This is a genomic window from Streptomyces sp. NPDC088766, from assembly GCF_044750845.1.
GTDB lineage: Bacteria > Actinomycetota > Actinomycetes > Streptomycetales > Streptomycetaceae > Streptomyces.
On the sequence record NZ_JBIVKQ010000034.1, the window covers coordinates 1 to 57,671 of the forward strand.

The following is a 57,671-nucleotide window of genomic DNA, read 5'->3' on the forward strand; positions in this document are numbered from 1 at the left end:
TCTCGACATACCGGTCCGTCTGATTGAGATTCGTGAACTCGAAATTCCCCATCCGGAACGACCGCAACACCGGCTCCACAGGCACCGGGACCGCATCCGGGTTCGTGGGGATGTCCGAGCCCTCGCCGGCTCCGGAAAGCGTGCTCAGTTCATGAGCTTCCTCCTCGCCGGACGGCTCCGCTGCATCGTCGGCGGTCTGGGACCTGGGCGATGGAGGCAGCGGAACCGCGGCCGCATCCTCGTGGGAGGGCAGGGACCGCTGTGGCTCGACGGGCGGCGCTGACAGTCCGGTATCGCCCGTCGCCGTGTCGACGGGCGGCGAAGCAACGGCCGCCACCTCGACAGGCGCCGGAACCACGGGCGTCCCGGACTCCGGCGCCACCTCCACCACGGGCGTCCCGGACTCCGGCGCCACCTCCACGGTTGACGCATCGACCTTCGTCGTACCGGCAGGAGACGTCTCTTGCGTGTCCGGCGTCCCCTGCGTCCCATGTGTCCCCGCCGTCCCCGGCGTCCCCTGCGTTTGCGCTCGGGTGGGTTCGGGAGCCGGAGTGCGGAGGATGAGGGGGACGATGTCGCCTCCGCGGCGGCGGAGCCGGATGTGCGGGCTGTTGCCGCCGGCCGGGCCGGGGTAGGTGTGTGCGGTGCCGTTCTCCTCGATCAGGGTGACGGTGGTGCCGGTCGCGGCCGCGGCCCACCGGGCGACGGCACGGTCGGCGTCGGGGCCCCAGGGGGCATGGGTGAGGTGGCGGCGCATGTGCGCTTCCAGCGCTTCCGGGCTCGGCGTGGCACCGCTGCGCAGCGGCACCAGGGGCGGAGGCGAGAAGAGTGAGTCGCGCTGCGCCGCGTCGCCCGGGAGGCCGTGCAGGCGCATCAGCTGGGCGGGCGTCGCGAGGGCGAGTCTGCGCAGCCGTACGACCTCGGGGCCGTACCGTCCGGGCTGGTCCGCGGCGTGAATCAGGGCCCCGGAGAGCGCGCCGAAGAAGCCGTTGCCGCGGCCGGTGGGCGTGTCCTGGGTGTAGGTGGCGCCGTCGGGCGCGGTGAGGACGCCGTCGCGGTCCAGGCGGTAGCGCGGGCCGCCTGCGTCGGTGGGCGGCATCCAGGGCGGGGTGGTGTGGCTGCGGTGGGCCGGCGGCTTCGTCGGGCGTGTGCTGTCGGTGGCCGGGGTGCCGGAGTCGGTCTCGGCCGCCGGCGCCGGCAGTGCGGTGGTGACGGGGGCCGGGGTGCCGGGTGGGAGGGCGGCGTGGAAGAAGCCGTCGGCGGCGAACAGGACGGGGTCGTCGACCGGGTCGACGGCGGCCGGGTCGGTGCCGTGCGGGAGGAAGACCTGTTCGCGGCCTTCGCCGGTGACCACGGTGAGCGGGGTGCCCAGGACGCGGGCGGCGAGGGCGGGCAGCAGGTCGGCGCCGCCGTGGTCGCCGGCCCGGCGCGCGGGCGGGGCCGGTTCGCCGTCCGGGTCCTCCTGTGTGGCGTCCTGGCGCGGTTCGGCCGCGAACGGGCGGGACAGGGCGGCCGTGGCCAGCGCTCTGCGCTGTGCGGGGGTCGGCCAGAAGGTAAGCGGGAGACGGCCGAAGGCGTCGAACTCGGCCTGCTGCGCCGGGGTGAACGTCACTCCGGCCTGGTCGATTTCGTCCTGGGTGAAGGTGTCGGCGACGTCCAGGGCGAGGGCGTCGAGCAGGTCCTCGTTGCCGTCGTCGCCCAGCGCCGAGGCGAGGCGGAGGCGGGCGGCGTCGATGGCCTCGACGGTGACCGCCGGATCGCCGAGGGCTCGGGTGAACTGTTCGGCGAGGTCGGTGCCGAGCAGGTGGGGCAGGCGGCCCCGGGCCTCGGCGACGGCGATCAGCGCGTGGAAGAACGAGGCGCCGTCGTGCGGCATGTCGTGCACCTCGCGCACCGTGGCGCCGTCCGGGGAGGTGAGGGTGCGCGGGGCGGTGCCGGTGCTGTCGGTGGTGCCGGTGGTGTCGGTGATCGTGTACGGCTTCGGTGCCTCGGAACGCCATTCGGGCTGGGCGTACTCCTGCGGCAGGTCCGGTACCGGGACGGCGGTGGAACCCTGGTGGTGGGCGGTGAGGCGGGAGGCGGCGAGGTGCAGCCGGTGGTGGTCCGCGGCGGCGGCGTCGGTGCGCTGCCGCCACCGGTTGACCTCCTCGCGGGCGGCCTGCCAGGCGACGACGGCCGGCGACTCGGCGATCTCCCGCGGCAGGTCGGAGTGGCCGTCGCCGAGCGCGGCCTGCTGCTCGGCGCTCAGGTCGAGCCACGTCTCCCGGGCCCGCGCCCGGGCGTCGTAGTAGCGCTGCTCGGCCGTGGCGAGGTCGCCGACCGCCTTGGCCTGGGCGTCCCAGGCCTTGCCGACCTCGTCGGGGAAGGTGGTGTCGTCGAGGAGACCGTAGTCACGGGCGATGTCCTCGCGCAGCCAGACCAGGGCGGTGGTCTCGGCCTCGGCGGCGCGCGGACCTCGCCTGGCCTTGCCGAGCGCGTGCAGGGGGCGGCTGTCGGTGAGCCGGTGGTCCACCTCGGACACGGCCAGCCAGCTCACCGGCAGCGCGAACAGCATGCTGCGGTCGGTGACGACCTTGAGGTGGGTGCCGAGGGTGGTGTCCGCGGCGGCCTTGGTCACGGTGCCGTCGGTCGCGCCGCCGATCGGGACCGTGACGCCGGGGTTGACGATGCCCGCTTTGGTGGTGCTCGCCAAGGGGGCGGTGCCCACGGCGCCCTCGACGTTGTCGGTGATGCCGGACTCCAGCGCGTCGGAGGTCTTCGTCCGCTGCATGGCCTCCATGCGCGGCTTGTTCTCCACGGCGAGCAGCCGGGCGCCGCGGCGGTGCATCTTCGCGTAGAGGCGGGAGTCGGCGGTGTGGAACTGGCCGAGGAGGCGGGCGGAGGCCTGGACGGGCAGCGGTGAGCCGTCCCCGCTCAGTGCGTCGCGGAAGGCCGCGGTCAGGCCGGTCTGCGCGGTGGCCTCCTGCTGGGCCTGGGCGGGGATGGTACCGAGACCGGTGAGCGGGGTCCGGCGGGCCTTGCGCACGGTCCCGGTGAGCCGGTCACCGGTGTACCGGGTGCCGAGGTCCTTGTCGCCGACGCCGTCGGCACGGGCGGTGGCGAGGGTCAGGGCGTCGTGCACGTTGGCGGTGCCGCGGATGTCCACGGCGAGGATGCCGGAGCCGATCCGGTCGTCGAAGGGCAGGACGTCCGAGGCGTCGGCGCGGCCGGAGGGGTCGCCGGCGGCGGAGGCACGCCAGTCGGCGATGCGCTCCGGACGGGCCTGAGCGGCCGTCAGCAGCCTTACCGCGCGCTCCGGTTCGGTGACGTCGCCATGGGTGAGGGTGCCGTCGGCGCCGTCGCCGGCCGGGGTGAGCAGGTTGGCCGGGACGATCTCCCTGAGGCTGCCCACGTCGGTCCGCGCGTCGGGTATGAGCGTTTCACCGGTCGCGTCCGTCATGGTCACGGTCAGCGTGTAATCGGTGACGATCTCGGCGTGCGTCTGGGTGGTCGTCATGTTCGGCATGGCGGTGCGGCCGCTGGTCTCGGTCCGGGTGCTCGAGCCCTGCTTGGCCGCGGTGCCCTGCAGGGAGGGGTTGGCCATGAGGACGCCGCTCTCCGTCGTGCGCTGGCCGACGCTCGCCGTCGCGTCGACGCCGCGGTCCTGGGAGGTGGAGTCGGCGTCGTCGCGCGCGACGGTGCGGTAGTCCTCCAGCTCGAAGCCGGTGCGCAGCCGCTCCACCTTGGTGGTGACCGGGGTCAGCTTGAACCGGACCTGTGCGGGACTGCCGCCGACCGGCAGGTGGGTCGGGCTGCTCCAGGTGCGGTAGCGGACCGGCAGGGTCATCCCGTCGGTGGTGAGCTCGTGCAGGTTGGCACGGAGGAAGTCCGGGGAGAGCCGCTGGAGGACCTGCTCGCGGTCGTGCGAGGACACCCCGATCTCCTCGAGCTGCCGCATCAGCGGGGGCACCGCCGGGCTTGCGTCGAGCCGGCCGCTGGGGTGGCTCGGGAAGCGGCGGTCCTGCAGGAAGGCGGGCAGCAGGTAGCCGCCGCCGAGGTTGTCCGGGGTGCTGGTGCCGATGCCGTCCGGGGCGAGCCCGGCCTCGATGACGTCCTGCATCGGCAGGTGGAACATGACGGCGCCGTCGATGCGCTGGACGTCGGCGGCGGCCCGGCGTGGGGCGAGGCCGCGGGCCAGGCGGGCGGAGAGGCGGCCGGCCACGGAGCTGATCCGGGCCGCCGCTCGGGTGCCCGCCATGCCGATCGCGGCCGTCCAGCGGTCGCGGACCGCGACGGTCTCGGTGGCGTCGGCGACCACCAGGTACGCCCGCCCGGCGAAGGTGAGGGTGGTGTTGCGTCCGGGAGTGAGGGTCTTCGCGGCACTGCGTCCCCAGCCCCAGGCGTACTGCAGGCCGGCCGCGTAGGAGCCGACCATCGCCTGGGTGCCGTCGACCCGCTGGAGCGGCATGTCGGCGCCCTGGAGGCCGACGGTGGCGCGCGAGACGGTGCTCTCCGTGCCGGCGATGCGGTGCTCGTTGCCGACGGTGGCCTCGAAGCTGGACGGCTTCGGGTCGCTCTTGACGCGCAGGTTGTGCAGTTCGCCGCGGATCGCGGCCTTCAGGTAGTGGGTGCGGAACGGTCCGGCCCCGTTGAGTCCGGTGATGCGGGAGCCGAACGGGCCCAGGTACTGGCCGAGTTGCCCGGCCACGCCGAGGTTCGCCATCGCCCGGCGCAGGGCGGTGCGCACCGGGGCGCCCGGTGCGCTGACGTGCCAGGTCCCGCCCGACGCCTCGTCGGCGACGGTCTGCACGAGCTGCTGGCGCCGCTGTCCGCCCTCGACGCTGAGGACGACGTGCGGGGCGCTCAGCAGCCTCCCGGTGAGCCGCTGGTCGGCCGAGTCCCGTCCGGGCAGCGGGCTCGTGCCGTCGAGGAGCTGGTCGGCCTCGGTGGCGGAGGGCCGCGGTACGGGCGTCGGCGTGGTGGTCGCGGACGCCGGTGCCGTCGTCTCGGGGACGGGGTCCGGGGGGTGGCGCTCGGAGGCGTGCGCGGAGGGTACCGCCAGCTCCACCCGGCCCACGGTCTCCGTGCCCTGGTCGAACAGCGGGCGTTCCTGCTTCTTGCTGACGAAGTAGCCCGCGCCGAGCACACCGACCGTCATGAGCCGGGCCCAGCCGCGTGGACGGCGGTGCCCCTCGAAGGAGGCGCTCAGCTCCACCCGGTAGCTGTAGAGGTCGGCGCCGTTCTGGTAGGTCAGCTGGTCGTGGGTGACTGCGACCGTGGCCCGGGTGGCCTTCTGCTCGGTGTGGGCGTACCGGGCGCCGAGGGCCACGTTGCCGGTCTGGCGGGGCAGGTCGACCCCCGGCACCTTGTCGTGGTCGCGCGGCGAGATGCCCAGTTCGGCGCCGCCGGACAAGGTGCTGGAGGCCTGCTCCGCCTGGCCGGAAACCTCGGTTCCGATCACCGCGTTGCGCAGCGAGCGTTCGGTCAGGGTGGTCTCGAACCGCCGGTCGGTGAGCCGTGCCCGCAGGATCAGGGTGTGGTGACCGCGGCGCACCTTGCCGTCCTCGGTGAGGGCGACCGGTACGCCGGTGGTGGTCAGGTCGTCCAGGCTCTGGGCCAGGGTGGGCCGGTTCAGCGCCTCGCGGACCTGGCGGTCGTTGTGCAGTGCGGTCCGCATCCGCCCGTCGCCGTACCAGAACTTGGCCAGTCGCGGGTGCCGCAGCATGAGCGGCGGGACGAACAGGGACGGGTAGGAGCGGTGCAGGGTGTCGATGACGGTGTCCGCGAAGACGCGCATGGGGTCCTGCGGGGCGGCGGGTCGGCCGGGCTGGTCCTGCCGGCCCTGTTGGTCCTGTTGGTCCTGCCGGCCCTGTTCGCTCTGCGGGCTCTGCGGCGTGGAGGGCTGCTGGTCCTGCTGACCGGCATCGCTCCGGCCCTGGCCCTGGTCCTGGTTCTGGTCCTGGTCCTGGTTCTGGTCCTGGTCCTGGTCCTGGTCCTGGTTCTGGTTCTGGTTCTGCTCCGCTGCCGGAGTCTCGCCCTGGCTCTGATCCGCTGCCGGGTCCTGGCTCCGGCTCGATTCCGGGGACCGGCCCTGCTCAGGGGTCGGTGCCGGGGCCGGGCTCGGTTCCGGGGTCCGGTCCTGGGTGGGGACCAGTGGCTGCGGTTGGTCGGGCAGGAAGCCCTCGGCACGGACCTGGCCGCTCAGGTGGACCGGGTCCTCCCGGGTGAGGTACCACGGCACCGGCGGCTCGGCGTCCGGGTTGGGGCCCGCCTGTCCGGGGGTGCGGCTGTCCCAGCCCGCGAGCCGGCGCGCGTCCTGGGTGGACATCCAGTCCAGGCTGACGACCCGGACCGGGCGGGCGGCGGACGCCGGCTCGCCCGCCTTGCGCACCATCAGGGTGCGCTCCACCCGGTAGAGCGCGACCGGGTGGTTGCGGATGCGGCCGGTGGTCTTGCGGGCCGCGTCCGTGCCGAGGTAGTGGCCCCGGCCGGTGCTGAAGTCGGCGCGGACCATCGGGCCGCCCTGGAGGCGTACGTCCGTCTCCGGGCCGACGTAGGTGTGGTTCGGGCCGGCGGTGATCTGGATGCCGAAACGGGTGTCGCGGACGTGGCCGCGCTGGTTCTGGTACGTGGTCTGGGTCAGGTCCCGGATCTCCGCCTTGACCGACTCGGTCACCAGGGTGGCCCGGTGCGGGATCGACCGTTCGACGATCAGGTGCCCCAGCGGGTGCCGGCCGCTGCCCTGGGTCAGCTCGGGTCCGCTGACCGGCCCGGTGAGCCGCCCGAACAGCGCGAGGAGCCGTCCCGGTCTGACGTACGAGACGAGCGTACGGTGCGCCGAACTGCCCGGCCGGGCTTCGGAGATGGCGAGCGCCAGGTCCTCAGGGGGGTCGACGAGGTGCAGTCCGGCGATGGTGGTGGCGCGCGGCTCGAGCCCGTCGGGGAAGGTCAGCGTCCGCGGCGCGCGGCGCGGTCCCTTGAAGGACACGGTGAGGTCGTCGGGCAGCCGCCAGCTCAGGCCGTCCCGCACGGCGAACTGCGTGGTGAGCACCTGCTGGCGCTGCCAGCGGGGGCCCGGTGCGGACGAAGCGGGCGGGGCACCCCGGTCGCCGGTGGCCGGCGCCTCCGTGACCCGCTCCACGCGCACCCGGTAGTGGACGTCGTCGAGGTGGAGGTGCGAACCGTCCACGGCGCGGTACTCGTTCTGGTTGTACGCCTGTGTGCCCTGGGTGTAGTCCGTACGGCGGGTCCAGCCCAGCGAGACGCCGATCTTCACCAGCCAGCTGAGCGGCGGGCCCATGCTGACCGCGGCGGCGATCCGGCGCCCGAAGCCCACGCTGCGCCCGCCGCCCGTACCGGCCTGGCCGCGCCGCATGGTGTCCAGCCGCACGGTCGCGCCGTTCACGTCGGAGAAGCGCTCCCAGCGGTGGTACGGGACGGCCTCGACCGTCATCTCGTGGCCGACCCCGGACTTCTCCCGGCCCACGAGGCGCGCGCCGCGCGGGGCGGTGAAGGCGCCGGGCTGGTCGGTCAGCAGGCGCAGCAGTTCCGCCTCGTCGAACTGGTCGCGCAGCTTCTTCGGCAACTGTCCGAGGATCTGCCGGGCCACCTCCTCGGGCGAGCGCAGGGTGAGGACGCCGGGGCCGGTGAAGAGCCCGCTCTGCGGCGTCCGCCGGCTGCCGTCCGTACGGCCGCCGGGGCTGCCGTCGCCGGGGTCGGCGTCGGGGCCGGCGCCCGGATCGGCGCCCGGATCGGCGTCGGGGCTGATCAGTACGGCGGGCAGTCGGCTGCCGTCCTCGAAGGTGACGGTGCGCGGGGCCGGACCCGGGGCCGCGGCATCGTGTCCGGTCAGGATGCGTGCCGGGCGGTACCGGTCGAGCTGGGTCTCCAGCGGTACCGGGTCGCCCTTGTCGGGCGTCCCGGTGCCGGGGCCGTCGAGGTTCGTGATCCCGGCCATGCTGCGCAGCCATTCCCCGAAGGGGCCGGAGCCGTCCGCGTCCGCGGTGGTGGCCGGGGTCGACGTGGCCGCCGGATCCGGCGCCGTCGGGGCCGTCGGTGCCGTGGTGGATGCCGGGTCCGGGGTGGACGTCGGGTCCGGGGCGGTCGTGGACGTCGTGGCGGTGACCGGGGCCGGTCCGGGGGTGAGCGGGGCCGTGGCCGGGATCAGGGCGTCGTAGTGGTCGGTGCCGTTGAAGGCCAGGTACAGGGGGCCGTCGGTGCCGGCCGGGTGGAGCTGGTTGACGAGGATGCTGTTCTGGACCGTCGGGTGGGGCCGGACGATCCGCAGATCGAGGTCGAGGGTGATCGCCAGGACGTCCGGGAGCCAATCGCCGAACGGGGTGGACCACAGCCCGGGACGCTCGGCGACCGTGGCGAGGAGCCTGCGCCCGCCGAGCCGTCGTGCCTCGGCGGGGGTCGGTGCCACCTGAGCGAGCTCGGGATAGCCGCTGTCCCGGAGGATCTGCCGCCACCGGTCCGCATCGCCGTCGGTGACGACCGCCTGCGCGATGCTGTTCCACTCGTCGGCGATCCGGGACCATGTGTCCGGATTCTCCACCCCGGCCAGGGCGCGCATCCGCAGGTCGTCCACCACGGTGGCCACGGGGTCTTCGATGAGTTCGTCGAAGGAGTCGCCCAGCTCGGTCCCGGCGATGCGGTTGCGCAGGAGTCCTCGCAGCCCGGCGATGTTCAGCGCGGCCCACGCGGGCGGTATGTCGCGGCTGCGCGCGCTGTCGAGAACCGACCGGAAGAGGCAGTTCCCGCCGCCCGGCGTGACCAGGTGCCGGAAGGCCCTGCCGTCCGCGCGCACGATGTCCGACGACCCGGCCCCCGCACGCTCCTTGCTGAGCAGGGCCATGTCCTCGGCGGGGGTCTCCGGACGGCCCGGCACGGGCACCAGGTCGGGTCGGCGGCGGGCGAGTTCGGCGGTGTCCCCGGGGCTGAGGCCCAGTTCCGACAGCGGCAGCGGAGCGGTGGACAGCGACCAGGTGACATCGGCGGATCTGGCGTAGGTGAGCCCGCGTACGTCCTCCGGCGAGACCAGGGTGGTCGGCGGGAGCGGGGGCAGTGGCGGGGGCAGCAGGACGTCGAGCGTGGTGCGGGGGTCTTCCGTGGCTCGCAGGGCGGCTGCCGCGCGCAGGAATGCGGTGTACTCCTCGACCGTGGGGTCGGTGTCCTGCTCGGCCGTGGCATCGGTGTCCTGCTCGGCCGTGGCATCGGCCGTCGCCGGACCGGTGCCGGCTCCGGTCGTCGCGGCGCGCCGGTCGAGGACCATCCGGCGCAGCAGGTCCGGGGTCATCCGGCCGTCGCCGTAGCGGGCCGCGGTGTCCGGGCTGCGCCAGCGCAGGCCGTCCACGTAGGCGAGCCCGGCGAGCAGTTCGTGGTTCTCCGGCCGCTGTTCGGCGTCCGGCCCGAGGACGTCACGCAGGGTACGGATCTGCTGCAGGGTACGGGTCAGCGCGAAGCCGTCGGCCGGCGCCGGACCGTCGTGCAGACCGGCCGCGCGCGCCAGCGCGTCCAGGTCGGCACCGCTGGGCTCCGGGGTGAACAGCCGCCACCGCCCCGGTCCGTCCTTCCCCTCGGTGAGCACCGCCCGGACGTCTCCCTGCGCGTCCCGGGCCGTGCCCACCTCGGTGGTCGGCGCGTACACCGGCCGGCCGGTGCGGTTCGCCACGTGCTGTGCGACCGGCAGGCCCGCGATCTCCGGCTGCCGCCCGGTCTCGCAGGAGAACAGGACGAGGGGCCGGTCCTGGTCATCGTCCCGCGCCCAGGACTTGAGCACCTCGCCGAGCTGGACACCGCTGACCTTGACGGTGGGGTGCGTCGCGTCCTCGGTACCGAGGGTGACGGTACGGGAAGTGGCGTGCGCCACGAAGTAGTCGGCGCCCTGCTCGGTGTCCGAGCCGGGCAGCGGAGCGGGCGGGCCGGTGAAGACGGTACGGCGGACGGGCGGGTCCTCGGTGGTCGTGCCCGTCGGGTCCGGGGCGATGACGGATGCCGGGGACGTGGGCGAAGCCGGGGACGCGGGTGCGGTCGGGGACACGGGCGGGGTGTCGAAGGTGCCGGCCGGCGTGTCGGAGGTGCCGGTTCGCGCCGTGGACGTGGTGCGCACGCCGCGGAAGGTGTCCTGGCCCAGCAGTGCGCGGCGTGCCGCGCTGTGCGCCGTACCGTCCTCGGCCGGACTCTGCGAGATGGTCAACGTCTGTACGGCACGGCCCGGTTCGGGCTTCGCGGCCGTGTCCGGCATCCACCGCCGCAACTGGGAGACCGGCACGGTGAGGCCGTCCAGTGTCGTGACGGCCGGCTCGTCCGCCGGGCGCTGCGGGCCGCTGTCGTGGTCGGCCGTGGCGCTGTCCGCGGGCCGCACGACGATCCGCCCGGGCGGGGGCGGGGACGCCGTGGTGGGGACGGCCGTGGAGTCGTCCGGCGTGGTGCGCGGAGGAGGTGGCGGGGTGCCGCCGTCCCCGCGGCCGCGTCCGCCACCGTCTGCGCGGTCGTGCCCGCTGCCGCGCCCGACGCTGTCCCCGCTGCCGTGCTCGATGTTCTGCCCTAGGCCGTCTCCGGAGTTCTGCCCGAAGCTCTGCCTGACGCCGTCGCCGACGCCGGGGCCCTGCCCGACGCTCTGCCCGAGGCCGTCTCCGACGCCGGGGCCGGGGCCGGGGCCGGGGCCGGGGGCGGGCTCGACGGTTCCGTCGGCGGGCTCGACGGTTCCGTCGCTGTCGCGGTCGCCCGACTCCAGATGCAGGTCGGTGGCCGACTCGATCACCGAGCGGCTCGGGGCGGCCGGCGGGCCGGAAGGGTCGGGCGCGCTTTCGGTGCTCAGTCCCAGCTCGGACTGCGAGCGCGCGAGACGGCGGTCGGACGGCGGGGGCGACGAGGCGGGCACTCCGCTGAGGTCGAGGACCCCTGCCAGCTCCGACAGCCGGGCCAGTTGCTCCGCCTGGGTCCACAGGCCGGTGGTGGGCTTCGGGGTGGAGCCGTCCCAGAAGTCGTGCGGCTGCCAGTCCGACCGGTCCTTGAGCTTCTCCACGCTGCCGTCCGGCCCCTGCTGGGTGACCGCACCGCGGTAGGGATGCCGCTCGGGGTGCGCCCGGTCCGGCACGGGGTCCGCGGTCGCCATCGTCGCCTCGACCAGCGCCTGCGCGGCGTGGCGCCAGGTGAAGCTCTTGAGGGTGCTGTACAGCTGGTCGGCCTCGCCGCGCGCGTCCGGCAGCCTGCCGCGCAGGGCCGCGATGGCCGAGGCCCAGGCCTGTGCCCGGGCGTCGGTGCCGCCCTCGACCTCCCCTCCGGTGTCCGGGTCGATGGTGAAGGGGGCGTCCACGGTCATCCCGGCGCCGTGCTCGGTCACCGTCTTCAGGAACTCGGCCGCACCGCTCTCCCCGTTGACCAGGATCGGGATGCTGCGTCCCGCGGCCTCGGTGGCGACCAGCCCGAAGCCCTCGTGCAGCGACGGCATGATCAGTGCGTGCGTGGTCTCCCGGTCGTTCACCAGATCGGCGGGGTTCGTGCTGAACGGGAGCATGGTGACGCCGCCCTCGCCCTGGGCCTCGATGATCGACGTCCAGCGGGCGTGCTCCTCCGGGTTCTTCTCCGGGTGCGGTCCGCCACGGATCGTCAGGCGGACGTCGAGGCCGAAGCCGCCCCGGGAGCGGGGGCGGCGCAGCATGCCGATGGCCTGGACGGCAGCCTCGACGCCCTTGATCTCGTCCGTGGCCCGTCCGGGCAGCAGCAGCTTGAGCTTTCTGGGCAGATGCGCCCAGTACTTGAACTTGTTGAAGGCCGACGGCTCGACCGGCGTGCCGATCTCGGTGCCCGGCACGAAGCCGTGCAGCGCGGGGATGCGCAGCACCTCTTCCGAGAGGCGTTCGGCCTCCTGGGCGAGCAGCGGTCCCACGCCGGCCACCATGTCGGCCTTCTGCATCAGTCTGCGCTCGGTGGTGGCCTTCTTGGCGCCCTTCTCCGGCTGGTGCTTGATCCTGTCCAGCCGTACGGGACTGGTGTGCAGGAAGTGCACCACGCGGGCGCCGGGATACCAGGAGTCGCGTATCTGCTGCGCGGCCGGACCGGAGAAGCGGGAGTGTCCGATGATGATGTCGAACGCGTCGTCCTCGCCGGGCAGTCCGTACTGGTCCGGTGAGCCCTTCGCCAGGACGTCGAGGCGGTCGCGGCCTTCGTCCACACCGGGGACCGACGCGTTGATGATCCTCGCGCCGCCGTGCTGCTCCTGCATCTTCTCGAGGTCGTAGTCCGCGTGGTTGTCGACCGTGAGCAGGGTGACGTCGTGGTCGTGGTGGAGCCCCTTGACCAGCTCCATGTTGAAGACGGGCACACCGCCGAGACCCAGCCCGCTCTCGTCGCAGACCACCAGTACCCTGCGGCGCTGCGGGACGGCGGCCCTGTCCTCGGCCTCCGGTGCGACGGTGCCGTCCTGCCGCACCGGGGCGGGGTTCGGGCCCGTGTCCACGGTGGTGCCGGCACCGGACATGGTGCTCAGCCCGAACGCCTCTTCCTCGTGCGGGGTGCCCGGTGTTTCCGGGGTGTTCTGTGTTTCCGGGGTGCTCTGTGTCGCCGGAGTGCTCTGTGTCGCCGGGACGTTCGCGTGCGGCGGGTCGGCGCCGTGGACGGGACCTGTCGTCTCCGTGAGCACCTTGGGGGGCGGGGCGGTGACGTCGGTGTCGGTGGTGTCGGCCGTTGCGGTGCTCTGGGTGACGGGGAGCGACTGCGGTGCCGGTCCCGTACCGAGCGCGTCCGCGAGCGGCAGCAGCACGTCCGAGCCGGGGAAGCCGGTGTCCGCGGCGCCGTCCGGTACCGAGGTGAGCGGGCGGACCCGGACCGGGCTTCCCGGTCCTTCACGGGTCAGTTCGACGGCGGTGCGGACCGGGCGTACGCCGTTGTCCGGCGTGACCGCGGGTCCGAGCACGACGGCGTGGTCGGTGCCGGCGCCGTCCAGCAACGCGGTCGCCTCGGGTGAGCTCTCCGCGGGTGGCGGCGTCTGCGAGACCAGGACCGTCAGCGGCGGAGCCTGGACGGGCTCGGCCTCCGCGTCACTCCGGACGTCCGCGTCGCTCCGGGTGTCCGCGTCGGCGGTGTCGGTGTCCGTGCCGGTGTAGGAACCGGTCGTGGTCACCCGCGGCGGATCGACGGCGGTGGTGTCCGGGACCGGGGCGAGGGTGGTGTCGCCGGTGTCCGAAGTGGCGGGGGTGCCGGCCGGGTTGTCGACCGGCGTGGAGGACGTGACCGTCGGAGAGGTGGTGGTCTGCGGCGACTCGGAGGTCCGGGGGGAGTCGTCCGTCGTGGCCTGCGCGCTGTCCGGGTCGGCCGTGGTTCCCCGGCCATCGGTGGTCCGGGGTGACGGGTCGGAGGAGGCGGTGGTGGCCGAGGTGCCCCCGGCGTTGGGGACTCCACCCGTCCGGGTGCCGGTGCCCGTGCCGGTGTTGGTGCTGTTCGTACCGGTGTTGGTGCTGTTCGTGCCGGTACCGGTGCTCGTGCCGGTGTTGACACCGGTGCCCGTGCTGGCGCTGGTGCCGGGCGGGGTGGAGACACCAGGTCCGGCAGGCACGCCGGACGCGTCGGACGCACCGGACACGTCAGACGCGTCGGACACGTCCGGCACGTCGAACGCGACACCCTGCCGCTCCGGCATGTCGCCGGTCCGGTTGTCCGTACCGGGGTCGGCGTCGGCGGCCGGGGAGCCGGTCGTCGACGCTGGCCCCTGGCCGGAGGCGCCCGTCGGGGCGGTGACCGGCGCGTCCACCGTGACCGGGGTGCCGAAGCCGTCGAGGGCGCGGCGCACCACGTCGGTGTCGGTGTCGATGTCGGCGGCGGGGCTGTTCCCGACCGGCACCACCCGGATCTCGGGGCGCGGGGACAGGTTGCCGTGCAGGCCGTCACGGACGCCGATCTCGGTACTGCCGGGTGCCTGGGAGCCGCGCAGGGCGGCGAGGTCGCGCAGGGCCTGCTCGCGCACCTCGGCGGGACCGTTGTGGACCTGCTGCCACAGCTGGTTCTCGGCGGCGGTCACGGGCAGCGGGGCCGGGGGGTACGACGAGAGGTCCGGCGTGGTGTACGGCGGCTGGTTCCCCGAGGCCTGCGGCGGCTGGCCGCCGGTGACGTCGACCTGCCCGGTGTCCGGGGCTGGTGCGGTGCCGCCGGTGCCGGTGGTCTCCGGTCGGGAGGGGCCGTCGGCGTCGCCGGAGCGCGAGGGGCCGTCGGTGTCCCGCGTGCCGTCGGCGTCACCGCCGCCGGAGACGGTGGGCGGCGGCTGGTTGCGCAGTTTGTCGATGGCGTGGCGCAGTTCGGCGCCGGTGTTCAGGGCGCCGCCGCTGAGCGTGGCCTCGACCTGGCTGCTGAGGCCCGCGCCGACGAACGTGGACCAGTTGGTGGACCAGTCGCCGTCGAAGGCGCCCTTGATCAGGATCTCCGCGAGGGCCTCGCCGGCGCCGGCGGCGAGGAAGTCGGCCGTGCCCTTGAGCCCGTAGTGTCCGGCCACCGCGCCCGGCCGGTCGGCGTTGTGGCGCAGGATCTGGTTGTTCCGCCACAGCTCGGTGTTGTTGCGGAACGACAGCGGGTTGTTCCGGAAGGTGACCGGTACGTTGCTGCCGGGGGTGGGGCCGCCGCCGTACGGGTCGGGGTCGGGCCGGTTGTTGGGGCCGTTGGGGTTCGGGGTGGGGTCGGGATTCGGCCGGGTGCCCGGGCCGTCGTTCTTGAACTCGGGCTTCGGGGTGTGGTGGAAGTTCGGGTTGTTCTTGAAGCCCAGGTCCGGGTTGTCCTTGAGGAAGTTGTTGTCGTAGCCCTTGACGATCTTCCTCGCGAAGTCGTCGAAGATGCCGGTGAGGAACCCCGCCGCGGCGCCGAACGCGGCGGACTTGAGGATGTCGTTCCAGTTGAAGCGGTCGGGGCGGCGGCCGTTGGGGGCGAAGCTCATCATCGCCAGCCGCACCGTGAAGGCCATGAGCGCCTCTTGGAACGCCCCGGTCAGTGAGGGCGCGATGTGCAGCCGCTGGAGCAGGTGACTGAGGGTGGTGAGGATCATGAAGCGGCTGCGCAGCTTGGCCATCATGATCTGGCTGGCCGTGGCGCCGCCGGTGAAGAAGGACATCGCCAGGTAGATGGCGATCTCGATGAGCAGCCGGATGACCTCGGCGATGACCTGCCACTTGGACTCCATGATGTCCATGGAGGTCTTGCGCCGGCCCTCGGCGATCTTGTCGAGCTGTCCGGCGAACTCGCGCAGGTAGTTCTTGCCGCCGTCGTCGATGAGCATGCCCATCGCCCTGGCGTACGACTTGGACAGGTCGTCCGGCATGGACTGGGCGATGTCGTGGACCGACTTGTCGATCAGCGAGGAGAGCCGGTCGACCTTGCGGCCGAGACCGGAGTAGGGCCGGCGGCTCTCGTACGCGAGGTCCTCGTCGGCGTCGATGAGCCTCTCCCCGGTGAGGATGAAGATCATCGCGTTGACCTCGGGCGACGGCTGGATGCTCACCGGGGGCCGTCCCGGAGGTCGTGCGGGCAGGCCGGAACGGCCGCTCCCGGCGTGGTGCGGGAGCGGCCTGCGGAGCGCGGGTCAGCGGCGGCCATGCCCGGACGAACCGCCGTCGCCGTCGCCGTCGAGCCCGTTGGTGTTGATGCGGTTGTTGTTCCGCTCGATGTCCTCGAGGTTGCGGTCGCGGGTGTCCTTCATCATCCGGACCTGGCTGACCGTGGCGTCGGTGATGCCCACCAGCGCGTCACGGATGGCCATCATGGTCTCCTTGGTGGTCTGCCGCTCCTTCTGCTCCTGCGGCTTGGCCTTCTCGGCGAACTCGCCCGAGGTGCCAGGCCACTTGACCGTGGGGGCCAGTTCGTCGAGGAACTCCTCGGTCACGTCCCTGGCCAGCTGGCCGATCTCCTCCAACTGCCGTGCCAGGGACTCGATGCGCTGCGGGTCGACGTAGTACCGCTCGCCCATGGTCAGTCCTCCCCGTCGTCGCCGAGGGCGTCCCGCCAGGCGGGGGTGGCCCGGTCGTCACGTGCCGTGTCCTCGTCGTCCTCCCGCAGCACGTCGGGGCCGAAGATGCGCTCCCAGTCCAGCTCGAAGCCCTTCAGTTCCGGCACGTGGGCGCTGGGCTCGGTGAAGGGCGCCATCGCCTTCATCACGTGCCGGTTCATCTTCAGGCGCGCCGCGCTCGCGGCCTCCAGGACACTGGCGGCCAGCTCCTGGGGGGACATGTCGCGGTACTTGTTGTCCAGGAACTCGATCCCGGTCAGCTCGCCCTGCGGGCCCACGGTGGCGCGGACGGCACGGTCGGAGGAGAGCACCGCGAACGACGCCTGCCGCAGTTCGCGCTCGGTGCGCGCCACCGCCTCCTGGGCGGCCTGGAGTTCGGCCATCGCCTTCTCCAGGCGCTTCTCCAGCGGTTCCGTCACGCCCGTTCCGCCCCTTCTTCGTCGTTCTCCCGGATTCCCTGGTCTGCCGTCAAGTCGCGCGTTCCGGGAACCGGTTCGTCAACTGCTTTGCTGATCTTGCCTGGTGGTGGCCCCGCTGGGGAAGCCGGGGCCGGGTGGGATTCGTCTCCCCCGGGTGGTCGCGCCCGGTCGCACCCGGTCGGGCCGGCGACCGCACGGTCCTGCCCCGGCGGCCGTACGGCTCCACCACGCCGGTCAGCGGCCGATGACGGCCGGGGTGCCGCCCTCCTCGGTGCCCCACACGTCCGCGTCCTCCTCCAGGTAGTCGGCGGAACTGGTGGCCCTGCGGCCCGGCTCCGTCTCCTCCTCGGGGGAGTCGCCGCCGGTGGTCGCCACCCGGGAGGCCGGCGCCAGGAAGGTGTCGCTGTCCTCCTGGCGGTGCCACGCGTTGCGCCGCCGGCGGTTGCGGCGCTCGCTCTCCTCCGCCGCGTCGACCAGTACGGCGCGCACCCGCTCCCCGTTGCCCTTGTCGCCGCCGGCGCCCATACCGCCCGCACCCATGCCGCCCATCGGCATGCCCGGCGTACCGGGTGTACCGGGAGCGCCGGGGGCACCGGCGGTGGCGGCCGCGGTGAGCGGGGTGGCCGCGCTGTCGGCGGCACCGCCCGAGAGGGGCGCGACGCTTCCGGTTCCGCCGAGGCCGTCCCCGGAGAGGGAGCCCGCCCCGGAGAGGCCGCCGCCGACGCCCGCGGAGACGCCCGCGCCGCCGTTCAGGCCCAGTCCGTCGAGAGAGAGGTCCTGGGTGGTGGAACCGCTGCCGCTGCCGCCGCCCGTCCCGTTGAGGCCGTCGAGCAGGTCCGACAGGCCGGAGTCGCCGATGTTCCTGATCGGGTCGAGGTCGTGCAGGTCCACCGTCCTGGTGTTGCCCTGCGGGTCGGTGACGGTGACGACGCCGGTCTCCGGGTCGATGCTCTGCTTGCTGCCGTCCGGGAAGGTCGTGTCGAGCAGGCCGTTGTCGAGGACGGTGGTGGAGCCGTCCGGGTTGGTCACCTTCGCGCCGTGGGTGAGGTCGGTGACCGTGCTGGTGCCGTCCGGGCGGGTGGTGGTGAGCATCCCGGTGTCCGGGTCGAAGGTGGCCTTGCTGCCGTCCGCGAACGTGGTGGTGAAGTCGCCGTCGTCGAGCGCGGTGTGGCCGCCGGTCGGGGTCTCCAGGCCGGACTGGTCGCCGCCGTTGAGGTCCCCGAGGTTGCCCAGGCCGCCGGTCGACTCGGTGGGCAGGTCGGTGTTGATGTCGCCGAGGTCGCCGAGGTCGCCCAGATTCCCGAGACTGTTCTGCCCGTTGAGGTTGCCCAGGCTGCCGAGGTTCTCGGTGGTGGTGGTGCCGTCGGGCTTGGTGGTGACCGTCTGGCCGGTCGCCGGGTCCACCGTCTGGACGGTGCCGTCGGGGAACGTGGTCGTCAGCTTCCCGTCGTCGCCCAGCGACGTCGTCGAACCGTCCGGGTTGGTCACCTTCAGACCGTCACCCAGGTCGGTCGTCGTCGTCGAACCGTCCGGGTTGGTCGTCGTGAGCACCCCGCTGTCGGGATCGAAACTGGTCCTGCTGCCGTCCGGGAGCTCGGTGATCACGTCACCGCCGCTGGTCAGTTCGGTGCTGCCGCCGGTCGGGGTGTCGAGGACGCCGTCCCGCAGCCCGCTGTTGAGACCGTCGAGGCTGCCCAGGTCGGTCGTGGTGGTGGTGCCGTCGGGCTTGGTGGTGACCGTCTGGCCGGTCGCCGGGTCCACCGTCTGGACGGTGCCGTCGGGGAACGTGGTCGTCAGCTTCCCGTCGTCGCCCAGCGACGTCACCGAACCGTCCGGGTTGGTCACCTTCAGGCCGTCACCCAGGTCGGTCGTGGTCGTCGAACCGTCCGGGTTGGTCGTCGTGAGCACCCCGCTGTCGGGGTCGAAACTGGTCTTGCTGCCGTCCGGGAAGTCGGTGGTGAGTTTGCCGTCGTCGAACCGGGTGCTGCCGCCGGTCGGGGTCCTGAGGGAGACGCCGCCACTGTTCAGGCCGCCGAGTCCGCCGAGGTTCTGGGTGACCGCGTCGTTGGCGGCGTTGTTCGCCCCGCCCGTTCCGTTGCCGGTCCCGAGGTCGCCCCCGCTCTCGGTGGTCAGGTTGTTCCCGTTCAGCAGGTCGTCGAGGCTGTCGAGGTTCTGCTGGTTGAGCGCGTTCGGGTCATTGAGGCCGCCGAGGCTCTCCTCCACCGCCTTGCGCTGCTCCTCCGCCTCGCGCTTGGCCTCCTCCTGCTCGCGCTTCTGCTCCTCGCGCAGCTCGTCCTGGTACCTGCGGTCCTCCTCGCGCTGCTGGTTCTGCTCGTTGCGCAGATCCTCCTGGAGGCGCTTGGCCTCCTCCTGCTCGCGCCGCTGTTCCTCGCGCAGCTCGTCCTGGTACCTGCGGTCCTCCTCGCGCTGCCGGTTCTGCTCCTCGCGCAGCTCGTCCTGGTACCTGCGGTCCTCCTCGCGCTGCCGGTTCTGCTCCTCGCGCAGCTCGTCCTGGTACCTGCGGTTCTCCTCGTTCTGCCGGTTGATCTCGTCCTTCTCCTCCTCCAGTTTCCGCTCCTCGTACTCCTGGGAGGCCGTGCTGGTCGACTTCGGCTCGGGCACGTTCTCCGAGAAGTCGTCGCCGAGGTCGAGGAAGTGGTTGTTCAGGGCGGACTGCACCTTGGCGGCGGGCTTGCCCAGCTTGTCGGCGGCGGCCCGGGTCCAGATCTGGACCGCCATGTCGCCGACCTTGGCCCAGTTGGCGATGTCGCTGAGGTCGCCGTACTGCGGGTGCACCTGGGAGAAGCCGGCCTGCGGGCTGTGGCTGACGGTGGAGGAGTAGCGGGTGGTGGTGGACTTCAGGTCCGTCTTGGCGACGTTGTTGGTGTCCACCCACTGGGCGAGGTCGTCCAGGACGTAGCGCAGCACCCGGTGCGGGTCGTAGTAGGGGGACTTGGCCCAGTCCAGCCACGCCTTCAGCAGCTCGCTGGCGGCGTCCTCCAGGTACTTGCGGCCCAGTGAGAGGGCACGCGAGTACACCGTGCTGCCGTTCGTCGTGGTGCCGTCGGCGGCGGTGGGCGAGGAGTTGAACGTCTCGACGTAACTGTCGTAGTTCTCGCGGATCTTCGTCAGCAGGCTGCGGAAGACCTCCGCGGCCTCGCCCTTCCAGCTCGCGTCGTCCCGGCCGAACCGGTCCTCCCAGTCCTTCAGCACCACCGCGTGGTGCTTGAAGAACTGCGCGGCGTAGTCGAAGGACTCACCGGTGGTGTTGAAGGAGTCCAGTTCCACCATGTCGGCCTCGGGCACGCCCAGGTTGCTGAACCGGGCGTCCTTGGTGCTGCCGTTCAGCAGGGCGATGAGCGCCGCCCGCGGCCCGTTCATGTACCGGGCGAGCGGGATGGTGCTGAACTTGTCCCCGTGGTAGTCCTCGAACTCGTTGCCCTCGCGGACCTGCGCGTTGTTGACGTCGTCGGTGTTGGGGTCGGCGAAGATGACCGTGTCATCGACCTTCACCCGGCCCTCGAAGACGATCCTGGCCTGCATGATCGACCGCTTCTTGCCGCTGTCGAAGAACCAGATGTCGTAGTCCTCGCCCTTGTTCGTCAGGAACCCGGAGTCCTTGACGAGCAGGCTGAGGCTGCGTTCCTTGATGTCCATCCGGAAGAGCTTGCCGCCGTGGTCGGACCGGAGTGTGTCGAAGATCGTGTTGCGGTCCGGCACCGGATAGCCGGTGATGTGGGTGACCAGGGTGGCCCAGGTGTCGCTCGACGGGTCGCCTGCTTTTTCGTACTCGTCGACGTTGGCGACGGATTTGGGATCGTACCGATCGGCCACCGGGCGCCCTTTCTGGTCGGTTGTCGTCCTGGCCGGCGCACCGTCTCCTCATGCGGGGGTGCGGCCGGGTGGTGTACGTGCGGGTGTGCCGGCCGGCACGGCTCCCGCCGGCCCGCACGGCACGGGTTCAGTCTTCGTCGGTCGTCTTGCCGCTGGTGCCGGCGGTGAGTTCGTCGACCTCGTCGAAGGTCTGGAGCAGCGTCTGCGCGTCGATGGCGTCCAGGTTCTTGTTCTTGGTCTTGTTGGCCTTCTCGATGGTTTCGGTGAGCGCCTGCTTCAGCTCCTTGAAGAGCTCCATCTGGTCACCGAGCAGCTTGTCGATGGCCTCGGCCGCGGTGCGGATGTCCGCGATCAGGCTCGGTCCCGAGACGAGGGGCTCGGAGACCATCCTGCCGATGCGCAGCAACTGCTGCTTCTGGTCGAGGTTGCCCTCGGTGGTGTGCCCGTCGAGGAGATGGCCGAGCGGTCGGATGCCGGCCTGCTCATCGCCCACCTCGCGGCGCTTCTTCGCGGACTTGTAGACCGGATCAACCTCGAAGTCGCGGAAGTTCTCCATCTGCTTGAGGTCGAAATGCGTGACATCGGCCTTCTCGGCCATGGGACGTTCTCCTGCCGCTTGGTGCCGGACGGGACGAGGAAGGGGGAGGTCCGGCGTCTGCCGCCGGACGGGGCCCGGTCGCCGGGCCGCCCTCCGACGCGGACGGAGGGAGGATCCCGGTCGGCCCCGGGCCTCTCGTTCGATCGTCCCGGGGCCACGGCGTGACCTCCGCCGCGGCCCCGGGACGGGCCGATCCGCACCGGGGGCCGCGGGGCCCGCCGTCCGGATCACGCCGGGCTCACGGAGTCCGGAGGAAAGACCCTAACGGGCCCGCACACTTCCCCAGTTCTCGGCGCTGGTGCGCTCGTCGCGGGAGTGGTTGTCGTGGATCATCTGGATCAGCTGACCGTTGTCGCCGAGCAGCGTGGCCATGTTCTTGGTGGCCTGGTCCCACTCCGCCTGGACGCCGCGGTACATCTCCTGGTCCGAGCCCTCCCAGGAGGTGATGAGCGGCTTCAGCTCGTCCTCCAGGTTGTTGAGGGTGGTGATGATCTGCTGGGTCTGGCCCATCAACTCCTCGATGGCATGCCGGACCGTGGCGTACTGCAGGTCGATGATGCCGTCGGCCATGACGTCTCCTCTTCGGTGGCCGGGCCTCGGGCCCGGGAAGCTCTCGTGGTCCGGCCCCACCGAGGGGGCCGGTGCGGCACGGGGGGTGGGTCAGCTCAGCGCTTCGAAGACGCCCTGGCTGGTCTTGCTGTTGAGGACCTCGGTGAGGTCCTGGTTCTCCTTCGCCAGGCGGTTGGCGGAGGTCACGTTCTCCTGGAGGGCGTCGACCATCTTGCTGATCTGGATGACGACCTTCTGCGCCTCGGCGTTCCAGCTGCGGAACAGCTTCAGCAGGGCCTGGCCCTCGTCGCCGCCGACACCCGAGCGCGCGGCGATCTCGGCGACGTTGTTCTGGATCTTCTCGACCTGGGACCGGGCCGACTCCAGGGAGGAGACACCGCCCAAGCCCTTGGCATAGTCCGCTTTCCTCGCGGCGCTGTCCGCCATGTCGCGTTCCCTTCGTTCGAGCACGTCTCGTCGCACCGTTGTCCGCTGAGGCTAAAGAGAACCGAGCGTTCCGCGCAACGTGGGTTGGGAAGATTTGAGGTTCGGTCAGAATGCTTACCCGTCGGGCAAGTTGTCCGTGAGTTTCGAGGAAATGAACACGTCTCGCCCCTGGCCCGGCCGACGGTGCGCGAACTCTTCGCGAAACGCGGCGATACGGGCGGAGAACGGTCACGCGAAGAAGGACAACGGGCATGCGGACGGACCGTTTACGGCACAAAGGGCGGGCGTCCGCGGTTTCCCCCCGGGCGGTGTCCGGCCGGAAAATCTGAGCTTTCTCTGAGGTTCACCACCACGCCCGGCCAGGGCGACTTCGCCGACTTCCCGCCACCGGCGGCGAGTTCGGCTCGCGCCTTTCCCGCCCGGCCTTTTCCTTTGCCGCCATATGCGGTGGTTGCCTTGATCGGTGTGCGGTGTCGGCTGTGCGCGCCCTGTCCGCGGCGTCCGTGATGTCGGCGGTGTCCCGGGCGCCGGCCGCGTCCGCTATGGCGTGGCGCCCTCCGTGCCCTTGGCGGCCTCCGTGCCCTTGGCGGCTTCGGTGCCCTTGGCCCCTTCGGCGTCCGCCGCCGACACCCCCTGGTCCGACTCGCCGCCCCCCTCGCGCTGCCCCGAGCGGTCGCCGGCACCGCACTTCGGAGCGGTGACCCTGGGCTCCACGACGCCCGTGGCAGCGGCCGGGTCGAGGTCCGCACCGGTGGGAAGGGACGCGAGCAGCGGTGCCGGGACCGAGTCGATGTCCGATGCCCCGTACCCGAGCGCTTCCAGGGCGTTCTTGCCGGAGATCCGGTACTTCACCCCGTTCTCCGCCACCAGGTAGGTGGTCCCGGCGTGCGCGGCGCCGCTCGCGTTCAGGGCCCGGACCAGGGCACCGTGCCCGGGCCGCACCACCGTGGCGTCCGTGGGGACGCAGGCCGCCTCCAGCGGCAGGTCGGTGCCCGCGGACACCGCGACCGGGGCGAGCCGGGCCAGCGGGACGAGCACCGAACCGATGCGGGCGCCGCCGTCGTCGCCGTCCACCTGCGCGCAGAGCGCGGTGCCGCGCGGCACGGACTCCGGCAGGGGCGGTGTCTCCGGCAGCTCCGCGGATCCGGCGGTCGCGGAGTCCTTCGCCCGGTGCTCGCGCAGGGCGTCCGCGCCGACCGTGCGCACCTCGGGCGACTGCCCCCGGTAGGCGTCCTTCTGGGTGGCCGGGTCGCCCAGCACCAGGGCGGCGCCGAGCCGGGTCAGCGGCACCAGCCCGTCCTTGCGCAGCAGGTGGTAGGTGCTGCCGCCGCCGGGCACGCTGACCTTGAACAGCTGACCGATCCGGCTGGCCTCACCGCCGAGCACCGGGCCCTTGTCGCCGCGCCCCGGCACCGCGGGCGGGCTCAGGGCCGGTCCGGGCGCCAGCGCGTCGAGGAAGGCCGCCGAGACCGGCATCGGCCGCTGGGAGCCGTAGCCGAGGGCGTTGCGGGCGTCGGAGGCGCGGTCCAGCGGCAGCCTGCTGCCCCGCCACACCAGGTACTCGGTGTCGTCCGGCCCGCTCACCAGCACGCCGCGGTCGCCCTCGACGCCACGGGAGTCCAGTGGCGCACCGGCCACCACGGTGGTGGTCCCCGGTTCGTCCACCCCGGTGCCCGACACGGCACCGGAGGTGTCGGGCAGCGCCCCGTCCGGCCCGGTGACGCACATGTGCCAGGAGCCGTCGTCGAGGCTGTCGGGCGCGGGTACGGCGTCCGGCGCTCCGGGGATGCCGACCGGGGCGCCCACGGGCACGTCCCGCAGGGAGGGGGTGCGGACGTCGGCGGTCGGCAGGTCGGAGCCACCGATGAGCCGCGCCGACGCGTAGTTGCGCACCGGGTGCAGTATGCCGTCGGTGCCGGTCCACAGGTACCGGGCGCCGGTGTCGCGGTTGACGACCAGGTGCTCACCGTCGCGCCAGCCGTCGTTCCCGCCGGGCCGCAGCAGGCCGTAGACGGTGGCGCCCGCGCCGATCAGGACGGTGACCAGGACGCCGAAGACCACGCCGCGGGTGGTGCGCCCGAGCGGGCTCTCCGGAGCGTCCGGGTCGGCCATCAGCAGGCCCGAGCTGAGCCTGCCCATCATGAAACCGTGGGCGTGTACCTGGTCGCGCTTGGACTGCACAGCCTCTCCTCAACTCGTTCTTCCTGTCACCGGCGTGCGGTGTGCTCAGCCGAACAGGCCGCGCAGCCAGCCGAAGAGCCCCGCCGCCCAGAGGCTGAGCGGCAGCAGCGCCACCGCGAGGCCGGTGTGGGCCAGTTCCGCGGCCCGGCCCCAGTACGGCAGCATCCGGCGGCCGGGGACCGTCCAGGCGGCGATCACGAGCGCGGCCGCCGCGGCGAGCAGCACCGCCAGGACGATCAGCCGCCCGTCGCCGTGCTGGTCCACGGCCCAGGCGCGGGCGAGCAGCAGCAGCCCCCAGACGCCGGGCACGGCAAGGGTCAGCCGCTGCCCGATGTGCACCAGTCCGCGGGCGTGCAGGAGCAGCAGCAGGCTCAGCGCGAGGGAGGTCAGCACCTCGGGCAGGTTGGGGTGCTCGGCGAGGACGACCTGGGCGCCCGCGGCGACGACGCCGGTGGCGGCGAAGAGCGCGGTGACCCAGCGCCCGGCCAGCTCGGTGCGTTCGGCGACGTCGTCACCCGCGTAGGGTTCGATGCCCTCCTGGAGCTGGCCGGCGGACGACGGCAGCGCCGGCATCCGCATGCCCGCCAGCTTGAAGGCGAACGGTGCCACCGCTCCGGCGCCGAGGGCGACGAACGCGGCCACCAGGGCCACCGCGGCCGGCGCGTGGAGGTCGGTGTAACCCATCAGGGCCCCGGCGGTCGCGCCGGCCAGGGAGACCACCGCCGTGGCCAGGAGGGCGGGGGCGCCGACCGCCGTGGCGGCGAGCGCGAGGACCGCGCCGCCGGCGCCGGCCGCGCCCGCGGCGAGCAGCCGGGCGCCGGCGACCTGCGCCGCGTCGGGGCCGCCCAGGTCGCCGCCGGGCAGCAGCCAGCCGGCCAGGGCCAGGCAGGGTGCGACCAGCAGGCCGAGGGCGGTCGCGGAGAGACGGTCACCGACCGCGCGGCTGGCCGAGGCGGCACCCGCGAGCAGGAGCAGTCCGGTCAGGGCCGCGCAGGCGGCCCGGAGGGAGCCGGATCCGGTCACCCCGGGCCGGAGCACCAGGACGAGGGCGGTCACCACCGTCGCCACCGCGGTGCCCACGAGCAGTCCGCGGGCCGCCTCGGGGCTCCAGGTGTGCAGCCGTCGGGCCGCGGTGTCGGCTATCCCGTCCACCAGGTCGTCCAGCCGGGCCTCGGGCAGCGCCTCGGTGTGCGGGCGCAGGTGGAGCACCGCGCCGTCGGCGAGGCCGGCCTGGGCGAGGGTGGTCTCCTCGTCGAGCGGGGGGTCACCGAGCCGCTGGAGCACCCAGCCGGCGTGGTCGAGTCCGGCCTCCTCGGCCTCCTCCCCGACGTAACGCAGCAGTGTGGGCAGGAGATCGGCGACCGGCACGTCGGCGGGCACGGCCAGATCGACGCGGACGCTCGGCGCACGTACGGTCAGGCGGCACAGTTCGGCCACCGCGCTGTCGGTCATCGCTGAACTCTCGTCTTCCGTTGGAGCGTTGGCGGGGGTCCCTCGGGAGAGGGGGACGTGCGAAGGGTACGGAAGGCCGGCCGGGCCGGGAACGGAGGGGCCGGGCAGCGGAATCGGGTCCGTGCGCGCCCGGCAACACCTGCCCCGCGTGGACAGGTCGTGTTCCGTGAATGCAGACTACTGCCTACACCCGCCGGATCGTGCTGCGGACCTGGCTCCCTGACCGGTATGGAGTTGACCGTCACGGGAGTTGACCGCCCCCCGCTATCCGTTCGAAACATGCAGCAGGCGTTCACCGCGTCACGCGGACTCCGGAGAATCAGCCCGGTGCGGACCAAACCGCCGCCGGCTGCTCCGGTATTTCGGTGCGGGCCGGAAAGCCAGTGAAACCGGAGGTTTCGTTCCTTGAGTGTGGTGCTGTTCCGCCGGCCCGCCCGCCGACGTGGACCCGAGATGCCCGAGGGGCAATTGACCCTCCAGGAGCCGCCGGTACTGGCCGAGACGGTGCCGGACACCTCGGCGATATGGACCTATCTGCCGATGGCCCTGATGTCGGTGTCGATGATGCTGATGTTCCTGCGCCCCGGCGGCGGGAACGGCGTCTTCATGTACCTGGCGATGGGCGTCATGGCGCTCTCCGCCGGTGCCATGCTGCTGGGGCAGCTGATGCGCCGCTCCAGCGAGCGCAAGCAGCGCCTGAAGGGCGAACGCCGCGACTACCTGCGCTACCTGGCGCAGACCCGCAAGCGGGTCCGGAGCACCATCGCGGAGCAGCAGCGGGCCCTCGCCTGGCGCCACCCCGAGCCCGCCTCGCTGCGCTCCCTGGCCCGCACCTCGCGGTTGTGGGAACGCCGCCCGGCCGACGAGGACTTCGGCGAGATCCGTCTCGCGGTCGGCGAGCAGCAGCTGGCGCTCACCCTGAACCCGGTCTCCACCCGCCCGGTGGAGGACCTCGAACCGCTCTGTGCGCACGCCCTGCGCCGCTTCATCCGCGCCTACTCCACCATCCCCGAGCAGCCTCTCGGCCTCTACCTGCGTTCCTCGGCGCGGATCCTGCTGCGTCCCGAGGAAACGTCCGCAGGGGAGTCCGCCGAGCCGGGCGGCCCGGTGTCCGGGGCGGGCGGCGACGCCGAGGGCGGCCCCGGCGCCGAGGCCGTACGCGCCCTGGTGCGCGCCGTGCTCGCGCAGCTCTCGGTGTTCCACGCGCCCGAGGAGCTGTGGCTCGCCCTCTGCGTCAGCGACGACCGGCGGCCCGACTGGGAGTGGGCCAAGTGGCTGCCGCACGCGCTGCACCCGTACGAGGAGGACGGTGCCGGCAAGGTCCGCCGGATCACCGCCGACCTCACCGAGCTGGACGACCTGCTCGGTGCCGAGTTCGCCGAACGTCCCGGTTTCGACCCGGACGCCCGCCCCGGCCGCGACGAGCCCTACACCGTCGTCGTCCTGGACGGCGTCACCGTCCCCGAGGGGCACCGCTGGGAGGGGCACGGCTACCGCAACGCGGTGGTCCTCGACGTCTCCGGGGCGCTGCGCTGGCGGCCCGGCCGCAACACGCTGCGGCTGACCGTCGGGCCGGACCGGGTGAACCTGGTGCGCACCGACCGCAGCCGCAAGGAGCGTTCCGTGCCGCTCGGCCGGCCGGACCGGCTCGGCCCGCTCGGCGCGGAGTCACTGGCCAGGCTGCTCGCCCCCCGCCGGATGAGTCTGGGCGCCGACGTGGCGCAGCCCCTGGACAGCGACGTCGAACTGACCACCCTGCTCGGCATCCCCGACCTGCACCGGCACGAACCGCGCACCCTCTTCGCCCGGCACACCGGCTCCGCACGGCTGCGGGTGCCGATCGCGGTCGGCGTGGACGGGCGCCCGGTGGAACTCGACATCAAGGAGTCCGCGCAGGGCGGCATGGGCCCGCACGGCATGCTCATCGGCGCCACCGGCTCCGGCAAGAGCGAACTGTTGCGGACCCTCGTCCTCGGCCTGGCCCTGACCAACTCCTCCGAGACCCTCAACTTCGTCCTGGTCGACTTCAAGGGCGGCGCCACCTTCCTCGGCCTGGAGGAACTGCCGCACACGTCCGCCGTCATCACCAACCTCGCCGACGAAGTCGCCCTGGTGGAGCGCATGCAGGACGCGCTGCACGGTGAACTCATCCGCCGCCAGGAACTGTTGCGCGCCGCCGGCAACTACACCTCCGCCCTGGAGTACGAGCGGGCGCGCGCCGCCGGGGCGGCCCTCACCCCGCTGCCCAGCCTGTTCGTGGTGGTCGACGAGTTCAGCGAACTCCTTTCCGCGCACCGCGAGTTCATGGACCTGTTCGTGATGATCGGCCGTCTCGGCCGCTCCCTGGGAGTGCACCTGCTGCTCGCCTCGCAGCGCCTGGACGAGGGCCGTATGCACCAGTTGGAGAGCCACCTGTCGTACCGCGTCGGCCTGCGCACCTTCTCCGCCATGGAGAGCCGCGGCGTGCTCGGCGTGCCGGACGCCTACGAACTGCCGGCCCAGCCCGGCAGCGGCTACCTGAAGTCCGGGGTGGAGTCCCTGACCCGGTTCCGGGCCGCCTACTCCTCGGGCACCTACCGGCGCCGCACCGGCGCGGTCGTGCAGGCCCGGGTGGCCAGCCAGGTGGTGCCGTGGACCAGCGGCTGGGTGGTGCCCCGCACGCTGGAGGCCGCGCCGGAGCCGGAGCCGGAGGCCGAGGAGAGCGGCGACGAGGAGACACTGCTCGACGTGGCCCTCGACCGGCTGCGCGGCTCCGGGCCCGCCGCCCACGAGGTGTGGCTGCCGCCGCTGGAGGAGCCCTCCCCGCTCGACGCCCTGCTGCCCGGCATCGCCCCCGACCCCGAGCGCGGCCTCAGCGCCGCCGGCTGGTCCGGGACCGGCCGGCTGCGGGTCCCGGTGGGCCTGGTGGACAAACCCTTCGAGCAGCGCCGCGACCCGCTGGTCGTGGACCTGTCCGGAGCGGGCGGCCACGTCGCCGTCGCGGGCGGCTCGCAGAGCGGCAAGTCCACGCTCGCCCGCACGCTGATCGCCGCCCTCGCCCTCACCCACACCCCCGCCGAGGTCCAGTTCTACTGCCTCGACTTCGGTGGCGGCGGCCTCTCCCAGCTCGCCGCGCTCCCCCACGTCGGCGGCGTCGCCCCGCGGCTGAACCCGGAGCGGGTGCACCGGGCCGTCGCCGAGGTGATGACGCTGCTCGCCCGCCGCGAGCAGTTCTTCGTCGACCACACCCTGGACTCCATGCAGTCCTACCGCCGCCGCCGGGCCGCCGGGGAGTTCCCCGACGAGCCCTTCGGCGACGTCTTCATGGTGGTCGACGGCTGGTCCACGGTCCGCCAGGACTACGACGACCTGGTCCCCAAGTTCAACGAACTCGCCGCCCGCGGCCTCAACTACGGCATCCACCTGATCGTCACCACCACCCGCTGGGTGGAGCTGTCCGCCCAGGTCCGGGACCAGGCCGCCACCCGCCTGGAACTGCGGATGGGCGACCCGATGGACTCCGAGATCGACACCCGCAAGGCCCGCTCGGTGCCGCGCACCGGCGGCCGGGGCATCACCTCCGACAGCAAGATGCACTTCCTCGCCGGCCTGCCCCGCCTGGACGGCAGCGGCTCCCTCGACGACCTCGGCGACGGCGTCGCCCACCTGGTCTCCGAAGTCGCCCGGCACTGGAGCGGCGCGCCCGCCCCGCAGATCCGGATGCTGCCGCACCGGCTCCCGCTCGCCGAACTCCCCGCGCCCCAGGGCACCGAGGGGGGCGGCATGCGGCTGCCGCTCGGCATCGACCAGGACACCCTGGAACCGGTCTGGCACGACTTCAGCCGCACCCCGCACCTGATCGTGGTCGGCGACACCGAGAGCGGCAAGACCAACCTGCTGCGCCGCGTCACCCGGGGCATCACCGACCACTACGCCCCCCACGAGGCGAAGATCATCGCCGTGGACTACCGCCGTACGCTGGTGGACGCCGTGCCCGAGGAGTACCGCATCGGGCACGTGATCTCCCTGGACAACCTCAAGGAGACCATCGAGGGGGCGGCCCGCGCGATGAAGACCCGCGTGCCCGGCGCGGACATCGCGCCCGCCCGCATGCGCCAGTGCGACTGGTGGACCGGCCCGCGGCTGTTCATCCTGGTCGACGACTACGACATGGTCTCCGGCAGCAACACCTTCCAGAGTCCCTTCGAGCCGCTCTTCGAGCATCTGACCCTCGGCTACGAGATGGGCCTGCACCTGGTCGTCGCCCGCAGTGCCATGGGCGCGGGCCGCGGCCTCAGCGACGCCCTGGTCCGCCGCCTCGACGAGGCGAACAACCCGGCGGTCCTGCTGTCCTGCCCGCCCACGGAGGGCCGTCTCTTCGGCAACACGAAACCGCTCAACCTCCCGCCCGGCCGGGCCCTGCACATCGCCCGCCGTCGGGCGCGGCTGATGCAGACGGCACTGGTGGAGGAGAGCACGCGGTAGACGGACCGCGACGCCTCCGCGGACGCCGGGGAGGCGGAAGGGGAACGGCGAGAACACGAGTACGGCGGGGCCACCCTCGGGTGGCCCCGCCGTACGTCGTCAGGGGGCTCGGCTCACTCCCGCGCCGTCGGGCCCGCTTCCGCCGGGCGCCAGCCGCGGGCGCGGGCCCGGGAGAAAGTGAAGGCGGCCCACAAGGCGGCCAGGACGGCGGCGGAGCCGAGGAGGACCAGCAGTCCGGCTCGGCTGGTGGCACGGTCGGCGGAGGCGGTGTCGCGGACCGTCACGGGGTCCGCGGCCCGCTCGGCACCGGTGGACGCGGCGGCGTCGCCGAGGACCGTGGTGACGGCGGCGTAGGGATCCAGCTGGGGGATGTCCGCCGGGTAGGCGGTGGCGGTGAGGCGGCGCACGACGGCGTCGGGCGAGTCGTCGGGATGGGCGGCGCGGACCACCGCGGCGGCCCCGGCGGTGTAGGCGGTGGCCACGGAGGCGCCGGCGCCGAGGTAGTGGCCGCTGCCGCGCGGGCCGCCGGAGACCACCCCGGCGCCGGGGGCGGCCAGGTCGATGCCGCCGGTGGGCAGGGCGTTCTCGGGCCGGGTGCCGCCGGGGAGCATGTCGGCGACGGAGAGGACGCCGGGCTCGCCGGCCGGCCAGTAGGTGCGGGAGGGGATCTCGTCGGTGGTGCCCCGGGACGGCGGGTCCGGGGTGGCCGCGGCGACCACCACCGCGCCCGCGCGGCGGGCCGCGGCGACCGCACGGGTCAGCTCCGCGTCACGACGGGGCAGGGCCACCGCGACCGCGATGACCTGGGCGCGCGCCTCGGTGGCGGCGCGCAGCGCCTGCGCGACCAGGGCGGAGCTCGCCGTGCCGCGCTCGTCGGTGCCGCGCAGGGCGAGGATCTTCGCGCCGGGGGCGACCCCGGCCAGGCGGGGGCTGTCCCCGCCGGTCCCGGCGATCAGCCCGGCCAGGAAGGTGCCGTGTCCCACGCAGTCGTCACCGGCCGCGCCCCGGGCCAGGACCCGGCCGTCGAGTCCGGCGGCACCGGTGGCGACACCGGTGCCGATGAGGGCGACGGTCACGCCCTGCCCGGTGCCGTGCCGGTGCAGCCGGTCCAGGTCGAGCCGCTGGCGCGACCAGTCCTGCTTCTTCGCCTTCTCCTTGGAGGCGGGGGTGCAGGTCACGTCGTCGGCCTCGGCGTCGAACGCGGAGGGCATGGCGGGCAGTTGCTGGCCCTTCTTCCCGTCGGCCGCCGGCATGCCGGACAGGGGTACCGCGTGCGCCGAAGCGGCCGCGGGCAGCAGCAGGGCGGCGGCGAGGCCGGCGCCGGACACCAGGCGGGCGACCCCGCGGGCGGGCCGCCTCACCGGGGAGCCGTTCCCGGTGCGGCGACGGCCACGTCCTCGGGCAGGAGGATGCGCAGGTCGTCCAGGGTGGGCGCGGCCAGCGAGCTGAGCCGTCCCGCCTGGCGGGTGACCATCGACTCGACCACCTGGCGGGCCAGGCGGGCGTTGCCGAAGGAGCGGTCCCGGGGCAGCGCGTCGAAGTACTCCTTGAGCAGGGGGCCGGTGCCGGGTCCGCACTCGTAGCCCATGCTCGCGGCGTGGGAGCGCACGATGGTGACCAGTTCCTCGGAGGAGTAGTCGGCGAAGGCGATCCGGCGCGGGAAGCGGGAGGACAGGCCCGGGTTGGAGGCGAGGAAGCGTTCCATCTCGTCGGTGTAGCCGGCGACGATGACGACCACCTCGTCGCGGTGGTCCTCCATCAGTTTCAGCAGGGTGTCCACCGCCTCCTGGCCGAAGTCGGCGCCACCGCCGCGCGGGGTGAGGGTGTACGCCTCGTCGATGAACAGCACGCCGCCGCGGGCCCGTTCGAAGACCTCGCGGGTGAGCTGGGCGGTGTGGCCGATGTAGCGGCCGACCAGGTCGGCGCGGGCCGCCTCGACCAGCTGGCCCCGCTCGAGGATGCCGAGCTGGGTGAGGATCTGCCCGTAGAGACGGGCGACGGTGGTCTTGCCGGTGCCGGGCGGGCCGGTGAAGACCAGGTGGTGGCTGAGCGAGGGCACCGGCAGTCCGGCGGCGGCCCGGTGGCGGGCGGTGGTGATGAGGTTGACCAGGTTCGCGACGTCGCGTTTGGCCTCGGCCAGGCCGATCATGTCGCCGAGGCGGGTCAGCGGGTCGTCCTCCGGGGCGGCGCTCTCGCCCGCCGCGGCCGCGGCGGCGGTGGGCGAGACGTCCTCCGGCAGCAGCAGCCGCAGGTCGCGCTCGCCGACCTGCGCCTGGGCGGCGAGCCGGACCGCCTGCCGGTCCACCATCTCCTCGAACACCCCGCGTGCGGCACGTCCGTTGCCGAAGCCGGCGTCCCGCGGCATCGCCCCGAAGTGCGCGGCCAGCGCCTCCGCGGTGCCCTCGCCCAGTTCGTACTGGTGCTGGGCGCACATGTTCTCCATGATCGCGACCAGTTCGGACACCGAGTAGTTCTCGAACTCGACGGTCCGTGAGAAGCGCGAGGCCAGACCGGGGTTGGAGCCGAGGAAGGACTCCATCTCGCGGGAGTAGCCGGCCGCGACCACCACCACGTCGTCGCGGTGGTCCTCCATCAGTTTCAGCAGGGTGTCCACCGCCTCGCGGCCGAAGTCGGCGCCGCCGTTGCCGCTGTCGGCGGTGAGGGTGTACGCCTCGTCGATGAACAGCACGCCGCCGAGGGCCCGTTGGAAGGTCTCGCTGGTCTTGATGGCGGTGCCGCCGACGACCTGTGCGACCAGGTCGGCCCGGGAGACCTCCACCAGGTGCCCGCTGCGCAGCGAGCCCAGTTCGGCCAGGATCGCGCCGTAGAGGCGGGCGACGGTGGTCTTGCCGGTGCCGGGGGGCCCGGCGAAGATCAGGTGGCGGCTCATCGGCGGTGCGGGCATGCCGAGTTGTTCGCGGCGCTGGGCGAGCTGGGTCAGGTTGACCAGGGTGCGCACCTGCTGCTTGACGTTCTCCAGGCCGATCAGCGCGTTGAGGGCGCCGAGCGGGCCGTCCTCGCGGTCCGGCGCGGGTCCGTCGGCGGCACCCGAACCGGCGGGGTCGGTGTTCTCGGCGCTGCCGGTGCCCCAGGCGTCCCGCTTGCCGTTGCCGGTGCTCTTCAGGCCGTCCACGGCGAGCCGTTCGCCGGGTGCGGTCTGCACCAGGCCGCCGCCCTCGTTCTCCCGGGCGAGGCAGTTCACGAGGGAGACCGGCGCGGTGGACTCCACCCGGAAGCCGTCCTCGGCGCCCCCGCTGGCCTCGCAGCCGCTGAGGGAGGCGAGAGCGCCCTCGCGCAGCAGGAAGCCGTGGCCCTTGGCGGCGTGCGCCACGGTGCGGCTTGCGGTCAGTTCGCCGCCCCCGGCGACCACCACGCCCTCCTCGCCGGACATCTCGACGCGGAAGTCGCGGACGGTGACGTTGCCGCCGTCCGCCACGACCAGACCGCTGACGGCGGGGTCGGAGACCCCGCCCCCGGCCAGGTAGAGGGTGCTGCCGGAGGCCACGTGCACGCCCGTGCCGCCGGGCCGGACGATCTCGCAGTCCTCGGCGCGGCCGCGGGCGTCGGCGGTCGCGGAGATGCCGTCGCCGGAGGGTTCCACCAGCCGGGCCCGGCGCAGCAGCGGGTTGGCGCCGCCGCGCACCGCGACGGCGGGCGAGCCGCCGATCACCTCCAGGCGGTCCAGTTCCGGCGCGGAGTCCTCCTCCAGGAGCAGCCCCGTGTGCTCGCAGTCGCGGACCGTCAGGCCGGTCAGCGCCGGGGAGGCGGCCCCGGCGACCCGCAGCGCCGCACCCTGCGCGCCGTCCACCCAGCAGTCCTCGAAGGTGCCGCGCGCCCGGTCGGTGACCAGGACGCCGTGTCCGCGGGTGCGGGAGACCCGGCAGCGGCGCAGCACCGGGTCGGTGCCCGAGGCCAGCGCGATCCCGTTCCCCGACGCTCCGGTGACGCGGACGTCCTCCAGGGTCGTGCGGCCCGAGCTGCTCAGGTGCACGCCGGTGCTGGTGTCGTGCACCACGGTGCGGACCACCGACAGGGAGCAGTTCTGCTCGAGGGCGATGGACGGCTTGTCGGTGGAGGAGATGTCGCAGTCCTCCACCGTGCCGCGGGCCTCGCCGTTGGCGAGCAGGCCGTTGCCGCGGGCGTCGCGCACCGTGCAGCCGCGGACGCGTGCCTCGCCCTGCTCGGCGAGGACCAGTCCGCTGGTGCCCAGGTTCTCCAGGGTGCAGGACTCCACGGTGGTGGGCGTGGTGGAGGTCACCACGATGCCCGCGCCCTGCGGGTTGCTCACCCGGCAGTCCCGCAGCGCGAGGGAACCGGTGCCCCCGGCCAGCATCGCCGTCCAGGCGGCGCCGACGACCTCGCAGCCGTCGAACGCGGCCTGCCCGCGCCGCACGTCCACGGCCGGCAGTTCGGCGTCGCCGCCGCGCAGGGTCAGTTCGGACACCATCACGGCGTCGGCGCGCAGCGCGAGCACACTGCCCGAACGCGGCCGGATCTCCACGGTGCCCCGCCCCTCGGCGGCGGTGAGGGTGACCCTGGTCTGGATCACCAGGTTCTCGGCGTACGTCCCGGGCCGGACGCTGATGAGCGCACCGGTACGGGCCGCCGCGAGTGCCTCACCGATCGTCCGGTAGCGGTCCCGGTCCCCGGGACCGACCGTCAGTACCTGGCGCGACACGCACCAACCTCCTTGCCACGGGGGCGTTTTTCAGCGGGCGTCCCGTTCGTCGGGGGCCCGTGTCGGCGAGCCGACGGTGCCATCATGCCCCGCCCTGGGGGCGGGCGGGTGACGAGAGCGGTGCTCTCGGTGTGGGGCGTGCGGTCAGACGCTCCACTTCTGGTTGTCGCCGCCGTTGCAGGTCCACAGTTGCAGCCGGGCCCCGTTGCCCCGGTTGTTGTCCCTGATGTCGACGCACTTGCCGACGACGGTGTTGACCAGGTCGTGCGCGGAGTTCAGCACGAACTGCTGGGCGGCGTTGCCGTTGCACCAGGCGATCTGGATGGTCGTGCCGTCGTTGTAGTTCGCGTTGGCCACGTCGAGGCACTTGCCCTGGATGCGGATGGTGCCGTCGGAGGCGAACTGCCACTTCTGCGCGGCGCTGCCGTTGCAGTCCCACGCCCACAGTGCCTTGCCGTCGCTGAAGTCGCTGTTCGGTACGTCGACGCAGCGGCCCGAGAGATGACTGCGCAGGGACACGAAGCCGCTGAACGTCAGGGCCGAACCGGAGTTCGCCGCCTGGTTCTTGCCGGTGCCCGACCCGGTGCCCGACGCCGCGCCGCCGGCCGCCGTCTTGCTGCCGCCGGAGTCCTTGCCGGTGCTGGAGCCGCTGCTGCCGGACTTCTGCCCGCTGCTCTGCTTCGTGGGCTTGGACTGCTGAGCGGCCTCCCGCTTCGGCTCGTCCTGGCTCCCGCCCTTGGCCGGGGCCGACGCGGCGGCTTCCCGTACCGGCTTGCCCGGCTTCGCGGAGGACTTGGGGTTCTCGCCCGAGGAGCCGGTTACGGGCTGGGTGACCGCGAACTCGCCGGGCGCCTCCCCCGCGTTCCCGCCGAGGACGGTCTCCGCCGCCGTCGGCGCCGTACGGGCCTTGTCGTCGTTCCCGCCGAGCACCAGGAACGGCACGGACACCAGCAGTGCCCCTCCGACCGCGGCCCCGGCCAGCACGGCCTTGCCCGGCCGCCCGACCGGGCCGGTCTGCCGCGGCCGGTCGATCGCGGTCGCGGTCATGGTCCGTACGAGCGCGGGCAGCCGGCTCTTGGCAGCCGCGGCGGCACCCGGGTCGGCCTCGGCCTCGGACCGGCCCGCGGCGGCACCGGGGGCGGCCTCGGACCGGCTGCCGGAGGCCGATCCGCTCGTGGACTCGGCGCCGACGGCTTCGGCGGTCTCCGGGTCGCCGCCCTGGGCGGACGCCTTCCCGGCCTCGACGGCCTGCGCGGTCGTCGCCTCGGCGGGGCCGGGGCGGGAGCCGGCGCCGGGCTCGGGCTCTGCCTCGGTCTCCGCGGCTGCCTTTGTTTCTGTCTTCGTCTCTGCCTCTGCCTTTGCCTTTGTTTCTGCCTTCGTCTCTGCCGGATCGGGCTCGGTCCTCGTCTCCGTGGGCCGGGAGACGGTGGCCGCCACGGCGGTGGCGGCCGTCTCCTCGGCGTCGGAACCGGACTCCGCCCCCGGGGGGCTGGGGGGTTGCTGGGCCGAACGCGTCACGGGGTCCTCCCTGTGATGTGGGGCCGGGGTTCAGGGGTGTTGTCGGCCCGGTCCGCGGAGGGGGCCGCGGCCGGAGGGCCGGTACGGTCCGTCGTGCCGGAGAGGGCGCCGGAGTTCCCCTCCGCCACGGCGTCCGTCACGGGCGTCCCCTCGGCGTCCGGCCCGGGTACGGTTGCCGGTCCGAGGAGACTGTCCGCGGGAACGAACAGGGGGGCCGCGGCCCCGGCGTTGACCATCAGCAGGGTGCCGGAACCGCTCAGCGAACGGGCCAACTCCGCTGCCGACAGGGTGTCATGACTGAGTGCCGCGGACATGAACTCGTGTGCCGGCGAGGTGAACAACAGAACCACGGGCGCCCCGTCCCGCCCGACGGCCGTGAGTGGCCCGCCGTCCGGTCCGCGCACCACCGTGACGTCCGCCTCCGCGAGCGCCGCGAGGGCGTCGTCCACCGAGCCGTAGCCGGTGGCGGCCCGCTGTGCCGCCGCGTCCACCGGGTCGGTGGGCTCCGGCCAGCCGAGCACCCGCGCCGAGGGCCGGTACGCCGGGTTGGGGCGGTACTCCCCCACGCCCCCGCTGTCGTCCGACCGCCACTCCCCCAGCACCGCCCACTCCGGCGGTGTCCGCTCCTCGGTCCACTCCGGGTCGACCATCCCGATCCAGTGCCCCGGCGCGCGGCGGGCGGCGGCCCGCACGGCCTCGGGTATCACGGGAGTGTCGCCGGTCTCGGGGACGGTTGTGACGGGTGCATCGGGGGCTGCGGTCGACCCGGAGCCCTCGGGCACCGCGGACGAGGCGTCGTGCCTGCCCTCCTGCCGTTCTCCGGGCCGCATCTCCACCTGAACTCTTGGGTCCGTACGACTTCTTGGGTGCCGAACGACCTGCGCGCACGACGGCACTGATCAGATCGGGAGTCAACAGGATGCCACAGCTGTCCTGTTGACGGGTGGCCGGGGAAGGTCCGTATCGGGCCTCGACGCGCCCGTTCGCTGCCCGAGTGGGGAACTTTCCGGGAGCAGTGAGGCGTGGGTGGACAAAGCGACGGGGCGTTCCCGACGCGGAAGCGGCCGTGGCCGGAGCGACCGGCTAAGTTGGGTACGCCGTCGGACCCGTCGACGTGCGGCCTTCCGGCCGGACGTCCGGGCCAGGGCCGTACGGGAGGACTTCACGGTTCGGCGGAGGCGTCTGCCGGCCCGCGGCCCCGACCGCCGCGGGTCACGCGGGACGCGGCGACCGGGGCCGTGCCGATACGGCCCGCCCGGACCCGGTACCGGCTCGACGCCCGCCCACGCGCCGGGCGTTCGTCCGGTACGGCCGCTGAACGGGTCGTCCGGGTTCCGTCACTGACAGCTCCCCCACCGACTGCTCGGCCACCGAGGAGGAGTACCGCATGTCCCCCCAGCCCCCCGCACCCCGTGCGAACGCGGAGGCGACCGCCGCCCGCGCGGAAGAGACCGGCTCCACGCCGACGCCCTCGGCACCGGAGGAGAGCGCCGGCTCGTCACCCACGTCCCCCGCCGCGGCGGAGAGCGCGGCCTCTCCGGCCACGCCCTCCGCACCGGAGGGGAACGCGCCGAGCCCCGCGGCAGTCCCCGCGGCCGGGTCCGGCACCACCGAGACCGCGACCGGCGAGAGCGCCGCCGCCTCGGCCCCGGCCTCGTCCTCGGTCCCGGCCGCCACCGGGACCGCCGGGGCGTCCGAGGAGGGCGTCGCCGTGGCGGCGGCCGTCGGGACGGCGCCGCCGGGCGCCAAAACCGGCACCGACAGCGGACGCCCGCGCAAGCCGGTCCTGGCGGGGGCGGCCTTCGTCGGCGCCGCCCTGATCGCGATACCGCTGCTGCTGGCCGGGAGCGCGAAGGACGACGGGCACCGGGACGGCGCGACGGGGCTGGCGGCGGAGGGCGCCGACACCGTCCTGAACCCGGAGTCCGCCCCGGCCTCCCTCGGCGACTACGTGGCCGGCCTGCCCAGTTCGTCGCCGACTTCGGCGAAGCCGCGGAAGAGCGCGGTCCCGAAGGCCGCCGTCGCCCAGCCCGTCGCGCCCGCACCGGCGCCGAGGACGAGCAGCCCGCCCGAGAAGAAGACGACGCCGGCCCCGAAGCCCAAGCCCAAGGCGACCCCGAAGCCGGTCTGGAGCACCGAGACCGTCTACGCGACCAGTGTTCTGGAGGTCAACCAGGCCTGGACCACCAACCGCATCCGCATGGTGATGCAGACGGACGGCAACCTCGTCGTCTACAACGAGCAGGGCAAGCCCCTGTGGGCGTCCATGACCTTCGGCGAGAACCACCGGGCGATCTTCCAGGCCGACGGCAACCTCGTCATCCACAACGGCGACGACCGTCCGATCTGGGCCTCCAAGAGCCACGGCCACGACAACGCCCAGCTGGTCCTGCGGGCCGACGCCAAGGTGGTCATCCTGCACAACGGCACGGTCATCTGGTCCACCTGACGCCGTACGGCCCCGGAACGCACGCGGGCCCCGGTGCCGTAAGGGCACCGGGGTCGGGGTGTGGGGTGGTTCAGGTGGTGCTGAGCATGCCTTCGCGCAGGCGGGTCAGCAGGCGGGAGATCAGCCGCGAGACGTGCATCTGGGAGACACCGAGCCGTTCGCCTATCTGGGCCTGGGTGAGTTCCTCCACGAACCGCCAGTGGATGATCCGACGGTCACGCTCGTCCAGCGCGGCGACCATCGGCGCCAGCGCGTGGAAGTCCTCGATCAGACCGAGGGCGGCGTCCTCGTTGCCGATGAAGTCCGCCAGCGCGGCCTCGCCGTCCTCACTGCCGCTGATCGCCGCGTCCAGCGACGCCGACGTGTACCCGTTGGACGCCAGCCGGGCCTCGACCACCTCGTCCTCCGGCAGGCACATCAGCTCCGACAGCTCCTTCGTCGTCGGCGTGCGGCCCAGCCGGCTGCGCAGCTCCTCGTTGGCCCGGGCCAGCTGCACCCGGGCCTCCTGCAGACGCCGCGGCACGTGCACGGCCCAGGAGGTGTCCCGGAAGAACCGCTTGATCTCCCCCACGATGTAGGGGACCGCGAAGGAAGTGAACTCCACCTCCCGCGACAGCTCGAACCGGTCGATCGCCTTGATCAGCCCGATCATGCCGACCTGGACGATGTCCTCCATCTCCTCCGGCCCACGGCTGCGGAACCGGCCCGCCGCGTAGCGCACCAGGGACATGTTCATCTCGATCAGCGTGTTGCGCGCGTACTGGTACTCGGGCGTGCCCTCCTCCAGCACCGCCAGCCGCCCGAAGAACACCTTCGACAACTCCCGCGCGTCCCTCGGCGCGACCTTGGAGGGATCGGCGATCTCCGGAACGTCCACCGTCCCCGCGGCCTGCACGGTCGTCGTCATCATGTGCCCCTCCCAATCGATCAGCCAAGACACCACCGGTCCGTCGTCGCCGGCCCGTCCTCCCCGCAAACCCCCGTCTACCCCCGACCCCGACGACCATTCCCCGAATTTTTCGCGGGACGGGACAGGAGCGTCCGAGCCGGGCCGCTGACGAGCACGGTCCCGTGCGGAACGCCCCTCAACGGGGTCGCGGCCCGAGGTCCGCCAGCAAGTCGTCCAGCACCGCCTCCTCCTCGACCCGCACACCGTGCTCGGCGAGAGCGACGGCCAGCGCCGGGTCCCAGGGCGTCGCGGCGGGTGGGCCCGTCAGATCCGGGGCCCGGTCCGCTGCGGCCACTGCTGCTCGGTGGTCGGCGGCCTCGTAGCGCCAGGGCCGCCAAGGGACGTTTCTCGCCAGTGCTGTGGCGATGCGCACACCACCCCAGTCGAAATCACCGTGGTGGAGGAGGCCGGCTCCCTGTGTGGAAAGGTCGCGCAGCAAGGTGAGGGCGGCGGCCGACGGCTGGCCCTGGAGGCACACCAGGGGCGGACACGCCGGGCCGAAGGTGTCGGCGGCGGACAGTACGGCAGGGTTCTCACAGATGTGGACGGTTCCCGTCACCGGAACGGCGACGAGCGGTGCGTGACGGCTGAGGAAGCGAAGCGTCAGCACCGTCGGCTCCCCCGCGTCGGCCATCTGGTCGAGGGGCGGGACACCGCGCAGGCCGAGGGTGAGAACGGTCGACGAGAGGTCGTCCCTGAGCAGACCCGCCGAGGCCCATGCCTCCCGCCGCCACTGGGTGCCGGAGCCCTCGGGAAAGCCGGTGAGGGCGCGGATCCCGGCTCCCTCGCCGACTTGGACCAGAACCCGCCGTGCTCCAGCGCCAGTTCCCGTACGCGGGCCGCCAGTTCAGCCGGTTCGACGGGCCCGGCCGCCCGTGCCAGGTGTCCCGCCAGCAGCAGGGTGATGTGGCCGTGGGTGCCCTGTTCCGGCATGCGGACGTCCGTGAGGTCGAGGCGCTCGTCGCGCCGCTCCAGGGTGAACGTGATCCCGGCGGCGACGAGTTCGGGATCAGCGGCGGCCAGGACGACCTGTTCGGCGAGGCGTCCGAGCGCGACCTGCGACTCGCCCCGTTCCAGCGCGGCCAGGGCCAGGCAGAGCAGGACGTAGCGGCGGCGGGTGAAGGGCAGGGCGCTGCGGGCGGCCTCGCGCGCCGGGTGCGTGGCGTCGGTGAGGGTGCCCGGCGTCTTGTGCAGCCGTGCGGCGTCGGCGTCCGTGCGCAGCGTCCAGCCGACGTTGCGTTCGAACCACTCCCGCAGCTCGGCGGCGTGCCGGCGCACCAGCCGGAACTCGTCGGCGTACGGCCCGTCCGCGGTGAGCAGCGGTTCCTTCAGCAGGGCGCGTGCGGCCTTCTGGAGGTCGGCCCGGCGCTGGCCGTCCAGGACCTCGGCGAGGGGGCCGCTGCTCATCGGTCCTCCACGAGCCGGGGAGAGGCGCCTTCTCGTGGGGCGGGTACGGGGGCTGATCCTGAGCGGTCGCGCCTCGCTCCACGGGGGGGGGGGAGGCCGGCTCCGGGGCGGCCGTCCGCTCGGCGAGGGTGTCGGCGTCGACGGTGAGGTGCCGCGAGGAGTGCAGCCCGAAGGCCACCCGCCACAGCCGGTGCCGCGTCGTCCGGCGCCTGGGCGAACGAGCGCGCCAGGGTGCGGAAGTCGGCGGAGCGGTCGGACCGCCCTGCCCTCCGCTCGTTCAACTGCCGTACGACGGCGAGCAGCTGCGGAATCGAACCGAGCGCCCGTCCGCGCAGGAGCCTGGCCTGCGACTCCTGTCCCTCCCCCGACACGAACCACTCGGCGAGCCCGGACCACCGGGCGGCCCACCGCTCGTACGGCCACCGCCTCCGCCCGCCCGGCGTCCTCGGGAGCGGCGTCGGCGGCCTCGCGGGCGGCGGCGAGCGACAGGCAGGTGCGGGCTCGGCCTGCCGTACCGGCTGATGTTGTGCAGGGTGCCGGCCGGCGCGGTGGCCGAACACCCGGACCGGCGCTGTGGACACGCCGCCTTCCGTGGCGCGCAGGCAGACCGGGCGGCCGCCCGGTGGCGGCACCTCATCGTGCCGGACCAGCAGAGCGCCGAGGAGGCGACAGGTGACTGTGGTGTGAACCGGCGTCGTTGCCGGGGCTTCGATGGCGGCGGCTTTCACGCCCGTGTGTGCGCAAGGGGCACGACGTACGGGCGGTCGCGCTCGTGCGGGGGCCGTCGGACGCGGGCGTGTCCGAGGTGTCCGAGGTGTCCGAGGTGTCCGTCAGTGGTTGTCGGCAGTCACTTCCGAGTGGGGTGCCTCACTGGACGGGCAGGCAGTCTTCGTCCGAACAGGCGAGTTCGTCGTCGGAGGGCTTGTCGAGCAGCACCGTGGTGGCGAAGCGCCGGTCCGAGGACCAGTCGGCGTGGCGCAGGAGCTCCGGGTCGGCGCCCGCGATGACGGTGAGGGGGATACGGACGGGGAGCCGGGCGATGAGGCCGACGAGCTCTCTGGTCGCCGTGTCCTCCAGGTGCAGGTTGTCGATGATCAGGACGATCGGGCCGTCGTGGGCGACGGCTTCCAGGAAGTACCGCCACACGTCCCGCCACTCCTCGGCGCCCAGCCGCTCGGGCGAGCGGTTCGACGTCTCGAGGACCGAGGTGCAGCGGGCGACCAGCCAGTTGATGCAGCTCTTTCCGGCGTCCAGGCGCTGGACGGCGGCGCTGACCTTCCGGCGGACCGCCCAGGGCGGGTCGGACTTCGACAGCCCCGAGAACCTGGAGATGATCCTCCGGTGCAGGCCGAAGGGGCCCGCCTCGGCGGCGTCCTGGCCGTTCCAGCTCAGCACCTGGGCCCCGTCGAGCGCCGAGCCGGCGAATTCACCCAGCTTGTCGAGCATCCGGCTGCGGGGGACTTCCTCGGTGCTCAGCACGGTGATCAGGTGCGGCTGGGACCAGCGGATGCTGTGGGTCATCACCCCTTGCAGCAGGTCGAGTTCGCGGTGGTGGGCGTCGTCGTCGGCGGGCTCGGCGTCGATGGGTCCGAGCAGCTTCCAGCGGATGGGCGTGCCCGGGACCTCCTCGTACGCGAAGTGTTCCTTGGTCTCCTCGCGCGTGCGGTCGCAGACGTGGGTCCCGTCCGAGGTCGCCAGGGCCAGCAGCGCCTCGCACTCCTTCACCGTGGCGCCGTAGACCCTGGGCGGCCGGCTGCCGCCGAGCGACTGGCTCACCAGCACGGCGCCCGTCGCGACGGCGGTGCGCAGCTCCGTACGGGCGGTCACGGGGGCATCCGCTCGTGAGGCGGACGCGGTCAGGGTCGTGCGCAGCGCGGTCGCGGCGCGGGCCGCGCGCAGTGGGTACTCGGTGTCGTCCGGGTCTGCCGGGAACAGGGCGAGGGTGAGCGCGTGCAGCGAGAAGACGACCGTACCGCCGCAGCGCTCGATCTCCTGGTGGATCAGGGTGCCCACCCCGTCCATCACGGCGTCGAGTTCACCGGCCTCGGTCGAGGCGGGGTCGGGTTCGGCCCGTACCAGCAGGAGGCTGGCCTCGCCGCGTACCGCGGAAGCGACGGTGGGTGTGCCGGTGTTGGCCGTCGGCAGGTCCCGGGCGGGGGCGTGGTGCGTCGTCGTGTCGTTCTTCGGCGCCGAACCGTTGACGGAGGACAGCACCTTGGGGGCCGACGCCGGGACGGGAGCGGAGAGGACGGCCCTCAGGGCCGGACGGTCGGGGCTGGGTCCCGAACCCTGGACGGGCGGCCGGGGCGGGGCCGGGAGCTTGCCGTCGGGTAAGGAGCCGGTGCCGTGCGGCCGGGACGGGGCCTCCGCGAGCGTCAGGGTGGGGACGGGAGCGGACCGGACGCCCGCCGGGTCGGGGTGGTGCGGGCGGAGGGCGGGGTTGTGGAGGGAGGGCTGGGGCGGGGCGTGGGTCTGGCTGTCGGGGACGGGCCGCGGGCCGAGCAGCTGGGGCGCCGTCTCCATCGCGCCGGGCAGCAGGGCCGCCGTGCCCTGCACGGAGTACGGGCCACCGGGGGCCGGCGCGAGCTGGAGGGCGAGGTCGTGGGTGAGGATCGCCTGCTGGAGCTGCTGGAGTTCCCGGCTGGGTTCGAGACCGAGCTCCTCGACGAGCTGGGCCCGCAGCCGGCTGAACACGCCCAGCGCGTCCGACTGGCGCCCGCAGCGGTACAGGGCACGCATGAGCTGGCCGCAGGCGCGCTCGCGCAGCGGCTCGTTCTCCACCAGCGACTCCAGCTCGCCGAGGACCGCGTAATGGCGCCCGCAGGCGAGCTGGGCTTCGAAGACGTCCTCCAGGACGTCCAGCCGCATGTTCTGGAGGGTGGTCAACTCCGGCCACAGCAGGCCTACTTCGGTCAGGTCCGCGAGGGCCGGGCCGCGCCACAGCTCCAGGGCGTCACTGAGGAGTGTCGCCGCCGCGTCGGGTTCTCCCGCCTCCAGCCGGGCACGGCCCTCGCGCACCCACCGGTGGAAGAGGTGCAGATCCACCCGTTCGAGGGCGACGTCCAGGGAGTAGCCGGGAGGCTGGGTGCGCAGCGCCACGGGCGCTTCCACGGCCGCGCCGGTGACGAGTTTGCGGCGCAGGCTCCAGATCGAGTTCTGCAGGATCTTGCGGGCGGTCATCGGAGCTTCTTCGACGCTCCACAGGGCCTTCAGCAGTTTACTGATGGGTACCGTCTGGTTGGGGTGGAGGAGGAGATATCCGAGCGTCGCCCGCTGTTTGCTGCCCCCCAGCGAGATGGGTTGCCCACCGGATATGACCTCTAACGGACCTAACATCCTGAACCACATAGTCCCTCAGCATGGTTGGCGTGCGGCGCAGGGCTCACCCCCCTTTACGCCGGGAACGCAGCCAATGCTACTAAGACTACGAGCCAATACCACAGCAATCTGTGTTCGACGCCTCACGTGTCGGTGGTTCTCCCGGCGGTGAGGGCGCCGACCCGTCCGCTGAGGGCGGACGTTGATCTTCCGCAGGCCGAACTCCTGGTGAACCACAGGCCGAACTCCTGGTGAACCGCACGTTCACGGGCCCCGACGGGCGCCGGCCGGACGACCGCGATACCCCTCAACCGATCGCGGTGTCCGGCCGGTTGCCCGTCACCCGCCCCGTTCCCCGGGGAGGTGACCGGTCCGGATCCGTTCGGGATCAGCTCGTCGCGGAGGCCACGGTGGCGGTCAGGCCGGCCGCGAGGCCGGCGGCCCGGATGCCGGTCTCGATGGCGCCGTCCACGTAGCCGCCCCAGCCGGTCGCGATGTCGCTGCCCGCGAAGACCAGGCGGCCGTGCGGCTGCCGGACGGCGCGCAGCGAACCGAGCAGCTGACCGGGGGTCCGGAAGGTCCAACCGCCCTTGGCGTAGGCGTCCTTGCCCCAGTCGTGGCCCTTGACGGACAGCACCTTGGTGCCCGGGAGCAGCTCGCTGATGGCGCTCTGCACCTGCGACACGCTGGTGACGTCCAGGTTCGGGTTGACGCTGAAGCCGATGAGCACTGTGCCCTGGGCCGACTTGTCGGCGTGCGCGAGGACCAGGTCGAGCATCGCGCCGCTCTTGCCGTTCATGAGCGGGCGGCCGATGTCGCCCTGGACCTGGATGAAGACCTTCTTGGCGGTGGGCACGCCGACGGTCTGGGTGCTCAGCCGCGAGAACTCGGCCGGCAGGCCGGAGGCGAAGTTGATGGAGTTCCAGGTGTTCACGGGGACGGCCACCACCACGGCCGCGGCGTCGTACACCACGCCGTTCGCCGTCACCTGGACCCGGGAACCGCTGTCGGTGACCTTGGTGACGGGCGCGTTGTACACGACGGAGGCGCCGGACTCGGCGAGCATCCGGGAGACGACGTTGCTCATCCCGCCCACCGGACGGGTGACGTTGATGCCGTGGAACGTCTCCGTGTTGTAGCCGCACAGCGCCCACCAGTGGGCGAGCTGGGTGAGCGAGCCGCGCTCGAAGCCGCCGCCGTACGCGCCGGTGGTGGCGCTCACCCAGTTCATCTCCAGGTCGGACAGCCGCAGTTGGCGCGCCCGGTCGCCGAGGGTCAGCTTGTCGAGGTCGACCAGCAGGTCCTCGCGGTAGAAGGGGTCGTAGGCGCGCGGCAGGTACGTCTCGGCGCCCTCGACGAACTTCCGCAGGAGGGCGTCCTGCTGGTCGAGGAAGGTCAGTTCCTGCTTGGCGTAGCTGCCGGACTCCGTGGCGAACACCGCGAAGTCCGGGTTGGGGTCGTCCACCCTGGTGATGCCCAGGCGCTGGACCTCGTTCCAGATCAGTGTCTGGCTGGGGTGGATCCAGGTCGCACCGAACTCGATCGGCAGTCCCGAGAACGTGCTCGACCAGGCCCGGCCGCCGACGCGGTTGCGGGCCTCGAGGATCAGCGTGCGCTTGCCCCTGGCCTTGAGCTCCCGCGCGGCCGACACACCGGCGAAGCCGCCGCCGATCACGATCGCGTCGTAGCTGCGACCGGCCTCGGTCGTCCCGGCCGCGAAGGCGGGGCGGGCGGAGGCGACGCCGACGGCGACCGACGCCCCCGTGGCGGCGCCGGCCTTGAGTATCGCGCGACGCGAGGTGCGCGCTCCCCCGAAGAATGTCTCTTTCTTGGGCTTCATCCCAGTCCCCTCGTACACAACGTGGTCCGTTGTCCAGGAATCAAGCGCTGCTGTGGTCACCTGAACGGGAAACCACACTAGTTGCGATTGACTGAAATCGATCGACCATTTCCCATTGACTGATAATCGCCCTTCCTCACAGGTTTAGGGATTTCCGCAGACCGGCGAGTTACCGTCCGGTGGGCGCTCGGTGGCCGCACGGGGCAGGGGTTCTGGTCGGCTTCTGGTTAGCTTGGCGAGGACAGGACGGTTACTCGCTGGTGGCGGGGGGATGGTCCGGTCTCGCTTAATTTGTTCGGACCCCCGAAACGGCAATGGCGCTGGCTGGCCTACGCCCATGCCTTTCACCCCGCCGAAATCACCAAGGAGCTGGTATGGCCGTCAGGTCCACTGAAGCGGAAAACATTCTCAAGACGGTCCGGGAAATCGTCCCGACCCTGCGGGCGAACGGCGTGGCCTCCGAGGACCAGCGCTGGATAGTCCAGGAGAACATCGACCTCCTGGAGAAGGCCGGCGTCTTCCGGATCGCCGTGCCGAAGCGTTTCGGCGGCCTGGACCTGCCGCTGAAGGAGCAGGTCGAGATCATCACCGAGATCTCCCGGGGCTGCGGCTCCACCGGCTGGGTGGCCGTCGCCTGGATCTCCAGCGCCTGGATGGCCACGCTGTACCCGCTCGAGGCCCAGGAGGAGATCTTCAAGGGCGGCTCGGTGCGCATCTCCGGCGGTTTCACCCCGACCGCGAAGATGGTCCCCACCGAGGGCGGCTACCTCCTCAACGGCGCCTGGCGCTTCAACTCCGGTGTCCGCGGCGCCCACTGGGACCTGCTCGCCGCCGAGCTGGAGCACGCCGACGGCACCGTCGAAGAGGTCTACGCCATGGTCCCGGTGGACCAGCTCACGATCGCCGACGACTGGCAGGTCTCGGCCGCCATCGCCACCGGCAGCTCGACGTCCAGCGCCACGGACCTCTTCGTCCCCGCCCACCGGGTCGTCACCCTGGAGAACGCCGTCCTCGGCACCAGCGGCGGCGGTGCCGTCACCGGTTCCCAGGGCCGCGACTACAGCCTGATCAGCTTCGTCGTCGCCGAGTCCGTCGCCGTCTACATCGGCATGGCGCGGGCCGCGCACGAGGAACTCGTCGCCACGGTCAAGGGCAAGCCGCTCGCGTACAGCAACGTCACCGACCAGGCGCAGCACCCGCTGACCCAGATCCAGATCGCACTGGCCCACAGCAAGATCGAGGCCGCCCAGGCCCTCTCCGAGACCTACCTCGGCTTCCTCCAGGAGCGCGCCGACGCCGGCGAGCAGCCGACCTGGGAGGAGAAGGCGGAGGTACGCGGCAAGGCCGGCGCCGCGATCCTGCTCACCCAAGAGGCCCTGGAGGCGCTCCACTCCATCAGCGGCGCCGGCTCGCTCTCCCGCAAGGCGCCCTTCCAGCGCTTCTACCGGGACCTGCAGGGCCTGTCCCGGCACGGTCTGATGGCCCCGAACATGGGCCTCGAGGTGTACGGCCGCACGCTGCTCGGCCTCGACCCCGACAGCCTTTTCCTGTAGTACGCCGCCTTTCGGTGGCGTAGCGATTCCGAAGAGAAAAATGAGGAGCAAGTCAATGTCGAACACGAACCAGGGTCCGGTGACCGTTCTCGGTCTGGGAATGATGGGCGCCGCCCTGGCCACCGCCTTTGTGAAGAACGGCAATCCGACCACCGTGTGGAACCGTTCCGCTGACAAGGCGGACGCGCTCGTCGAGCAGGGCGCCGTCTTCGCCGCGGACATCAAGCAGGCGATCGCGGCCAGCCCGGTCGTCGTGGCGTGCGTCTCCACCTACGAGGTGCTGAACGACCTGTTCGCCGGTGCCACCGACGAGCTGAAGGGCAAGGTGGTCATCAACCTCACCTCGGGTACCCCCGAGGACGCCCGCGCCCTCGCCGTCTGGGCCGAGCAGAACGGCGTGCGCTACCTGGACGGCGCCATCATGGCCGTCCCGCAGATGATCGGCCTGCCCCAGGCCCTGATCTTCTACGCCGGCGCCCAGGAGGTGTACGCCGAGCACGAGGAGCTGCTGAAGCCGCTCGCGGGCACGAACGTGTACCTGGGTGCGGACACCGGTGTCGCGATGATCTACGACCTCGGTCTGCTGTCGCTGCTGTGGTCGAGCCTCGCGGGTTACTTCCACGCCGTGGCCCTCGTCAACTCGGCCGGCGTCTCGGCGGAGGCGTTCACCCCGTTCGCCCTGACGTGGATCGAGCACGTCATCACCCCGTCGATCCCGCAGAGCGCCAAGGAGATCGACTCGGCGAGCTTCGACACCGAGATCTCCAGCCTCGGCGTCAACAAGGCCGCGATCGAGCACCTGGTCGCCACGAGCAAGCAGCTCGGCATCAACAGCGACTTCTCGGCCGCCATCCAGGCGCTGATCGAGCGTCGCGTCGAGCAGGGTCACGCCGGGCACAGCCTGGCCAGCCTGGTCGAGGCGTTCAAGCAGGGCTGACCCCAGCCCCGGCGTCCCCGCCGGGATGCCACGCGCACGGTGAGGCAGGAACCCGCTGGGCGGGACACGGCTGCGTGCCGGGTCCCGCCCAGCGGCGTGCGGCGTGCCGGACGGGTGCGAGTCCCGGCGGCCCCTACGGCCCGTGACTCCGGCGGCTCGCCATGCTCGCCGCGTGCGGCGGGGTGCCGGGCGGGGCAGGGTGCGGGGTGCGGGCACGAGCCCGGCACACACACGGGCGCAAGCGCTGTGCGGGCGCGGGCGCAGTGGTGAGCACGGCCACAGGCCGGCGCGGTGCGAGCGCAGGCCGGTGACCGGCACGGACCCGGACCCGGCACGAGCCCGGCACACACACGGGCGCAAGCGCTGTGCGGGCGCGGGCGCGGTGGTGAGCACGACCACAGGCCGGCACGGTCGGCGCGGTGCGGGCGCAGGCCGGTGACCGGGACAGGTCCAAGCCCGGCGCGGGCGCGGTGCGGGCGCGCGCGGCGCGGGCGAGGGCCGGTACGAGCGAGGGCCGGTGGCCGGGACGTGGATCTCGTCCCGGCCACCGGCCCTCGCCGGCTGTCCCGTCCGTTACGCGGCGGGCAGCGCCAGGGGGCGCTGGTAGCCGCCCCGGATGATGTCGCAGGTGTCGCGCAGGGCCGTCTCCAGCCAGGCGATCTCGTCGTCCGACAGCAGGACGGACGGCTCGAAGCGCAGGGTGTCGGGGGCGCTCGCGGTCGGGAACGTACGGACCCGGTGGCCACGCAGCAGGTGGCCCGCGACCAGGTAGCCGAACAGGCCGGCCCGGGCCGCCTCGGCGATCGGGGGGACCGGCGCCCCGGACTGGTCGTGGAACTCCAGACCGAGCATCAGACCGCGGCCGCGGACGTCCTTGACGACCTCGGGGAAGTCCTCCCGCACGGAGTCCAGCATGGCCAGCAGCCGCTCGCCCAGTTCGGCGGCCCTGCGGTAGGCGGCGCCATCGTCGGCCTCCAGGAGCTGGAGGACCTTCAGGGCGATGCGGTTGGAGAAGCCGTCCTTGGCGAAGGTCGAACTGTGGATCAGTTCGAACTCGCCGCGGTAGCGTGAGGCGCGCACCAGCAGCACCGAGATCTTGGCGAGGCCGCCGCCCAGGCTCTTGGCGAGGGTGTAGTAGTCGCCGCGCAGTCCCAGGCGCGTACCGGCCAGGAAGTCGCCCGTGCGCCCCATGCCGCTCTGGATCTCGTCCACGATGACCGGTGCGTCGATCTCCGCGCAGACTTCCCTGATCTCCCGGACGAATTCCGCCGACAGCTCGCGGATGCCGCCCTCGCCCTGGATCGGCTCCAGGACGAACGCGCAGACGACGGGCGCCTCGTGCTCCGCCAGCCGGATCCGGCCGTCCTCCAGGACCAGGCCGAAGAGGGTGGCGCGCTCCTCGTCGACGATCTTGCGCAGGGCGCCCGGCTGGCCGAGCGGGACGAACCGCGCCTGCGCGGCCAGCGCTCCGAACGGGGCGCGGTAGCCCTCGTTGTGGGTGAGCTGGACCGTGCCGACGAGCTTCCCGTGGAAGGAGCCCTCGGGGGTGAGGAACACCGGGGGGCGCCCGGCCCGGTCCTCGTTGTGGGCGGCGATGCGGTCGATCAGTTCGTCCAGCGCGGCGGGAGCCGGGCCGTCCGCGTCGACGCCGAAGCGGGCGAGGACCTCGGCGGGCACCGTCGCCGAACCGTCCCGTACGGCTGCGCGGACCGTGTCGAGGCCGGCGCGGACGGACTCCAGGAGCGCACCGAGGCGGGCGCCCCGGTCCATCTCGGCGTGTTTGAGCGCGGCCTCGTTGGCCTCGGCGCCGGTGTTGGCGAAGACGGCGAAGAACGGCTCGTCGTCGCCGGTCTCGCGGCGGACGATCCGGTTCAGGGCGAGCGCCAGCTCGGCGGCCTCCGGGTGCAGGGAGAACTGCGAGTGCACCGGAACGCCGCTGTCCAGCAGCTCCTTCGCGTACGCGGTGATCGCGGGGTTGTTGTGGCCCAGCAGGAGCGAGCCGTATCCCCCCGCGTAGTCCACGACGGCGACCTCGCGGCCGTCCTCGCCCCGCTGGTAGAGAAGGTTCCCCTCGGCCCGGACGTATTCGGCGTCCAGGCCGGCGGAGGCCAGCACGGCCCCCAGATGGGGTTCGGCCAACTGCGTTTGTTCAGCGGGGGCATTCGAAGCATCGGTCATGTGGCCAACATGACCGAATGCGCGCCAGCGTGCGGTAACAGCGCGGTCATCGGAGGCCGCCGGCCTGGCCAAAGGCATCGATTACTTGGCGATTAGGCGCGAGAAAGTGCCGAGCGGATACGTTTTTCACCCACCCCTTTATTGCGTAGGGGGCCCTCAAGCCGAATCCGAAGAGGGGAAATGACTCCTGCATCCGCAGAGCTCGAACCCGCAGCCTCGCGGACGGGGCTGCGCACGTCCGTCGAGGCCACTTCGCTGCGGGATGTGATGTCCCAGTTCGCCACCGGCGTCACCGTGCTCACGGTGGGTGGCGACCACATCCACGCCATGACGGCCAACGCCTTCAGCTCGGTGTCGCTCGCCCCGCCGACCGTGCTGGTCTCCATCGATCACAGCGCCGTCATGTTCGACGAGCTGACCGGGGCCGGCCACTTCGGCGTGAACATCCTGGCAGCCGGACAGCAGTCGCTCGCCCGGCACTTCGCGGACAAGAAGCGCGCCCTCGGGCTCGCACAGTTCGACGACGTCGAGTGGGCACCGGGCGAGCGCACGGGCGCCCCGCTCCTGGCCGGCGCGCTGGCCTGGCTGGAGTGCGACGTGATCGACGCGCACGCCTCGGGCGACCACACGATCTTCGTCGGCAGGGTGCTGGACTGCCGACGGGGCTGCGACGACGGGGCGTTGACGTTCTTCGACGGGAAGTTCGGCCACGCCCCGCGGGCCGCCTGACGACTCCGCACGCCATGACGGCGCGCGGTCGCACACACCAGCCGGACACGACTGAATCACACGAAGGAGATGCACATGACCGCCTCGACCCCCGAAGTCGACCTGTACAGCCTCGAACTCACCGATGACCCGGAGGTCCAGAACGACGTCTTCCTGAAGATCTTCAACTCCGGGGACGGCGCCGCCTTCGACAACCTCTACCTCGACGACGCCATCTCCAACCTGACGGGCGGCCCGCTGACCGGTGAGGCCCGCACCAAGGGCATCATCGAGCTGCTCGCCAAGGGCCCGACGCTGAAGTCCGTCGTCAAGCACTCCTACACCGCCGACGACGTCACGCTCATCGTGGTCGACTTCGAGCTGGGGCTGCCCGGCGAGGACGGCGAGCTGGTCCAGGTCAAGGGCAGCTGCACCGACGTCATCCGCCGGACCGAGGACGGCAAGTGGATGATGGCCGTGGACCGTCCGGTCGCCGACATCAGCGTCTGAACCGTCTGACCCGCACCATCCCGCACCACCCCGCACCATCCCGCACCACCCGCACCACGACGGACGAGGCCGGGTTCCCCGAGGGGAGCCCGGCCTCTTCGCGATGTGCCCGCCGGATCGCGGGTCCGTGGTGTCAGTCGCGCGGTTCCTCGCCGAACGGGTCGTCGACGGCGTACAGCCACGAGCCGTCCGCCTGCTTGCGCAGGACGTCCAGGCCGACGCCGCGCAGGCTCTCGCGGCCCTCGCCGCTCGCGGTGTTGACCTCCATGGTCCAGTCCACGACCAGCAGGGCCGTGTCGCCGGTGACGTACGCCTCCCGCAGGTCGGTCTCGATGTGCGGCCGCATGGCGGCGAGGAATTCCGTGATGGCGGCCCGGCGGTCCGCACCGCTCACCGGATTGCCCTTCTCCCAGGCGATGATGCCGGCTTCGGTGTAGTGGGCATTGACGCGCTCCGCGTCGCCCGAGTTGAAGGCGGCGACATAACTCTCGAGGTGCGCCTCGAGCTCCTTGGGGAGCTCGACGGCCGTGGTGGTGTTCGACATTCTTCTGTCCTCCGGAAAATGAGGATGGAAAGAGCGATGAGGGTGACAACTACGCCGAAAAGCTATCCGCAGGCCGGAAACCCGGGGCTCACCGAGGGGTAACGCCGCACGCCGGAACGCGGCACCACGGCTCCGATTACCGGGCTGTGATCACACGCTGGATCTTCGGAAGACCCCAGGTACATACCGTCGATGCAGGCCGCGCCGAGCCGTCCGGGCTCCGAATGCGCAGGCGGACGTCTTGGACCGTTGCGATACGCAGAACGGAAAGGGCACCCGACAGTGACGACCAGCGAGCACGACACCCACGCAGAACCCACCTGGGAGGGCGGCGCGACCGGGGACCGGGCGGAGCCCATTGCTGTCATCGGCATGTCCTGCCGGCTTCCCGGCGCCGACTCCCCCGCCGCGTTCTGGGACCTGCTCAGCCGCGGCGCCGACGCCATCACCCCGGTGCCGGAAGGGCGTTGGGGCCCGGACGGGCGCTCCCTCGGCGCCGGGCGCGGCGGTTTCCTCGACGCCGTCGACGCGTTCGACGCGCCGTTCTTCGGCATCTCCCCGCGTGAGGCGGCGGCCATGGACCCGCAGCAGCGGCTCGTGCTGGAGCTCGCCTGGGAGGCGCTGGAGGACGCCGGCGTCGTCCCCGCCTCCTTACGCGGCAGCAGGACGGCCGTCTTCGTCGGCGCCCTGCGCGACGACTACACGAGCCTGCTGTACCTGCACGGCGCCGAGGCCGTCACCCAGCACACCATGACCGGCGTCAACCGCGGTGTCATCGCCAACCGGGTCTCGTACCACCTGGGTCTGCACGGTCCGAGCATGACCGTGGACTCCGCCCAGTCGTCCTCGCTGGTGGCCGTCCACCTGGCCTGTGAGAGCCTGCGCGCCGGCGAGGCCGACGGCGCGCTGGTGGCGGGTGTGAACCTCAACCTGCTCGCGGAGAACGTTGTCACCGAGTCCCGCTTCGGAGCGCTGTCGCCCGACGGGACCACCTACGCCTTCGACGCCCGCGCCAACGGCTTCGTGCCCGGCGAGGGCGGCGGCATGGTGCTCCTCAAGCCGCTGAGCCGGGCGCGGGCCGACGGGGACCGGATCTACGGCGTCGTCCGCTCCAGTGCCGTCAACAGCGACGGCGCCACCGACGGGCTCACCGTGCCGAGCGCGGCCGCCCAGGAAGCGGTGCTGCGCGAGGCGTACGAGCGCGCCGGGATCGCCCCCGATCAGGTGCAGTACGTCGAACTGCACGGCACCGGCACCCCGGTCGGCGACCCGCTGGAGGCCGCCGCGCTCGGCGCCGCACTCGGCCGCGGCCGCACGGCCCGCACCGCCCTGCGCGTCGGCTCGGTGAAGACCAACATCGGCCATCTCGAAGGCGCCGCGGGAATCGCCGGCCTGATCAAGACGCTGCTCAGCCTGCACCACCGCAGGCTCCCGGCCAGCCTGAACTTCGAGACCCCCAACCCGCGGATCGCACCGGACGAGCTCGGGATCGCCGTGCAGTGCGAGCCGACGGCCTGGCCGGACGAGGACCGGGCGCTCATCGCCGGCGTCAGCTCCTTCGGCATGGGCGGCACCAACGCCCACGTCGTCGTCTCCGAGGCCCCCGCCGCCCCCTCCGCCGTCGCCGAGGACCCCGCCGGGCCCGCCACCGCATCCGAGGACCCCGCCGGACCCGCCGTCGCCGCCGCCCCCGGCGCCCCGGCGGCCGCCGTCCCGCTGCCGTGGATCGTCACCGGCCACGACGGGGACGCGCTGCGGGCCCAGGCCGCGAAGCTGCGTGCCTTCGCCGCCGGGCGTCCCGGTCAGCCGGCCGAGGACACCGGCCGGGCGCTGGCCACCACCCGCACCTTCCTGGGCCACCGCGCCGTCGTCGTCGCCGACGGCCGCGACGCGCTGCTCGCCGGCCTGGACGCGCTCGCCACCGGCACCCCCGCCGCCTCCGTGGTCTCCGGGGTCGTACGGCCCGGCGGGCTGGCCTTCCTCTTCACCGGTCAGGGCGCCCAGCGCACCGGCATGGGCCAGGAGCTGTACGCGGCGTTCCCGGCGTACGCCGGCGCCTTCGACGAGGTCGCCGCGCATCTGGACCCGCTGCTGCCGCGCCCGCTGGCCGAGCTCGTCGCCGACGACACGGCGCTGCACGAGACCGGTGCCACCCAGCCCGCGCTGTTCGCCGTCGAGGTCGCACTCTTCCGCCTCCTCGAGAGCTGGGGGCTGCGGCCCGACCTGCTCGCCGGCCACTCCATCGGCGAACTGGCCGCGGCCCACGTCGCGGGCGTGTTCTCCCTCGCCGACGCCGCGCGCCTGGTCGCAGCCCGCGCCCTGCTGATGCAGGCGCTGCCCACGGGCGGCGCGATGGTCGCCGTGGAGGCCACCGAGGCCGAGGTGCTGCCGCTCCTCGCAGGCCGCGAGGGCACACTCGCCGTCGCCGCCGTCAACGGCCCCCGCTCCGTCGTGCTGTCGGGTGACGCCGACGCGGCCGCGGAGGTGGCCGCCGCGCTGCGGGAGCAGGGCCGCCGCACGAAACGCCTGACCGTCTCGCACGCCTTCCACTCCCCGCACATGGACCCGATGCTGGCGGAGTTCCGCGCGGTGGCGGCCACGCTCGACTATGCGGAGCCGGTAATTCCGGTCGTCTCGACGGTCACCGGGCAGCCGGCGACCGCGGGGCAGTTCACCTCGCCCGACTACTGGGTCGAACAGGTCCGCCGTCCGGTGCGCTTCCTCGACGCCGTCCGCTCCCTGGAGAGCGCCGGTGTGCGCACCTTCCTGGAGCTGGGGCCCGAGGGCGTCCTGTCCTCCCTGGTCGAGGACTGCGCCGCGGACGCCGACGCCGTCGCCGCCGTACCGCTGCTGCGCGCCGGCCGCTCCGAGCCGCTGACCGCGCAGACCGCGCTGGCCACCGCGTTCACCCGGGGCGCCGAGGCCGACTGGACCGCCCTGTACGGCGGCCGGTCCGCGCGCCACGTCGAGCTGCCGACGTACGCCTTCCAGCGCCGCTCCCACTGGCCGGCCGGTGTCCGCGGAGCCGTCGCCCCGCTGCGGCCGGCTCCCGCCTCCGAGGCCGCTCCCCCGGCCGCCGCCCCCCGCGGCGAACTGGGCCGCCGTCTGGCCGCGCTCGACGGGGCGGAACGCCGGCGCGCCGTCGAGGATCTGCTGCACCCCCACATCGCCGCGGTCCTGGAGTACGAACCGGGCCACCGCATACCCGACCACACGCCCTTCCGGGACCTCGGTTTCAGCTCCCTGATGGCCACCGAACTGCGCGGCACGCTCGCCCGGGCCACCGGCCTGAAGCTGCCCGGCGGCCTGCTCTTCGACCACCCGACGCCGCGGGCCCTCGCCGAGTTCGTCGAGGCCGAACTCCTCGGCGAGGCCACGGTCGCGGACGAGACGGCGGACGGGCCGGCGGCGGGCGCCGACCGCGAGGCGATCGCCGTCGTCGCCATGGCCTGCCGCTACCCGGGCGGCGTGGCCTCGCCCGAGGACCTGTGGCGCCTCGTCGCCCGCGGGGGCGACGCCGTCGGCGAGTTCCCGGCCGACCGCGGCTGGCCCGAGGACCTGTACGACCCGGATCCGGACCGGCCCGGCCGCAGCTCCGTGCGCCACGGCGGGTTCCTGCACGACGCGGGCGACTTCGACGCCGCGTTCTTCGGGATATCCCCGCGCGAGGCCCTGGCCATGGACCCGCAGCAGCGCCTGCTGCTGGAGACCGCGTGGGAGAGCGTCGAGCGCGCCGGGATCGACCCGGCGCGGCTGCGCGGCACCCGCACCGGGGTCTTCGTCGGCGCCACCGGCCTGGAGTACGGGCCGCGCATGGACGAGGCCCCCGAGTCCGTCCAGGGCGGCGTGCTGACCGGCACCACCGCCAGTGTCATGTCCGGCCGCATCGCCTACCAGCTCGGCCTGGTCGGCCCGGCGATCACGGTGGACACAGCCTGCTCCTCCTCCCTGGTCGCCCTGCACCTGGCGATCCGCTCCCTGCGCTCCGGCGAGACCGACCTCGCCCTCGCGGGCGGCGCCACCGTCATGTCCTCGCCGGGCATGTTCGTGGAGTTCTCCCGCCAGCGCGGACTGGCCCCCGACGGCCGCTGCAAGGCCTTCGCCGACGGCGCCGACGGCACCGGCTGGTCCGAGGGCGTCGGCCTGCTCATGCTCGAACGGCTGTCCGACGCGCAGAAGAACGGTCACCCCGTCCTCGCCGTGCTCCGGGGCTCCGCCGTCAACCAGGACGGTGCCAGCAACGGTCTGACGGCCCCCAACGGCCCCTCCCAGCAGCGCGTCATCCAGCAGGCGCTGGCTGACTCCGGTCTGAGCCCCGCGGACGTGGACGCCGTCGAGGCCCACGGCACCGGAACCCGTCTCGGCGACCCCATCGAGGCGGAGGCCGTCAAGGCCGTCTACGGCCCCGGACACGACAGCGACCGCCCCCTCCACCTCGGCTCGCTGAAGTCCAACCTCGGCCACACCCAGGCCGCCGCCGGCGTCGGCGGCGTCATCAAGATGGTCCAGGCGATGCGGCACGGCGTGCTGCCCAGAACACTCCACGTGGACCGGCCGACCAGCCGGGTCGACTGGTCCGACGGCACCGTCGCCCTGCTCACCGAGGAACACCCGTGGCCCGGGACCGGCCGTCCCCGGCGCGCCGCCGTCTCCTCCTTCGGCATCAGCGGCACCAACGCCCACCTCGTCGTCGAGGAGGCGCCGCCGGCCACCGCCCCGGCCGGCACGGACGGGCGGTCCGAGCAGCCCGGCGGCACCGCCGCCGTAGCCGGCGGGCCCGCGCCGTACGTCCTCACCGCCCGCGACCCGGACGCGCTGCGCGAGCAGGCCGCCCGCCTGGCCGCGCACCTCACCGGCTCCGGCGCCGGCCTCGCCGACCTCGGCTTCTCGCTCGCCACCACCCGCACCGCCTTCGAGCACCGCGCCGTCGTCCTGGCCTCCGACACCGAGGACCTGCTCGCCGGACTGACCGGGCTCGCCGCCGGCACCGGCGCCCCGAACACCGTCACCGGCACCGCGGACACCCAGGGCCGCACCGCGTTCCTGTTCACCGGCCAGGGCGCGCAGCGCGCCGGATCCGGCCGCGAACTGTACGCCGCCCAGCCGGTGTTCGCCGCCGCCCTCGACGAGGTGTGCGCCGCCTTCGACGGCCTCCTGGAGGTGCCCCTGCG

27 protein-coding genes and 2 pseudogenes (1 of these 29 running past the window's edge) are annotated in these 57,671 nt (G+C 73.0%); 7 read left to right on the forward strand and 22 right to left on the reverse strand.

From position 1 onward, the window contains the following. The 9 genes from ACIP5W_RS32610 to eccD all read right to left on the reverse strand — a co-directional run. The coding region (locus ACIP5W_RS32610) for a glycosyltransferase (protein WP_401481143.1) at nt 1-15,463 on the reverse strand (15,463 nt) is incomplete at its 3' end. Nucleotides 15,464-15,544: 81 nt separating this feature from the next. Beyond that, nucleotides 15,545-15,928 (reverse strand): hypothetical protein, encoded by a 384-nt coding sequence (locus tag ACIP5W_RS32615; protein WP_401481145.1) that lies wholly within the window; start codon nt 15,926-15,928, stop codon nt 15,545-15,547. Between the two features lie 2 nt (nt 15,929-15,930). Next, nucleotides 15,931-16,386 (reverse strand): YbaB/EbfC family nucleoid-associated protein, encoded by a 456-nt coding sequence (locus ACIP5W_RS32620; RefSeq protein WP_401481147.1) that lies wholly within the window; start codon nt 16,384-16,386, stop codon nt 15,931-15,933. A gap of 234 nt (nt 16,387-16,620) precedes the next feature. Further along, nucleotides 16,621-20,220, reverse strand: coding sequence for an AAWKG family protein (locus ACIP5W_RS32625; RefSeq protein ID WP_401481149.1), 3,600 nt, complete (start codon nt 20,218-20,220; stop codon nt 16,621-16,623). A gap of 127 nt (nt 20,221-20,347) precedes the next feature. Then, nucleotides 20,348-20,818, reverse strand: coding sequence for a type VII secretion system-associated protein (locus tag ACIP5W_RS32630; RefSeq protein WP_401481151.1), 471 nt, complete (start codon nt 20,816-20,818; stop codon nt 20,348-20,350). A gap of 261 nt (nt 20,819-21,079) precedes the next feature. Continuing rightward, on the reverse strand, nt 21,080-21,388 hold the full coding sequence (locus ACIP5W_RS32635; protein WP_401481153.1) for a WXG100 family type VII secretion target: 309 nt from the start codon (nt 21,386-21,388) through the stop codon (nt 21,080-21,082). Nucleotides 21,389-21,478: 90 nt separating this feature from the next. Beyond that, entirely contained in the window at nt 21,479-21,814 is a 336-nt protein-coding gene (locus tag ACIP5W_RS32640) for a hypothetical protein (RefSeq protein ID WP_401481155.1), read from the reverse strand. Between the two features lie 540 nt (nt 21,815-22,354). Continuing rightward, nucleotides 22,355-23,995 (reverse strand): type VII secretion protein EccB, encoded by a 1,641-nt coding sequence (gene eccB / locus ACIP5W_RS32645; protein WP_401481157.1) that lies wholly within the window; start codon nt 23,993-23,995, stop codon nt 22,355-22,357. A gap of 45 nt (nt 23,996-24,040) precedes the next feature. Then, the gene (eccD, locus tag ACIP5W_RS32650) at nt 24,041-25,447 is read right to left on the reverse strand and encodes a type VII secretion integral membrane protein EccD (protein WP_401481159.1); all 1,407 of its coding nucleotides are present in this window, start codon (nt 25,445-25,447) and stop codon (nt 24,041-24,043) included. Between the two features lie 453 nt (nt 25,448-25,900). Here eccD and eccCa point away from each other — a divergent pair, with 453 nt between their 5' ends. Beyond that, the gene (gene eccCa / locus ACIP5W_RS32655) at nt 25,901-29,911 is read left to right on the forward strand and encodes a type VII secretion protein EccCa (RefSeq protein ID WP_401481161.1); all 4,011 of its coding nucleotides are present in this window, start codon (nt 25,901-25,903) and stop codon (nt 29,909-29,911) included. A 113-nt stretch (nt 29,912-30,024) separates the two neighbouring features. On the opposite strand, the gene ACIP5W_RS32660 is transcribed toward eccCa, so the two are convergent. From ACIP5W_RS32660 to ACIP5W_RS32675, 4 genes are all read right to left on the reverse strand, one after another. After that, nucleotides 30,025-31,272 carry a S8 family serine peptidase gene (locus ACIP5W_RS32660; protein WP_401481163.1) on the reverse strand — a complete coding sequence of 416 codons (1,248 nt, stop codon included), beginning with the start codon at nt 31,270-31,272 and terminating at the stop codon, nt 30,025-30,027. After that, nucleotides 31,269-34,589 carry a right-handed parallel beta-helix repeat-containing protein gene (locus ACIP5W_RS32665; RefSeq protein WP_401481165.1) on the reverse strand — a complete coding sequence of 1,107 codons (3,321 nt, stop codon included), beginning with the start codon at nt 34,587-34,589 and terminating at the stop codon, nt 31,269-31,271. Before ACIP5W_RS32665 ends, ACIP5W_RS32660 begins: the two co-directional genes overlap by 4 nt. A gap of 144 nt (nt 34,590-34,733) precedes the next feature. Then, complete coding sequence (locus ACIP5W_RS32670) at nt 34,734-36,107, reverse strand: ricin-type beta-trefoil lectin domain protein (RefSeq protein ID WP_401481167.1); 1,374 nt, start codon at nt 36,105-36,107, stop codon at nt 34,734-34,736. Next, a complete protein-coding gene (locus ACIP5W_RS32675; protein WP_401481193.1) occupies nt 36,104-36,937 on the reverse strand; it encodes a type VII secretion system-associated protein in 834 nt (277 codons plus the stop codon). Before ACIP5W_RS32675 ends, ACIP5W_RS32670 begins: the two co-directional genes overlap by 4 nt. A 557-nt stretch (nt 36,938-37,494) precedes the next feature. Here ACIP5W_RS32675 and ACIP5W_RS32680 point away from each other — a divergent pair. Next, nucleotides 37,495-38,556, forward strand: a complete 1,062-nt coding sequence (locus ACIP5W_RS32680) for a mannose-binding protein (protein WP_401481169.1) — start codon at nt 37,495-37,497, stop codon at nt 38,554-38,556. 70 nt (nt 38,557-38,626) lie between these two features. Here ACIP5W_RS32680 and ACIP5W_RS32685 read toward each other — a convergent pair whose 3' ends face one another. From ACIP5W_RS32685 to ACIP5W_RS32715, 7 genes and pseudogenes are all read right to left on the reverse strand, one after another. Continuing rightward, complete coding sequence (locus ACIP5W_RS32685; RefSeq protein ID WP_401481171.1) at nt 38,627-39,466, reverse strand: RNA polymerase sigma factor SigF; 840 nt, start codon at nt 39,464-39,466, stop codon at nt 38,627-38,629. A gap of 175 nt (nt 39,467-39,641) precedes the next feature. Then, nucleotides 39,642-40,208 carry a DUF2399 domain-containing protein gene (locus ACIP5W_RS32690; RefSeq protein ID WP_401481195.1) on the reverse strand — a complete coding sequence of 189 codons (567 nt, stop codon included), beginning with the start codon at nt 40,206-40,208 and terminating at the stop codon, nt 39,642-39,644. Between the two features lie 6 nt (nt 40,209-40,214). Beyond that, nucleotides 40,215-40,307: pseudogene (locus ACIP5W_RS32695) on the reverse strand (hypothetical protein); the annotation flags it as partial. A gap of 32 nt (nt 40,308-40,339) precedes the next feature. After that, nucleotides 40,340-40,912, reverse strand: a pseudogene (locus ACIP5W_RS32700) (DUF2398 family protein); the annotation flags it as partial. Next, on the reverse strand, nt 40,909-41,640 hold the full coding sequence (locus ACIP5W_RS32705) for a DUF2397 family protein (protein WP_401481173.1): 732 nt from the start codon (nt 41,638-41,640) through the stop codon (nt 40,909-40,911). The gene ACIP5W_RS32705 and the pseudogene ACIP5W_RS32700, both read right to left, overlap by 4 nt. A gap of 139 nt (nt 41,641-41,779) precedes the next feature. Further along, the gene (locus tag ACIP5W_RS32710) at nt 41,780-44,092 is read right to left on the reverse strand and encodes a BTAD domain-containing putative transcriptional regulator (RefSeq protein ID WP_401481175.1); all 2,313 of its coding nucleotides are present in this window, start codon (nt 44,090-44,092) and stop codon (nt 41,780-41,782) included. A gap of 526 nt (nt 44,093-44,618) precedes the next feature. Beyond that, complete coding sequence (locus ACIP5W_RS32715; protein ID WP_401481177.1) at nt 44,619-46,070, reverse strand: flavin monoamine oxidase family protein; 1,452 nt, start codon at nt 46,068-46,070, stop codon at nt 44,619-44,621. A 374-nt stretch (nt 46,071-46,444) separates the two neighbouring features. Between ACIP5W_RS32715 and ACIP5W_RS32720 the strand changes: the two genes are divergently transcribed. Next, complete coding sequence (locus tag ACIP5W_RS32720; RefSeq protein ID WP_401481179.1) at nt 46,445-47,623, forward strand: acyl-CoA dehydrogenase family protein; 1,179 nt, start codon at nt 46,445-46,447, stop codon at nt 47,621-47,623. Between the two features lie 55 nt (nt 47,624-47,678). Next, on the forward strand, nt 47,679-48,560 hold the full coding sequence (locus tag ACIP5W_RS32725; RefSeq protein ID WP_401481181.1) for an NAD(P)-dependent oxidoreductase: 882 nt from the start codon (nt 47,679-47,681) through the stop codon (nt 48,558-48,560). 573 nt (nt 48,561-49,133) lie between these two features. On the opposite strand, the gene ACIP5W_RS32730 is transcribed toward ACIP5W_RS32725, so the two are convergent. Beyond that, the gene (locus tag ACIP5W_RS32730) at nt 49,134-50,738 is read right to left on the reverse strand and encodes an aspartate aminotransferase family protein (protein ID WP_401481183.1); all 1,605 of its coding nucleotides are present in this window, start codon (nt 50,736-50,738) and stop codon (nt 49,134-49,136) included. Between the two features lie 180 nt (nt 50,739-50,918). Here ACIP5W_RS32730 and ACIP5W_RS32735 point away from each other — a divergent pair, with 180 nt between their 5' ends. Together ACIP5W_RS32735 and ACIP5W_RS32740 are read left to right on the forward strand one after the other, a co-directional pair. Further along, entirely contained in the window at nt 50,919-51,467 is a 549-nt protein-coding gene (locus ACIP5W_RS32735) for a flavin reductase family protein (RefSeq protein ID WP_401481185.1), read from the forward strand. Between the two features lie 75 nt (nt 51,468-51,542). Then, on the forward strand, nt 51,543-51,956 hold the full coding sequence (locus ACIP5W_RS32740; protein ID WP_398103774.1) for a YybH family protein: 414 nt from the start codon (nt 51,543-51,545) through the stop codon (nt 51,954-51,956). 133 nt (nt 51,957-52,089) lie between these two features. Here the strand turns inward: ACIP5W_RS32740 and ACIP5W_RS32745 are convergent, their stop codons facing one another. Further along, nucleotides 52,090-52,500: a YybH family protein gene (locus ACIP5W_RS32745; RefSeq protein WP_401481187.1), complete on the reverse strand. Its 411-nt coding sequence runs from the start codon at nt 52,498-52,500 to the stop codon at nt 52,090-52,092. A 282-nt stretch (nt 52,501-52,782) separates the two neighbouring features. Between ACIP5W_RS32745 and ACIP5W_RS32750 the strand changes: the two genes are divergently transcribed. Then, on the forward strand, nt 52,783-57,671 hold the 5' portion of the coding sequence (locus ACIP5W_RS32750; RefSeq protein ID WP_401481189.1) for an SDR family NAD(P)-dependent oxidoreductase. The gene runs 8,956 nt beyond the window's last position; 4,889 of the gene's 13,845 nt are visible here — the first part of the coding sequence; its start codon is at nt 52,783-52,785; the stop codon falls past the right edge of the window.

Excerpts from the sequence above, each read along its gene's own strand:
- ACIP5W_RS32640 (WP_401481155.1), bottom strand. The coding sequence starts at position 21,814 with ATGGCGGACAGCGCCGCGAGGAAAGCGGACTATGCCAAGGGCTTGGGC.
- ACIP5W_RS32730 (WP_401481183.1), bottom strand. The coding sequence starts at position 50,738 with ATGACCGATGCTTCGAATGCCCCCGCTGAACAAACGCAGTTGGCCGAA.
- ACIP5W_RS32615 (WP_401481145.1), bottom strand. The coding sequence starts at position 15,928 with ATGGGCGAGCGGTACTACGTCGACCCGCAGCGCATCGAGTCCCTGGCA.
- ACIP5W_RS32745 (WP_401481187.1), bottom strand. The coding sequence starts at position 52,500 with ATGTCGAACACCACCACGGCCGTCGAGCTCCCCAAGGAGCTCGAGGCG.
- eccCa (WP_401481161.1), top strand. The coding sequence starts at position 25,901 with ATGCCCGAGGGGCAATTGACCCTCCAGGAGCCGCCGGTACTGGCCGAG.
- ACIP5W_RS32685 (WP_401481171.1), bottom strand. The coding sequence starts at position 39,466 with ATGATGACGACGACCGTGCAGGCCGCGGGGACGGTGGACGTTCCGGAG.
- ACIP5W_RS32715 (WP_401481177.1), bottom strand. The coding sequence starts at position 46,070 with ATGAAGCCCAAGAAAGAGACATTCTTCGGGGGAGCGCGCACCTCGCGT.
- ACIP5W_RS32725 (WP_401481181.1), top strand. The coding sequence starts at position 47,679 with ATGTCGAACACGAACCAGGGTCCGGTGACCGTTCTCGGTCTGGGAATG.
- ACIP5W_RS32710 (WP_401481175.1), bottom strand. The coding sequence starts at position 44,092 with ATGACCGCCCGCAAGATCCTGCAGAACTCGATCTGGAGCCTGCGCCGC.
- ACIP5W_RS32740 (WP_398103774.1), top strand. The coding sequence starts at position 51,543 with ATGACCGCCTCGACCCCCGAAGTCGACCTGTACAGCCTCGAACTCACC.
- ACIP5W_RS32630 (WP_401481151.1), bottom strand. The coding sequence starts at position 20,818 with ATGGCCGAGAAGGCCGATGTCACGCATTTCGACCTCAAGCAGATGGAG.
- ACIP5W_RS32735 (WP_401481185.1), top strand. The coding sequence starts at position 50,919 with ATGACTCCTGCATCCGCAGAGCTCGAACCCGCAGCCTCGCGGACGGGG.
- ACIP5W_RS32720 (WP_401481179.1), top strand. The coding sequence starts at position 46,445 with ATGGCCGTCAGGTCCACTGAAGCGGAAAACATTCTCAAGACGGTCCGG.
- eccD (WP_401481159.1), bottom strand. The coding sequence starts at position 25,447 with ATGACCGACAGCGCGGTGGCCGAACTGTGCCGCCTGACCGTACGTGCG.
- ACIP5W_RS32675 (WP_401481193.1), bottom strand. The coding sequence starts at position 36,937 with ATGCGGCCCGGAGAACGGCAGGAGGGCAGGCACGACGCCTCGTCCGCG.
- ACIP5W_RS32635 (WP_401481153.1), bottom strand. The coding sequence starts at position 21,388 with ATGGCCGACGGCATCATCGACCTGCAGTACGCCACGGTCCGGCATGCC.
- ACIP5W_RS32680 (WP_401481169.1), top strand. The coding sequence starts at position 37,495 with ATGTCCCCCCAGCCCCCCGCACCCCGTGCGAACGCGGAGGCGACCGCC.